Origin of the sequence: Deinococcus aerophilus (assembly GCF_014647075.1) — a bacterium.
Lineage (GTDB): Bacteria > Deinococcota > Deinococci > Deinococcales > Deinococcaceae > Deinococcus > Deinococcus aerophilus.
This window is the reverse complement of record NZ_BMOM01000005.1, coordinates 111,480-167,961: the sequence shown is the minus strand read 5'-3', so window position 1 is coordinate 167,961 and position 56,482 is coordinate 111,480. Positions and strand designations below refer to the sequence as shown.

The 56,482-nt window shown below is 68.6% G+C and carries 52 protein-coding genes (1 of these 52 running past the window's edge); 28 read left to right on the top strand and 24 right to left on the bottom strand.

What is annotated here, in order from left to right; translation table 11 throughout:
- Window positions 1-1,310, top strand: the 3' portion of a protein-coding gene (gene priA, locus IEY21_RS05235) for a replication restart helicase PriA (RefSeq protein WP_229752901.1). The gene continues 1,210 nt to the left of window position 1, outside the view; 1,310 of the gene's 2,520 nt are visible here — the last part of the coding sequence; its start codon lies off the left edge, out of view; it ends in the stop codon at window positions 1,308-1,310.
- Window positions 1,311-1,340: 30 nt separating this feature from the next.
- On the opposite strand, the gene IEY21_RS05230 is transcribed toward priA, so the two are convergent.
- On the bottom strand, window positions 1,341-1,955 hold the full coding sequence (locus tag IEY21_RS05230; protein ID WP_188902065.1) for a hypothetical protein: 615 nt from the start codon (window positions 1,953-1,955) through the stop codon (window positions 1,341-1,343).
- A 111-nt stretch (window positions 1,956-2,066) separates the two neighbouring features.
- On the opposite strand from IEY21_RS05230, the gene IEY21_RS05225 reads away from it, so the two are divergent.
- Together IEY21_RS05225 and IEY21_RS05220 are read left to right on the top strand one after the other, a co-directional pair.
- Window positions 2,067-3,029 (top strand): CobW family GTP-binding protein, encoded by a 963-nt coding sequence (locus IEY21_RS05225; protein ID WP_188902063.1) that lies wholly within the window; start codon window positions 2,067-2,069, stop codon window positions 3,027-3,029.
- 74 nt (window positions 3,030-3,103) lie between these two features.
- Window positions 3,104-3,694: a DUF2231 domain-containing protein gene (locus IEY21_RS05220; RefSeq protein WP_188902061.1), complete on the top strand. Its 591-nt coding sequence runs from the start codon at window positions 3,104-3,106 to the stop codon at window positions 3,692-3,694.
- A 62-nt stretch (window positions 3,695-3,756) separates the two neighbouring features.
- Here IEY21_RS05220 and glmS read toward each other — a convergent pair whose 3' ends face one another.
- Window positions 3,757-5,577 (bottom strand): glutamine--fructose-6-phosphate transaminase (isomerizing), encoded by a 1,821-nt coding sequence (glmS, locus tag IEY21_RS05215; RefSeq protein ID WP_188902059.1) that lies wholly within the window; start codon window positions 5,575-5,577, stop codon window positions 3,757-3,759.
- A 554-nt stretch (window positions 5,578-6,131) separates the two neighbouring features.
- Here glmS and IEY21_RS05210 point away from each other — a divergent pair.
- From IEY21_RS05210 to IEY21_RS05180, 7 genes are all read left to right on the top strand, one after another.
- Window positions 6,132-6,380 (top strand): FmdB family zinc ribbon protein, encoded by a 249-nt coding sequence (locus IEY21_RS05210; protein ID WP_188902057.1) that lies wholly within the window; start codon window positions 6,132-6,134, stop codon window positions 6,378-6,380.
- The gene (locus IEY21_RS05205; protein WP_188902055.1) at window positions 6,377-7,486 is read left to right on the top strand and encodes a S1C family serine protease; all 1,110 of its coding nucleotides are present in this window, start codon (window positions 6,377-6,379) and stop codon (window positions 7,484-7,486) included. Before IEY21_RS05210 ends, IEY21_RS05205 begins: the two co-directional genes overlap by 4 nt.
- 97 nt (window positions 7,487-7,583) lie before the next feature.
- Entirely contained in the window at window positions 7,584-8,519 is a 936-nt protein-coding gene (locus IEY21_RS05200; protein WP_188902053.1) for an SPFH domain-containing protein, read from the top strand.
- Between the two features lie 35 nt (window positions 8,520-8,554).
- Window positions 8,555-8,758 (top strand): type II toxin-antitoxin system antitoxin, encoded by a 204-nt coding sequence (locus IEY21_RS05195; RefSeq protein WP_188902051.1) that lies wholly within the window; start codon window positions 8,555-8,557, stop codon window positions 8,756-8,758.
- A gap of 113 nt (window positions 8,759-8,871) precedes the next feature.
- Complete coding sequence (locus IEY21_RS05190; RefSeq protein WP_188902049.1) at window positions 8,872-9,483, top strand: deoxynucleoside kinase; 612 nt, start codon at window positions 8,872-8,874, stop codon at window positions 9,481-9,483.
- A gap of 28 nt (window positions 9,484-9,511) precedes the next feature.
- Entirely contained in the window at window positions 9,512-10,135 is a 624-nt protein-coding gene (locus tag IEY21_RS05185; RefSeq protein WP_188902047.1) for a deoxynucleoside kinase, read from the top strand.
- A 4-nt stretch (window positions 10,136-10,139) separates the two neighbouring features.
- Entirely contained in the window at window positions 10,140-10,985 is an 846-nt protein-coding gene (locus tag IEY21_RS05180; protein WP_188902045.1) for a hypothetical protein, read from the top strand.
- Here IEY21_RS05180 and IEY21_RS05175 read toward each other — a convergent pair whose 3' ends face one another.
- From IEY21_RS05175 to IEY21_RS05150, 6 genes are all read right to left on the bottom strand, one after another.
- Window positions 10,986-11,159 carry a hypothetical protein gene (locus IEY21_RS05175; RefSeq protein ID WP_188902043.1) on the bottom strand — a complete coding sequence of 58 codons (174 nt, stop codon included), beginning with the start codon at window positions 11,157-11,159 and terminating at the stop codon, window positions 10,986-10,988.
- Window positions 11,160-11,274: 115 nt separating this feature from the next.
- On the bottom strand, window positions 11,275-11,982 hold the full coding sequence (locus tag IEY21_RS05170) for an ABC transporter ATP-binding protein (RefSeq protein ID WP_188902041.1): 708 nt from the start codon (window positions 11,980-11,982) through the stop codon (window positions 11,275-11,277).
- Window positions 11,975-12,775, bottom strand: coding sequence for an ABC transporter ATP-binding protein (locus IEY21_RS05165; RefSeq protein ID WP_188902039.1), 801 nt, complete (start codon window positions 12,773-12,775; stop codon window positions 11,975-11,977). The genes IEY21_RS05170 and IEY21_RS05165 overlap by 8 nt, the downstream gene beginning before the upstream one ends.
- The gene (locus IEY21_RS05160; RefSeq protein ID WP_188902110.1) at window positions 12,768-13,670 is read right to left on the bottom strand and encodes a branched-chain amino acid ABC transporter permease; all 903 of its coding nucleotides are present in this window, start codon (window positions 13,668-13,670) and stop codon (window positions 12,768-12,770) included. The genes IEY21_RS05165 and IEY21_RS05160 overlap by 8 nt, the downstream gene beginning before the upstream one ends.
- Before the next feature lie 104 nt (window positions 13,671-13,774).
- Window positions 13,775-14,635 (bottom strand): branched-chain amino acid ABC transporter permease, encoded by an 861-nt coding sequence (locus IEY21_RS05155; protein ID WP_188902037.1) that lies wholly within the window; start codon window positions 14,633-14,635, stop codon window positions 13,775-13,777.
- A 164-nt stretch (window positions 14,636-14,799) separates the two neighbouring features.
- On the bottom strand, window positions 14,800-15,939 hold the full coding sequence (locus IEY21_RS05150) for an ABC transporter substrate-binding protein (RefSeq protein ID WP_188902035.1): 1,140 nt from the start codon (window positions 15,937-15,939) through the stop codon (window positions 14,800-14,802).
- Between the two features lie 383 nt (window positions 15,940-16,322).
- Between IEY21_RS05150 and IEY21_RS05145 the strand changes: the two genes are divergently transcribed.
- The 6 genes from IEY21_RS05145 to IEY21_RS05120 all read left to right on the top strand — a co-directional run bounded on the left by IEY21_RS05145 (window position 16,323) and on the right by IEY21_RS05120 (window position 21,896).
- The gene (locus tag IEY21_RS05145) at window positions 16,323-16,724 is read left to right on the top strand and encodes an acyl-CoA thioesterase (protein WP_188902107.1); all 402 of its coding nucleotides are present in this window, start codon (window positions 16,323-16,325) and stop codon (window positions 16,722-16,724) included.
- Window positions 16,721-17,341, top strand: coding sequence for a histidine phosphatase family protein (locus IEY21_RS05140; protein WP_188902033.1), 621 nt, complete (start codon window positions 16,721-16,723; stop codon window positions 17,339-17,341). The genes IEY21_RS05145 and IEY21_RS05140 overlap by 4 nt, the downstream gene beginning before the upstream one ends.
- A 36-nt stretch (window positions 17,342-17,377) precedes the next feature.
- Window positions 17,378-17,965 carry a hypothetical protein gene (locus tag IEY21_RS05135; protein WP_188902031.1) on the top strand — a complete coding sequence of 196 codons (588 nt, stop codon included), beginning with the start codon at window positions 17,378-17,380 and terminating at the stop codon, window positions 17,963-17,965.
- Window positions 17,962-19,146: an MFS transporter gene (locus IEY21_RS05130; RefSeq protein WP_229752899.1), complete on the top strand. Its 1,185-nt coding sequence runs from the start codon at window positions 17,962-17,964 to the stop codon at window positions 19,144-19,146. Before IEY21_RS05135 ends, IEY21_RS05130 begins: the two co-directional genes overlap by 4 nt.
- An 816-nt stretch (window positions 19,147-19,962) precedes the next feature.
- Entirely contained in the window at window positions 19,963-20,784 is an 822-nt protein-coding gene (locus IEY21_RS05125; RefSeq protein WP_188902029.1) for an enoyl-CoA hydratase/isomerase family protein, read from the top strand.
- Window positions 20,785-20,903: 119 nt separating this feature from the next.
- Window positions 20,904-21,896, top strand: coding sequence for a malate dehydrogenase (locus IEY21_RS05120; protein WP_188902027.1), 993 nt, complete (start codon window positions 20,904-20,906; stop codon window positions 21,894-21,896).
- A gap of 70 nt (window positions 21,897-21,966) precedes the next feature.
- On the opposite strand, the gene IEY21_RS05115 is transcribed toward IEY21_RS05120, so the two are convergent.
- Window positions 21,967-23,238: a citrate synthase gene (locus tag IEY21_RS05115; protein WP_229752898.1), complete on the bottom strand. Its 1,272-nt coding sequence runs from the start codon at window positions 23,236-23,238 to the stop codon at window positions 21,967-21,969.
- Between the two features lie 68 nt (window positions 23,239-23,306).
- Window positions 23,307-24,587 (bottom strand): S8 family serine peptidase, encoded by a 1,281-nt coding sequence (locus IEY21_RS05110; protein ID WP_229752897.1) that lies wholly within the window; start codon window positions 24,585-24,587, stop codon window positions 23,307-23,309.
- 74 nt (window positions 24,588-24,661) lie between these two features.
- Between IEY21_RS05110 and IEY21_RS05105 the strand changes: the two genes are divergently transcribed.
- From IEY21_RS05105 to IEY21_RS05095, 3 genes are all read left to right on the top strand, one after another.
- Window positions 24,662-25,447: an SDR family NAD(P)-dependent oxidoreductase gene (locus tag IEY21_RS05105; RefSeq protein WP_188902025.1), complete on the top strand. Its 786-nt coding sequence runs from the start codon at window positions 24,662-24,664 to the stop codon at window positions 25,445-25,447.
- 137 nt (window positions 25,448-25,584) lie between these two features.
- Window positions 25,585-26,679, top strand: a complete 1,095-nt coding sequence (locus tag IEY21_RS05100) for an App1 family protein phosphatidate phosphatase (RefSeq protein WP_188902023.1) — start codon at window positions 25,585-25,587, stop codon at window positions 26,677-26,679.
- Between the two features lie 144 nt (window positions 26,680-26,823).
- Window positions 26,824-27,984, top strand: coding sequence for an acyl-CoA dehydrogenase family protein (locus tag IEY21_RS05095; protein WP_229752896.1), 1,161 nt, complete (start codon window positions 26,824-26,826; stop codon window positions 27,982-27,984).
- A gap of 51 nt (window positions 27,985-28,035) precedes the next feature.
- Here the strand turns inward: IEY21_RS05095 and rnr are convergent, their stop codons facing one another.
- Together rnr and IEY21_RS05085 are read right to left on the bottom strand one after the other, a co-directional pair.
- Window positions 28,036-32,175 carry a ribonuclease R gene (gene rnr, locus IEY21_RS05090; RefSeq protein ID WP_188902021.1) on the bottom strand — a complete coding sequence of 1,380 codons (4,140 nt, stop codon included), beginning with the start codon at window positions 32,173-32,175 and terminating at the stop codon, window positions 28,036-28,038.
- Between the two features lie 279 nt (window positions 32,176-32,454).
- Complete coding sequence (locus tag IEY21_RS05085; RefSeq protein ID WP_188902019.1) at window positions 32,455-33,258, bottom strand: exodeoxyribonuclease III; 804 nt, start codon at window positions 33,256-33,258, stop codon at window positions 32,455-32,457.
- 121 nt (window positions 33,259-33,379) lie between these two features.
- Between IEY21_RS05085 and IEY21_RS05080 the strand changes: the two genes are divergently transcribed.
- Together IEY21_RS05080 and IEY21_RS05075 are read left to right on the top strand one after the other, a co-directional pair.
- Complete coding sequence (locus IEY21_RS05080; protein WP_188902017.1) at window positions 33,380-33,688, top strand: hypothetical protein; 309 nt, start codon at window positions 33,380-33,382, stop codon at window positions 33,686-33,688.
- Between the two features lie 404 nt (window positions 33,689-34,092).
- Window positions 34,093-34,308 carry a hypothetical protein gene (locus IEY21_RS05075; protein ID WP_188902015.1) on the top strand — a complete coding sequence of 72 codons (216 nt, stop codon included), beginning with the start codon at window positions 34,093-34,095 and terminating at the stop codon, window positions 34,306-34,308.
- A gap of 68 nt (window positions 34,309-34,376) precedes the next feature.
- On the opposite strand, the gene accC is transcribed toward IEY21_RS05075, so the two are convergent.
- The 6 genes from accC to IEY21_RS05045 form a co-directional block, all read right to left on the bottom strand.
- Entirely contained in the window at window positions 34,377-35,714 is a 1,338-nt protein-coding gene (gene accC / locus IEY21_RS05070; protein ID WP_188902014.1) for an acetyl-CoA carboxylase biotin carboxylase subunit, read from the bottom strand.
- A 12-nt stretch (window positions 35,715-35,726) separates the two neighbouring features.
- Entirely contained in the window at window positions 35,727-36,263 is a 537-nt protein-coding gene (gene accB, locus IEY21_RS05065; protein WP_188902012.1) for an acetyl-CoA carboxylase biotin carboxyl carrier protein, read from the bottom strand.
- Window positions 36,264-36,428: 165 nt separating this feature from the next.
- Window positions 36,429-37,169, bottom strand: a complete 741-nt coding sequence (locus tag IEY21_RS05060) for an IclR family transcriptional regulator (protein ID WP_188902010.1) — start codon at window positions 37,167-37,169, stop codon at window positions 36,429-36,431.
- Between the two features lie 82 nt (window positions 37,170-37,251).
- A complete protein-coding gene (locus IEY21_RS05055) occupies window positions 37,252-38,280 on the bottom strand; it encodes a M42 family metallopeptidase (protein WP_188902008.1) in 1,029 nt (342 codons plus the stop codon).
- Window positions 38,281-38,310: 30 nt separating this feature from the next.
- Window positions 38,311-38,751: a cysteine hydrolase family protein gene (locus IEY21_RS05050; protein ID WP_188902006.1), complete on the bottom strand. Its 441-nt coding sequence runs from the start codon at window positions 38,749-38,751 to the stop codon at window positions 38,311-38,313.
- 55 nt (window positions 38,752-38,806) lie between these two features.
- Window positions 38,807-39,592 (bottom strand): enoyl-ACP reductase FabI, encoded by a 786-nt coding sequence (locus IEY21_RS05045; protein ID WP_188902004.1) that lies wholly within the window; start codon window positions 39,590-39,592, stop codon window positions 38,807-38,809.
- 118 nt (window positions 39,593-39,710) lie between these two features.
- Between IEY21_RS05045 and pgeF the strand changes: the two genes are divergently transcribed.
- The 4 genes from pgeF (at window position 39,711) to IEY21_RS05025 (ending at window position 45,050) form a co-directional block, all read left to right on the top strand.
- Window positions 39,711-40,502: a peptidoglycan editing factor PgeF gene (gene pgeF, locus IEY21_RS05040; RefSeq protein WP_188902002.1), complete on the top strand. Its 792-nt coding sequence runs from the start codon at window positions 39,711-39,713 to the stop codon at window positions 40,500-40,502.
- On the top strand, window positions 40,499-41,017 hold the full coding sequence (locus tag IEY21_RS05035; RefSeq protein WP_188902000.1) for a YqeG family HAD IIIA-type phosphatase: 519 nt from the start codon (window positions 40,499-40,501) through the stop codon (window positions 41,015-41,017). Before pgeF ends, IEY21_RS05035 begins: the two co-directional genes overlap by 4 nt.
- A 37-nt stretch (window positions 41,018-41,054) precedes the next feature.
- On the top strand, window positions 41,055-43,733 hold the full coding sequence (locus IEY21_RS05030; RefSeq protein ID WP_188901998.1) for a type II/IV secretion system protein: 2,679 nt from the start codon (window positions 41,055-41,057) through the stop codon (window positions 43,731-43,733).
- 72 nt (window positions 43,734-43,805) lie between these two features.
- On the top strand, window positions 43,806-45,050 hold the full coding sequence (locus IEY21_RS05025) for a type IV pilus twitching motility protein PilT (RefSeq protein ID WP_188901996.1): 1,245 nt from the start codon (window positions 43,806-43,808) through the stop codon (window positions 45,048-45,050).
- Between the two features lie 99 nt (window positions 45,051-45,149).
- On the opposite strand, the gene lon is transcribed toward IEY21_RS05025, so the two are convergent.
- The 4 genes from lon to IEY21_RS05005 form a co-directional block, all read right to left on the bottom strand.
- Window positions 45,150-47,585, bottom strand: a complete 2,436-nt coding sequence (lon, locus tag IEY21_RS05020) for an endopeptidase La (protein ID WP_188901994.1) — start codon at window positions 47,583-47,585, stop codon at window positions 45,150-45,152.
- A gap of 141 nt (window positions 47,586-47,726) precedes the next feature.
- Complete coding sequence (clpX, locus tag IEY21_RS05015) at window positions 47,727-48,938, bottom strand: ATP-dependent Clp protease ATP-binding subunit ClpX (RefSeq protein ID WP_188901992.1); 1,212 nt, start codon at window positions 48,936-48,938, stop codon at window positions 47,727-47,729.
- Window positions 48,935-49,540, bottom strand: a complete 606-nt coding sequence (gene clpP, locus IEY21_RS05010; RefSeq protein ID WP_184135517.1) for an ATP-dependent Clp protease proteolytic subunit — start codon at window positions 49,538-49,540, stop codon at window positions 48,935-48,937. The genes clpX and clpP overlap by 4 nt, the downstream gene beginning before the upstream one ends.
- 148 nt (window positions 49,541-49,688) lie before the next feature.
- A complete protein-coding gene (locus tag IEY21_RS05005; RefSeq protein WP_188901990.1) occupies window positions 49,689-51,350 on the bottom strand; it encodes a ribonuclease J in 1,662 nt (553 codons plus the stop codon).
- A gap of 351 nt (window positions 51,351-51,701) precedes the next feature.
- On the opposite strand from IEY21_RS05005, the gene IEY21_RS05000 reads away from it, so the two are divergent.
- From IEY21_RS05000 to IEY21_RS04990, 3 genes are read left to right on the top strand one after another with little or no spacing between them, the layout of a single operon-like run.
- Window positions 51,702-52,388, top strand: a complete 687-nt coding sequence (locus IEY21_RS05000; protein ID WP_373290479.1) for a response regulator transcription factor — start codon at window positions 51,702-51,704, stop codon at window positions 52,386-52,388.
- Window positions 52,389-52,404: 16 nt separating this feature from the next.
- Window positions 52,405-54,744 carry a PAS domain-containing sensor histidine kinase gene (locus IEY21_RS04995; protein WP_229752894.1) on the top strand — a complete coding sequence of 780 codons (2,340 nt, stop codon included), beginning with the start codon at window positions 52,405-52,407 and terminating at the stop codon, window positions 54,742-54,744.
- Window positions 54,741-55,187: a response regulator gene (locus IEY21_RS04990; protein WP_188901986.1), complete on the top strand. Its 447-nt coding sequence runs from the start codon at window positions 54,741-54,743 to the stop codon at window positions 55,185-55,187. Before IEY21_RS04995 ends, IEY21_RS04990 begins: the two co-directional genes overlap by 4 nt.
- Before the next feature lie 47 nt (window positions 55,188-55,234).
- On the opposite strand, the gene IEY21_RS04985 is transcribed toward IEY21_RS04990, so the two are convergent.
- Together IEY21_RS04985 and IEY21_RS04980 are read right to left on the bottom strand one after the other, a co-directional pair.
- Window positions 55,235-55,786, bottom strand: a complete 552-nt coding sequence (locus IEY21_RS04985; protein WP_188901984.1) for an HD domain-containing protein — start codon at window positions 55,784-55,786, stop codon at window positions 55,235-55,237.
- Between the two features lie 70 nt (window positions 55,787-55,856).
- Entirely contained in the window at window positions 55,857-56,432 is a 576-nt protein-coding gene (locus tag IEY21_RS04980) for an HNH endonuclease (protein WP_229752892.1), read from the bottom strand.
- Window positions 56,433-56,482 lie beyond the last annotated feature (50 nt).

Sequence of the window (56,482 nt, the reverse complement as noted above, 5' to 3'; positions counted from 1 at the left end):
CCTGGGAGCTGATTCGCAGCGGCGCGGCGCGGCTGGTGATCGGCAGCGCCCACGCGCTGGCCGCCCCGCTGGCCGACCTCGCCCTGGTGGTGGTGCTGGAGGAGGGCAGCGACGCCCACAAGCTGCTCTCGGGGTCACGCGCCTTCGTGCCGGACGTGGCCGCGCGGGTGGCCGCCGCCCACGGCGCGGCGCTGGCCTACGTGGGCACCACGCCCGCCGCCGAGAGCGTGCCGCACCCCGGCGCGGTGCTGCCGCCCCCCCGCGCCCGCGTTCACGTCGTGGACTACGCCCATCCGCCGCAGCAGCCCGAACTCGGGCCCCTGAGCGGCGCGCACCTGGGCACCGGGGACCTGGGCTATCCCCTGAGCCACGACCTGGCGCGGCTGCTGCGGCAGGTTCAGGAACGCGGGCGGCAGGCGGCGCTGCTCGCTCCCCGGCGCGGGTACTCGGCCCTGATGCGCTGCCCGGGCTGCGAACACACCCCACAGTGCCGCAACTGCGACGTGCACCTGCGCTTTCACCAGGAAACCCGTCGCCTCACCTGCCACCAGTGCGGCTACCACGAGGCCCTGCCCGAGCGCTGCGACCACTGCGGCGAGCGAATGTGGAAGGCGCGCGGCCCCGGCACCGAGTGGATTGCGCAGGAGGTCACCCGGCTGCTGCCCGGCATGCCGGTCTACCGCCTGGACCGCGACCGCCAGGACGACCTGTCCCCGCTGTACGCCGGGGAGGCGGGCGTGGTCGTGGGGACCCAGCTGCTGCTCTCACAGGAGGCGCCGCCCAACCTCGCGCTGCTCGGCATCACGCTGGCCGACACCTGGCTCAATGTGTCGGACTTCCGGGCCTCCGAGCGCTACCATCGCCTGCTGCGCCAGCTGGCCGAATGGCACCCCGAACGCGCTCCGATGCTGGTGGTCCAGACCTTCCAGGCCGACCACCCCGCGCTGACCGTGCTGGTGGGTGGGCGCGATACGCTGGCCTATCCGCTGGCCGAGGAACGTGCCCGCAAGGCTCTGGGCTACCCACCGCACGCCCGGCTGGCCCAGGTCGAGGTCACGGCGCGCGAGGCGGGCCGCGCCCAGGCCGCCGCCCAGGACCTCGCCGACGCCCTGCACGGCGCGGGAGCCACTGCCCAGGAGGTGCTGGGGCCCGCGCCCAGCCCGGTGGCCCGCGTGCGCGGCGTCTACCCGTACCACCTGTTTCTGCGCGCCCGCAACGACGCCCGGCTCGCCGAGCTGCTTCAGGTGCTCGACAGCCGGACGTGGAAGGCCCGGGTGCGGGTGGATGTCAATCCCCGGGGGGGGCTGTGAGGGCCGGGAACATGCCGCATGCGCCGGACGTCATTTCTGGCAGGTCAGGTCAAATTCCATGTTGTAGACCCGGGCCAGGGACAACTTGGCCTTCTGCAGTTCCCTGATTGCGTCGGCATCCGGCCGGATCAGCAGCCGGGTCCAGCGGGTGGCCGCTCCCCGGTCGTCTGTCTGGGTGCGCAGGGTGATGGCGGTGCCGGGCAGCAGGGCGTCTATCCAGCGGTCCTGGAAGTTGGGCAGCGGAGTGGCGGCCGTGGCGGTCGCGGCGTAGACCTCCGAGGGCGAGAAGGTCATGAAGTTCTGCAGCGTCTGGGAGGAGGCGTTCGTCAGCTTGAGCTGCACGCCGAAGCGGGTGTCCTCGGGGCCGGCCCGCAGCAGCTGCACGCTGTACACCCCGTTGAACAGCGTATCGCCCACGCATCCCCGGATGGCGTCCACTTTGGGCGACACGCCCCCGGCGGTGAGGGCCCCGATGCGTTGCAGGTCGCTGGCCCTGAACTGGTAGTACGTTTCGCCATTCCGCTGGGTGGCGGTTGCCTGCAGGGCCACGCCGTTGATGAACACGGTCCGGGTGGACTGGGCCGCGGCCGGAACGGCCCACAGGGCCAGGAACGCGCTGGTCAGGAGGACGGGGAAGCTTTTCACGGATTCCGGTACGGCCCTGGGGTGTCCGGAGTTCCATTCGCTGGGCCGGCGACCCCTCCACCGGGCAGCGCTTCACGGTCCTGGACCTGCCCGACCCCCTATTCTGCCCCCATGACTTCCCCGTCCGCCGCCGATTCGCGCATTCCCATTCTGGTCATCGGGGGCTTTCTGGGCGCGGGCAAGACCACGCTGGTCAACCACCTGATCCGCAGCCTGCCCCACCGTCTGGGCGTGATCGTCAACGAGTTCGGGGCGACGGGCGTGGACGGAAGCCTGATCGAGCGCCTGCAGGACGACGTGACCGAGCTGACCGCCGGCTGCCTGTGCTGTACTGGCCGGGACGACCTGCTGCGGGCGCTGGTGGACATCTCGCTGCGCGAGCACCGGCCCGACGCAGTGATCGTGGAACTCTCGGGCGTGGCCGACCCGACGCCGGTGCTGACCACCCTGCTGGAGCGCAGCGTGCGCGCCGCCTTCCGGGTCACCACCCTGCTCGCGGTGGTGGACGCGCGGCATGTGCTGCGGACCCTGCGCGAACATCCCGAAGCCGCCCGGCAACTCGCCTACGCAAACACGGTGGTCCTGAACAAGACCGATCTGGCGTCCCCCGACCGGCTGGACGAGGCCGAGGGCGTGCTGCGCGGCGTCAACCCGCTGGCCCGCGTGGTGCGGGTGGAGCGCGGTCAGGTGGATGCCGGCGCTCTGCTTGCCCGCGACGACTTTGACCCCCGCACGGTGGACGATCAGGACCCCGCCGGGCACACCCACACGCCGGGCCTGAACAGCTTTACTTTGCGGGCAGACCGGCCCCTGGACCCCTACCTGTGGCAGCGCTTCATGACCGACTTCATTCTGGCACGGCCCGCCGAGGTGCTGCGGGCCAAGGGATTCCTGGACCTGTACGGCTATCCGCAGCGCATTCTGTTCCAGGCGGTCCGGGATCTGTTCACCGCCGACGCCTGGGACGTGGGCGACGGTCACAGCGAACTCGTCTTTATTGGCCGCGGGCTGGACCGGGCAGAGTACGGGGTGGCTTTTGCGGCGTGCATGATTCCTGCCCAGACACCGGCATGAACCCGACACCTGCATGAATCTGCCTTAAGCCAGGGTCGGCACGCCGCCGGGGACCGCGCCCGTATCGTCGGGGCATGAGCCTTTTCGCTGCTCCACAGGCCGACCGCGCCAAGCCCAGCTCTGTGGTCGAGGACGCCCTGGTCAACCACGACGCCGTCGAGGACCTCGCCGAGACCCTGCAGCAGCTGCTGCAGGACCTGGAGCAGAACCTGCCAGACGGTGTGGTGGCCGTTCTGCACGGCACGCCGCTGGGCCACCCCCTGCACCCGATCCTCGTTCACCTGCCGCTGGGCGGCTGGATGATCGCCGGGATGCTGGATTTCTATCCCGGCCCCAAATCCGAGGCCACCGAGCGGGCCGCCGATCTGGCGCTGACGCTGGGCACTGTGGGCGCGGTGGCGACCATTGCCACCGGCTGGACCGACTGGGCCGGAACGCGCGGTGAGGCCCGCCGCACCGGTCTGATTCACGGGGCCCTCAACGAAACGGCCTTCTTGTTGAACGTGGGTTCGGTCCTGGCGCGGCGCCGGCAGCGGCGCGGGCTGGGCAAGCTGCTGTCGGGCGCGGCCCTGGGGCTGGCCCTTGCCGGGGGCTTCCTGGGGGGGCAGCTGGTGTACCGTCATGGTCTGGGCGTGGGACAGACCCTGGATCACCCGCAGGGATAACAGCGAACGGCGGGGAAGGGGGCGTATCACGCTCTCCTTCCCCGCCGCTTTCTGCAGTCTGGTTATTCGACGGTGACGGACTTGGCCAGATTGCGCGGCTTGTCCACGTCCTTGCCCAGCGCCGTGGCCGTGAAGTAGGCCAGCAGCTGCATTGCGATGGCGTTGACCACCGGGCTGACCATCTCGTGGGCGCGCGGCACATAGATCACGTCGTCGGCGTGGCGGGCGTTCTCGGTATCGCCGTCGCTGAGGATGGCAATCACCTTGCCCGCACGCGCCCGGACCTCCTGCACGTTGCTGATGGTCTTTTCCAGCAGGCGGCTCTCGGTGGCGATGACCACCACCGGCAGGTTGGCGTCAATCAGCGCGATCGGGCCGTGCTTCATCTCGCCCGCCGCGTAGGCCTCGGCGTGGATGTAGCTGATTTCCTTGAGCTTCAGCGCACCCTCGTAGGCGGTGGGAGAATTGACGCCGCGCCCCAGGAACAGGTAATCGCGCGCCTGGTGGTACTTCTCGGCCACGACCTTGATCGCCTCCACACGTTCGGGAGCCAGGGCCTGCTCCACCAGCCGGGGCAGTTCGCGCGCGGCGTGCAGCAGCTCGGCGCCCTGTTCCTCGCTGAGCGTTCCGCGGGCCCGGCCCAGCCACAGCGCGAGCAGCAGGAAGGCGCTGACCATCGAGGTATAGGCCTTGGTGCTCGCCACCCCGATCTCGGGTCCGGCGTGGATGTACAGCGTGTCGTCGAGCTCGCGGGTCATGGAGCTGCCCTTGGCATTGATCACGCCCAGGGTCTGCGCGCCGTGGCGCTTGGCCTCGCGCAGCGCCTCCAGGGTGTCGATGGTCTCGCCCGACTGGCTCACCACGATGGCGAGCGTGTTCTCGGACACCAGCGGGTCGCGGTAGCGGTACTCGCTCGCCACGTCCACCTCCACCGGAATCCGCGCGAGCTGCTCGATCAGGTATTCGCCGACCAGTCCGGCATAGAAGGCCGTACCGCAGGCGATGATGGAGATGCGCTTGAACGAGGAGGGGTCCAGGTTGATGTCCAGGTTCACCTCGCCGGTCGCGTCCTGCAGGCGGCCGATCAGGGTGTTGGTCAGGGCGGTGGGTTGCTCGTAGATCTCCTTGAGCATGTAGGTGTCAAACCCACCCTTCTCGGCTGCCTCGGCGTCCCAGTCGATGTGCTCGATCTCGCGCTGCTGCTCGTTGCCGGCCAGGTCGGTCACCCGGAAGCCGTCGTCGTGCAGCACCACCATGTCGCCGTCGTGCAGGAAGACCATGTTGCGGGTGTAGGCGAGCAGGGCGGGCACGTCGGAGGCCAGGAACATCTCGCCCTCGCCCACCCCCATCACCAGCGGGCTGACCGTGCGGGCCGCCACGATCTCGCGGTGGTCCACGTGCGTCACCACGATGCCGTAGGCGCCGCGCACCTGCGCCAGGGCCGCGCGCACCGCTTCTTCCAGGTTGCCGCTGTAGGCCTCCTCGATCAGGTGCGCGAGTACCTCGCTGTCGGTTTCGCTCTTGAACTCATGGCCGCGCGTCATCAGGTCCTCTTTCAGCGAGAGGTAGTTCTCGATGATGCCGTTGTGGATGATGACGATCTTGCCGTCCTCGGTGGCGTGCGGGTGCGCGTTGGTGTCGTTGGGCAGTCCGTGCGTGGCCCAGCGCGTGTGTCCAATGCCGATCGTGCCGCTCAGCGGCTGGCCGTCGAGTTCGGTGCTGAGGTTGGCCAGCTTGCCGGCCTTCTTCTTGACGGCGATGCACGCGCCGTCGCCCACCGCCACACCGGCGCTGTCATACCCCCGGTATTCCAGTTTGGAGAGGCCCGAGAGCAGCACGTCCTGGGCCTGCCGGCCACCGATATATCCCACGATTCCGCACATAATGATCTCCTGCCCGCTCCCGGTTCCTCAAAAACCGGTGTCTTCCTTTGGAAGACAGAAAAGAGCGGGGGTGCCTGGTTTGGTTTTTGTCTGGAGCGTGCCCGGCCTTATGTTCACGTTGCCGTGAGGGTTATCGCCGGACTTCCCGCACCTCATCCTCCTGAAGAGGAACCTGGCGCGGCGGGTAGGTGCCGTTCCAACACCTGGAGGCATCCGCAGAAAACTCGCTGACCTCCACCTCGTCTCCCAACGGGTTCCACGGGCCGCCCTGAAGCGGTGGTGGAGCCGTGGGCCTTGCGCTGCCCTGTTTGCTGTAAGTGAACCCGGCACCAGGGGTTCGCTCTGTACAGTAGCACCCGTGTGCCGGGCGCGTGGTCAAGCTGTGCAAGCAACCGTGGCGCAGGGGGGGCTGTGGGGCCTGGCCCCTTGCTAGGATGGGCTCTGGCTTCCGGCGGCGAACTGGCCGGGGCAGACGGTAGCGCGGCGTGCCCCCGCAGGGGCATCCGGCCCTCCCTTTCCTCTCCCTTCCCGCTCAAGATCAAGGACTGACTGACATGCCCACCTACCTCTACAAGAATCTGGAAACTGGCGAGATCTACGAACTGCAGCAGAGCATGCGCGACGACGCCTACACCGCCCACCCCGACTCCGGCGTGCCCGTCAAGCGCATCGTGGCCCGGCCCGGCATCGCGTTCAAAGGCAGCGGCTTTTACGTCACCGATTCGCGCCCCCAGGCCAGGGGAGAGGGCGCTGCAAGCGGCTCCAGCAGTGGGGGCAGCGCAAAGGGGACGGGCGGCGAGTGAACGCGGCGCGCGCCCTGGGCGTGGCCCTGCTGCTTGCCGGGTCGTTGACGGGCGCGTACCTCACGGGCCGCGTCACGGCCCAGCGCGCGCTGGTCACCCCCGATGAGATCAACACCGTGGAGGTCACCCAGGCGGCCCTGCAAGCGGTGGTCCGCATCGACAACCGCCTGAGGCGCGAGGTGCTGCAGGTCGGGGATGAGCAGGTCGAGACCGGCACCGGCTTCTTTTACAAGAAGAACCTGATCGTGACCAACTACCACGTGGTCAAGGATCAGGAATCGCTGAGCGTCACGCTGTACAACGGGCGCAAGGTGCCCGCCAAGATCGAGGGCATTGACCCCGGCATCGACATTGCCATCCTGCGGGTAACCGGCGTCTCGGCGCCCAAGATCCTGAGCTTCGGTCAGAGTGCGCGCCTGATTCCGGGGCAGAAACTCATCACCATCGGCACGCCGCTCAAGATCCAGAACTTCGTGAGCACCGGCGTGTTCAGCGTGCTCGCCAGCGCCCAGGACATTCCCCGCAACGATGGTCTGGGGCCGGAAATCGGGCAGTATCTGGTGACCACGGCGAGCATTCAGCAGGGCAACAGCGGCGGTCCGGTGCTCGATTCGCGCGGCGCGGTGGTCGGCGTGGCCGACGCGAACGCCGCGCCCAACAGCTTTGTGCCCGGCGTGATCGGCATTGCCATTCCCGGCGACCTGGTCAAACAGAGTCTGGACGATCTGGAAAAGATCGGGGTTCCGCAGCGCGGCACGCTGGGAGCCAGCCTGGTGGATCTCGACACGCTGCCGCCGGCCCTGCGGCAGCTCGCGGGCCTGTCGAGCAGCGAGGGCGCCCTGGTCATGGACGTGCCCGCCGGCAGCGCCGCCGCCCGCGCGGGTCTGCGCGGCAGCCTGAGAAACAGCAGCGACCAGTTGCTTGCCCCGCTGGGCGACATCATCGTGGCCGTGGACGGCGTGCGGGTGCAGAATTCCTTTGACGTGACCCGCCTGGTCGCCGCCAAACGTCCGGGTCAGACCGTGACCCTGCGCGTGTGGCGCAACAAGAAAGGCGTAGACGTGAAGGTCACCCTGCTGAAACGGACCCTGCAGCAGACGGAGTAGCGCCGGGACCACAACAGGGGACAGGCGCACGCCTGTCCCCTTCTTCCATTTCTTCCTTTGCGGTAATGTGATATCATATTGATTGCAAGGAGACCTTATGAGCGAACTGGAGAAGGGTCCGGTGATGGTCGGTGCAGAGGGGGGAATTTCTACCCGCAGCGGTGTGGCGAGTGTGGAGCGCCCGGCTTTCGGGCTGCCCGGCGTGCCGATCTTCCTGCTGTGGCTGGCGCTGGTGGCGCTGGGTGTGGGGCTGCTGGTGGCCGGGCAATTCCTGCTGAGCGTGGTGCTCGGCCTGCTGCTGCTGTTCGCCATGATCGGGTTTTTCATCGTGCAGCCCAACCAGGCCAAGGTGCTGACCCTCTTCGGGCGCTACGTGGGCACCGAGCGGCGCAACGGCATGTACTGGACCAATCCTCTGACGGTTCGCAAGAATGTGTCGCTGCGGATCCGCAACTTCAATTCCGAGCGGCTGAAGGTCAATGACCTGTCGGGCAATCCCATCGAGATCGCCGCCGTGATCGTGTGGCGGGTGGTGGATTCAGCGCGGGCCACCTTCGATGTCGAGGACTACGCCGAGTTTGTCGCCATCCAGTCCGAGACGGCGCTGCGGCATCTCGCCTCGCAGTACCCCTACGACAATTACGAGGAGAGCGGCAAGAGCCTGCGCGGCAACGCCGACGAGGTGGCCGAGGCGCTGGGCCGTGAACTGGCGACCCGCCTGCGCCACGCCGGGGTGGAGGTGCTGGAAGCCCGGCTGTCGCACCTGGCCTACGCGCCGGAGATTGCCGGAGCCATGCTGCAGCGTCAGCAGGCCAGCGCCATCATCGCGGCGCGCGCGCAGATCGTCCACGGCGCGGTGGGCATGGTGCAGATGGCCCTGCGCGAGCTGGACGACCAGAACATCGTGCAGCTCGATGAGGAGCGCAAGGCCCAGATGGTCAGCAACCTGCTCGTCGTCCTGACCAGCGAGCGGGGAACGCAGCCCATCGTGAATGCCGGAAGCCTGTACGTTGACCGCCTGGGGCGGCGTTGAGCATGGCCCGCCCGTGACCCCCCCTGGAGGCCCGCATGGCCCGTAAAAATTACCCCCTGCGGATCAGCCCCGAACTGTACGCGGTCCTGGAGCGCTGGGCGGCCGACGATCTGCGCAGCGTCAATGCCCAGATCGAGTACCTGCTGACCCGGGCAGCCCGGGAGGCGGGGCGGCTCGGAAGCCCGGACAATCCGCCGGCCAGGACGCAGGGCAGGGCCCAGACCCCGGACCCCGAGTGAACCCCGCGTGCCGTCCCGTTGCAGGGTTCACTCGGGGGCTGTCGGGCGGCGGTCTGTCAAGCCCCACCCCGCCCGTTTGTCTGTCTTAAGGAGCGCTATGCTCTGGCCTGTTTATGTATCTGGTTGTCGAAGGCCCCATCGGGGTGGGAAAAACAAGTCTGGCCTCACGGCTCTCGGCGCGCTACGGCGCGGAGCTGAATCTGGAAGTGGTGGAGGAAAATCCCTTCCTGGCCCGCTTTTATGAACACCCCGAAACCTACGCCTTTCAGGTGCAGGTGTTCTTTCTGCTCTCGCGCTTCAAGCAGCTCTCGGAGCTGGCGCAGCCGGGGCTGTTCAGCGGCAACGTGGTCAGCGATTACCTGTTCGACAAGGATTTCATCTTCGCGGCCATGAACCTCAAGGACGCCGAATTTTCGCTGTACGAGGACCTGTATGCGCACCTCTCGCCCCGCCTGCCCACCCCCGATCTGGTGGTGTATCTGCGTGCCGATCCCGACGAACTGCTGCGCCGCATTGCGCGCCGGGGCCGACCCTTCGAGCGGGACATGCAGGCCGAGTACCTGAGCGAGCTGACGGCCCGGTACGACGAATACTTTCGCACCTACCCCCACCCGCTGCTGACCGTGCAGGCCGGCTCGCTGGACTTCGTGGGCAACCCCGAGGACGAACAGACCCTGCTGGGCCGGGTTCACGAGGCCCTGACGGCGGGGCGGGCAGCGGACTGATGGGGTCGACCCGGCAGCGGAGCGGCTGATGTACCTCGCCATTTCCGGCAACATCGGCAGCGGCAAGAGCACGCTCACGCGCATGCTCTCGGACCGCTACGGGTTGCGGCCGGTGTACGAGCCGTACGCCGAGAACCCGTACCTGGAAGATTTCTACCGCGACATGCGGCGCTACTCGTTTCACTCGCAGATCTACTTTCTGTCGCGCCGACTGGAACAGCACCTGAATCTGGTCACCGGAGCGCGTTACGTGATTCAGGACCGCACCGTGTTTGAGGACGCCAACATCTTCGCGCGCAACCTGTTTGAAAGCGGGCAGATGGAGGCGCGCGACTGGGCCACCTACCAGGGACTGTACGAGGGCATCCTGCCGGCCCTGCGGGTGCCGGACCTGCTGATTCACATCGATGCCAGCCTGCCCACCCTGCGCCGGCGCATCGCCGCACGGGGCCGCCCGTATGAGCAGGACATCCCCGACGCCTATCTGGCCGGCCTCAACCGCCTGTACGACAGCTGGGTCGCGGGCTTCGACGCCTGCCCGGTGATGCGCGTGCCCGGGGACACGCTGGACTTTGTGGCCGATCCCCGGGCCTTCGAGTGGGTCTGTGCCCGTGTGGGCGCGCAGGGCTTCGGCCTGCCGCTGCTGCGCTGAACGCATGAACGTTCTGAATATTCCTGTTTCAAGCAGGCTGCAGGCCCTCTGGCGCAGCTGGCTCGCGCCTTCCCGTCAACCCTTTTTTCTGACGCCGGAGGAGGCGTGCCGACTTGCCCTGCCGACCGTTGCACGCTCCGAGGTTCCGCTGACTCCTGAGGAACGCGATACCAACGCGCTGTGGAACATTTCGGCGCAGGCGAGCCGGGTGGCGTGGCTGGGTCCGGATGACTGGGCGGCCCTGGACCCCGGTGTACGGCGCGAAGTGCTGCGGCTACAGGTTCAGCATGGGCGGGGCAACATTCCCCGCCGCCGCGATTACGCGGACCTGCTGCCCGGGTTGCCGGAAGTGCGTTTTCTGTGGACACCGGATCTGCTGACCGACGCCGGGCTCGGGCGGGTCATCAGCAGGGGCGGCCCCGGCTGTCACAAACCCCAGGTGCCGCAGGGCGTCTGGAAGGCCGCCTCTGCGTCTTTGCCCCGCGTGCAGGAACTCGCGGGCAGTTTCGCCGGACACAGCGGCGCGAACTGCTTTGGCGCCGTGATGGGCGCGGCGGGCATTGCGGGCGCCGAAAGCGAGTGGATGCAGCGCGGGCCGTTCGAGGCCTTCGTGCGGGCGCGTACCCGCCCCGGCGGAGCGGACGATCGGCCGGGAACGGTCCTGATCTGGCGCAGCGCGGACGGCCTGCTACAGCACGCGGCGCTCACGCTGGGCGGGGGCTGGGCCTTTCACAAGGCGTCGCAGGTCTGGACCTCGCCGCGCCTGATCCTGCCGGTGGCTGACCTCAAACGGGTTGCCCGCGAGCGCGGCCGCCGCCTGACGCGCCGCACCCTGATCCCGGCACGCTGACTACTTCTTGCCGTACTTGGTCAGGCGCCACAGCGTGATGCCGTTGGCGACCATCAGCAGGGCGCACAGGATGGCCATGGGCCAGGTCCCCGTCTGAGCAAAGCGGATGGTCAGGATGCCCCAGCCACAGACCAGCGCCGTGACCAGCCAGATGCGCCAGGCGGGAGCGTTCATGCGTTCAACCTCATGCCCCCATGGTACCGGTCGCCGGGGCGGGCAAATGACTCCACGCCACGCAGTGCGGGAGGGAAACCGCATCCGGCTCCCTCCCGCACCCCGCGCGCCGTTCCTACACGCCCAGGTAAGCGCTCCGGACCCGGTCGTCGGTCATGAGTTCGTGCTGGGTGCCCTGCAGGCTGACCTGTCCGCTTTCCAGAACGTAGCCGCGGTGGGCGATTCCCAGGGCCGCGAAGGCGTTCTGTTCGGCCAGCAGCACGCTGACTCCGGCCTCGTTGACCCGCTGCACGGCGGCAAAGACCTGCTCGACCACCAGCGGCGCGAGGCCCAGCGAGGGTTCGTCCAGCAGCAGCAGTTGCGGGCGGGCCATCAGCGAGCGGGCGATGGCGACCATCTGCTGCTGCCCGCCCGACAGGCTGCCGGCCGGCGCATGGCGTTTTTTCACGAGATCGGGAAACAGGGTGTAGACCCGCTCCAGCTCGCGGGCCGTTCCTGCCGCGTCCTTGCGGTGAATGAAGGCCCCCAGGCGTAGGTTCTTCTCCACGCTCAGGTCCGGGAACAGCAGGCGGCCCTCGGGGCACTGGGCCACGCCGTGCGCGACGTTGTACTCGGGCCGGCCCCCGGTCAGGGGCGTGCCGTTCCAGGTGGCGCTGCCGCCGCTCGCCTTCTGCAGCCCGGAGAGCGTGCGGAACAGCGTGCTCTTGCCCGCACCGTTGGCTCCCAGCAGCACCACAATCTCGCCGGGGTTGACGTTCAGGCCCACGCCGTGCAGGGCGGTGAAATGGCCGTAATTGACGGTCAGGTCGCGGACCTCAAGCATGGGCGCCCTCCGTGCCGGCCTGACCCATCTGGCCGCCGTGGGCGTGGCTGCCCAGATACGCCTCGATCACGGCGGGGTCGCGGCTGACCTGGTTGGGCGGGCCCTCGGCAATCTTCTGGCCGTGGTGCAGCACCAGAATCTCATCGGCCAGGCCCATCACTAGGCTCATCTTGTGTTCCACCAGCGCCACGCTCAGGCCGCCGGCCACCAGATCGCGGATCAGGGCCATCAGGTTGACCGTCTCCTCGGGATTCATCCCGGCGGCGGGTTCGTCCAGCAGCAGCAGCTTGGGGTCGCTCGACAGCGCCATGGCGATGCCCACCCGCTTCTGACCTTCCTGGGTCAGCGCGCCGGCCAGCTGATGGGCCTGTCCGGCCAGCCCCACCCGCTCCAGGGCGGCCATCCCCCCGGAACGGCTTTCTTCTTCGTCGCGGCGCTCACGTCCGGTGCGCAGCAGGGCGTCCCACAGCCCGGCACGGGTGCGGACCCGGTGGCCGATCATGGCGTTTTCCAGCACGCTGAGTTCCTTGTAGATGGTGGTGGTCTGGAAGGTGCGGGCAATGCCGCGCGCAACGACCTCATGGGTGGGCAGCCGGGTGATGTCCTGGCCCAGAAAGCGGATGCGTCCCGTGGTGGGCTGGTAAAAGCCCGAGATCAGGTTGAAGAAGGTGCTCTTGCCCGCGCCGTTGGGGCCAATGATGGCAGTGATCTGCCCGGCCTCGATGCTGGCGGTGACGTCCTGCACGGCATGGTTGCCGCCGAAGCGGATGCCCAGATTCTGAACTTCAAGCACGTTTGGCCTCCGTTTTGGGGGCCGCCGGGGCCCGGCGTGCCCGGAACCGGTCCCACAGGCCGGCCAGCCCCTGCGGCGCGAACATGATCATCAGCACGAGCAGCGGGCCAAAGACGATGTACTGGTAATCCTGCAGTCCCTTGAGGTTCTGGGTCAGGGTGTACAGCACCGCCGGGCCCAGCAGCGGGCCGGCCAGGGTGCCCAGGCCTCCCACGAGCAGGTACAGCAGGACGGTGAAGGTCTGCACCGGCCCGGTGGCCGCCGAGCCCAGGAAACCCACGTACACGGCGTACAGGCCGCCGGCGAAGCCCGCGATGGCCGTCGAGAGCATCATGGCCCGCAGCTTGTGCGAGTACACGTCGATGCCCGCGCTGCGCGCCAGATCATCGCCGCCACGAATGGCGATCAGCGAGCGGCCAAACACGCTGCCCCGCGCCCGCGCCACGGCGAGCACCGTCAGCGCGAGCGAGATCAGGGCCAGGTAGTAAAAGCCGCCCGAGAGCTTCAGGCCGACCGCCCGTGACGCCGCTTCCAGTCCTTCCGGAGGAAGAATTCCGTTCAGGCCGTCGTTGCCGCCGGTCAGGGAGTCCCATTTGTTGATCACCAGCATGATGATCACGCCCACGCCCAGCGTGAAGATGGAAAAGGCGTCTCCCTTGGTCCGGAAGGCCACCAGACCCAGCAGCAACCCGGCCAGCGCACAGATCACCACGGCGACCGGCCACGCCAGCCAGAAGTTCCAGCCGGCCTTGAGGGTCAGGATGCCGACCGCGTACGCACCGATGCCGAAGAAGCCGGCGTGTGCCAGCGGCAGCAGCCCGGTGTAGCCCAGCAGCACGTTCAGGCCGTAGGCCAGGATGGCGTAGATCATGATGTTCACGCCGATGTCGAGCATGTAGCCCGAGGGGCTGAACAGCGGGACCAGCGCGGCCAGCGCGAACACGATGACCCAGGTGAGCCAGCCCCAGATGGGCCGGCGGGGCGGCAGAACATTGCCCCTCACGTGCCCCTCCGGAACAGGCCCTGGGGACGCAGGGCGAGCACGAGCACCAGCATGGCAAAGCCAATCACGTCCGCGAAGTCCAGGCTGATGTAGAAGCCGCCGAAGACCTCGGAAAAGGCCAGCAGAAAGGCCCCCACGATGGCTCCCGGCACGCTGCCCATGCCGCCCAGGATGATGATGGCGAAGACCTTGAGGTTCATGATCTCGCCCATGCTGGGGGCCACGGCATTGATCGGTGCGATCAGGGCCGCCGCCACCGCCGCGAGCGCTCCGGAAATGGCGAAGGTCAGCATGCCCACCCGGTTGGTGTTGATGCCCATCAGGCGCGCCCCCTCACGGTTCTGCGACATGGCTTCCAGGGTGGCGCCGGTCAGGGTGCGTTTCAGGAAGTAGTTCAGGCCCAGCATCACCACGACGCTGGCGACGATTACGATCAGGCGTTGCCACGTGATGATCACGCCGCCCAAGTTGACGATGCCGCTTACCGGCTCGCTGATCTGTTTAAAGTCCGGTCCCCAGATCAGCTGCACGGCGGCCTCCAGAAAGAACAGCACCCCGACGGCCGCGATCATGGGATGCACGTGCGGAGCGTTGCGCAGCGGGTAGAAGATGGCCCGTTCCATGAAGGCAGCGAGCAGCGCCACGCCCGCGGCGGCGATCAGCAGCGCGGGCACGTAGCCCACGCCCAGGCCGCTCAGGGAGGCGTAGGTCAGGTAGGCGCCGAGCATGTACAGGCCCCCGTGCGCGAAGTTGGGTACGCGCATCACGCCGTAAACCAGCGTCAGGCCCAGCGCGACCAGGGCATAGACCCCGCCCAGCGCCAGGGCATTGAAGAGTTGTTGCAAGAAGGTGGTCAAGCGGTGATCCTCCAGAAAAAGGGCAAACAGGGAAAGGGCAGATGAAATGACGCTGATGTTACAGAGCAGTCAATCCGGGCAATCAAAACGCGCCCCGTGAAACACAGTCGGGGCGCGGGCAGCGGGACAACGCCCGGTGAAGCGCGGGGGCCGTCCCTCCCGCCTTACTTGTAAACCTTGTCGACGCGCAGTTTGGTGTACTTGCCGTTCTTGACGCTGGCGATGATGAACTCGGCGTCGGCGTGGCCACCTTCCGAAACGCCTTTCATCTTGTAGATGGTCTTGCTCTGGGGCAGCGCCTTGGCGGCGGCGTCCAGCTTGGCGCGGATCTTGACCGGATCCTCGGTGGTGCCGGCGAGTTCCATGGCCTTGGCGAGCACGTTGATGCCCATGTAGTTCAGGGCCGCCTCACTGGTGGGAATCTTCTTGTAGGCACGCTGGTACTGGTTAACGAAGACCTGAGTCCCGGCGAATTCCTTGGTGGGCAGCACGCCCACCGAGCCGTCGAGGTAGGAGATGGGCACGACCTGATCCATCTGCTCGAACTTGGCTTGGTCCATCACGATGAAGCCGCCCTTGAAGCCCTGCTCGCGGGCTGCCTTGATCACCAGCGCGGTAGGCTGGCTGGGCCCGCCCACAAACAGCACGTCGGGCTTCTCGGCCAGCGCCTTGGTAACGGCGCTGCTGTAGTCCACGGTGGTGCCGTAGTCCACACCGTTGTTGCTGCCGACCGTGCCGCCCTGCTTCTTCCACTCGCCGGTCACGGCCTCGGCCCACTGCTTGCCGTAGGCACTGGTGGTGCCGACCATGCCCAGCTTCTTGCCAAAGGCCTTCATCTGGGTGCTCACGAACGGCTGCAGGTAGTTGTCGTAGCGCGGCGGCAGCATGAAAGTCATCGGGTTCTTGGCTTCCAGGATCTTGGGCTCGGAGGAGTAGGCCACCAGCAGGAATTCGGGGTCGCGCGTGGTCATGGGCTGCACGGTCAGGATGCCCCCGGCGTGCGGCACGAAGATCACGTTGATGTCCTGACTGGTCAACCTCTTGACGTTGGTGGCCGTTTCGTTGGGCAGATAACGGTCGTCCAGGCTGACCAGTTTGAAGGTCACCTTCTCGCCGTTCACGGTAACGCCGCCCGCCTTGTTGATATCGTTGATGCCCATCTCAATGCCGCTCTGGACATCCTTGCCGTAAAAAGCGGCGCCGCCCGACAGGGGGCCGCTGTAGCCGATGTTCACGACCTTGTCGGCGAAGGCTGAGCCGGCCAGAGCTGCGAATAGGGCAGGAAAAAGAAGTCTTTGCTTCATAAGTGAGCCTCCAGAATTCAAACGTGTGGCGGTTGCCAAGCGACGCTGAACGCAGTCCAAGTTGTGCGTGGCACACATGCTGGCATGGTGGCCGAAGGGTGTCAAATGCCTGGGCCCCATTTCATGAAGTTGTCAGTTGGGAAGTGGGGGCGCGGCCGGTACAGGCGACGGGCCATCGCTGCGGATGACGGCGGCGTCTGCGAGGGCCTGGGGGACCGGGCGGGACCCGCCGATCATGTTTGTTCTGCCTGGTCCGGGTACGTGGGGCGGCGTAGACGTCTGGGCCTCCGCACCGGCCGTGCGGACGGCCCCCTGCGCTAGAACAGAAGGCAGTGACGAACGAACATGCAGACAGGGTAGAGGCTCCGCGCAGCCGCGCACGGATGCTGGAGCTGGTGTTTCCCAAGGACACCAATTATCTGGGAACGGCTTTTGGGGGCTGGGTGCTCTCCCTGATGGACAAGGCCGCCAGCGTGGCGGCGGTGCGGCACGGCGGGGCCAATGTGGTCACGGCCCGCATGGACGGAGTGGATTTCCGGGTGCCGATCCGGGTGGGCGACGCGGTGGCGCTGGACGCGCAGGTGGTCAAGGTGGGCCGCAGCAGCATGACCGTGCGGGTCGACGTGTACCGCGAGACGATGGCGACCGGGCAGCAGGAGCTCGCGACCACCGGCTTTTTTGTGTTCGTGGCGCTGGACGAGGAGGGCAAGCCCCGCACGGTTGCTCCGCTGCCCGAGGGTCAGGACACCCGCAGCGCCGATCCGGACCCCGACGCCCGGCCGTGAGCGCCGCGCCGCTGACGCTGACGCTGGTGCGCCACGGCGCCACCGACTGGAACGCAGAGGGCCGCTGGCAGGGCTGGACCGACACGCCGCTGGGCACGCTGGGACAGACCCAGGCCCGGCAGCTGGCCCGCCGGCTGGCCGGCCACCGCTTTGACGCCGCGTATGCCAGCGACCTGAGCCGCGCGCTGCGTACCGCCGAGATCATCCTGCCCAGTGTTGTGGTGACGAGAGACGCGCGGCTGCGCGAACTGAATTTCGGCCAGTACGAGGGAGCGACCCGTGAAACGATCCAGAACGATCCCCGGTACGCCGCGTGGCAGATGGACCCCTGGACCCTTCCGGCCCCCGGCGGCGAGAGTTTGCTGACGGTCGCCGACCGCCTGCAGGCCTGGGCGGAAGAACTGCCGGGCGGGCAGGTCGTTGCCGTCTCGCACGGGGCCGCCATCCGGGCGCTGCTGTGCGCGCTGTTTGGCTGGCCGGCCACGCCCCAGCCGGGATATGTGCTGCCCTTTGCGTACCGGCTGGCCCACACCGGACTGACCCGGCTGTCGCGCCGGGAAGGCCGCTGGACGCTGCATACCTACAACGACCACGCCCATCTCGACGGCGGTGACTGAGGCGGACGCAGGGGTCCATGCTTTACCCTGCACTCCATGCTGACGTTCGAGGAGGCTGCGCGGCGCTTGCCGGACGACGTGGTGCCGGAGGTGGCCCGGCTGGCGGCGCAGGGGGTGGCCGGCGTGCTCGTGCCCCCGGACTTCGAGGAAGCGTTTTACCGGGGCGGCAACCTGCCCGAGCAGCTGGGCCGGCTGTTTGCGGCGATCAATCCGGCGCGGATTGATGAGGATGCGCTGGAACCCCTGGCCGTGCGGGCCGGAGCACTGATCCGCACGACCTACCTGATGGACGACGCGGTGCAGGCGTTTTACCGCGCACTGGACCGCGCCGGGCTGGACCGCGGTGAGGTGCATGTTCGCCGCCCCGGAACGCAGACCGCCGAGGCCGCACACGTCACCCCACCCGGCACCGCGGCCCTGCAGGCGGTCAAACGGGTGTGGGCCGCCGACTGGACCTTTGGGGCGGTGCTGGACCGGCTGGACACGACCGCAGGTGTGGGTCTGGAGGCACGCGCCACCCTGATCCTGCCCGGCCCGCCCGGTCGGCCGGACCCGGAGCAGGCGGCGCGGCTGGGCGTGGGCACCGCGCTGGTCAATCCGGCGGGTCTGGTCGGTCTGTTTTGAAGGGTGTCGGTGGGGCCGCCGGACTGACGGTCAGCACGCACGCGCCGTCCCCGCTGGTGTTCGCGGCGCTGGGAACGCTGGTTTTCCTGAACGTGTACGCGCCGCAGAGCCTGTTGCCGGTGCTGGCCACCGAATTCCAGGCCGGAGCGGCCGGCGTGGGTTTTGTGGTGGGGGCGACCACGCTGGCCATGGCGCTGGCCTCGCCGCTGGTCGGCGTGCTCGCCGACGCGCTGGGGCGGCGCAGCACGGTCATCTGGGCTTTTGCGCTGCTTGCGCTGCCCGCCGTGCTGGCAGCCTTTGCCCCCACCCTCGCGGCGCTGAACGCTGCCCGCTTTGCCCAGGGCCTGCTGATTCCCGGCGTGATGGTGGCGCTGAACGCCCTGATTGCCGAGGAGGTGCCGGCCGCCGGCCGCGCCCGCGCCCTGACCATGTACGTGACCGGAACGGTGCTCGGCGGGTTCCTGGGCCGGTTCCTGGCCGGACTGGTCGCGGTGCGCTGGGGTTGGCACGCCGCCTTCTGGCTGCTCGCAGCGACCTCGCTGGCGGGGTTCGGGCTGGCCCGGCGCGCGTTGCCGGCAGAGCGCGAGTTCCTGCCGCAGCGCGACCTGCGCTCGGTCCTGGCCGGGCTGGGCGCCCACCTGCGCAATGCGCGGCTGCTCGCCACCTGCGCGGTGGGCTTTCTGATCCTGTTCACGCTGGTCGGTACCTTCAACACGCTGACGCTGCGTCTGGCGGCCCCGCCCTATGCCCTGAATACCGCCCAGACCGGTCTGGTGTTTGCGGTGTACCTGCTGGGGGTGGTGATCACGCCGGTGGCGGGGCCGCTGCTCGCCGCACGGGGACCGCGGTTCGCGCTGCTCAGTGCGGTGGGGGCCAGCATCCTGGGTCTGTTGCTGACGCTGGCCGAACCGCTGGGAGTAGTGATCGCCGGGGTCGCCGCCGGGGCCTGCGGGGTGTTCCTGGCGCAGTCCGCCGCCCTGAGCGCCGTGCAGCGCGAGGTCACGCGGGCACGCAGCCTGGCCTCGGGGCTGTACCACCTGGCGTATTACGGTGGAGCCGCCGCCGCCAGCGTCGTGGCAGGCCACACTTTCGAGGCCGGAGGCTGGCCGGCGGTCGTCGCGCTGGTGGTGGGCAGCATGGTTCTGGCCGGGGTGGTCGGCGGTCTGGGCTGGCGCCGCTGAGGGCGGCCGGCCTGCCAGCCGGCGATGTTCAGCACCCAGTAGCTGCCGGCCGCGCCGTTCGCCTGCGCGGCGCTGCCGTGGGCCGCCGGGCTGAACATCGCGGCGCAGTGGCTGGGGCTGTCCTGCCACGCCGCGATGATCTCGGCCGGTTGGGTCAGGCCGGGGCCGGCGGCCAGACTCTCGGCGAACAGCAGGGAGGTGCCGCGGGGCGGGGCGGGCACGTACCCCGCCGCCACCATGCGCCGCGCCGGGGTGCTGCCGTTCGGTCCCCGGTGGGCGAGGGCCAGGGTTCCGGAGGCCGCCAGCTGCCGCCCGTACAGGGTCGCCGACTGGTGCAGGTGTCCTTCGAAGCTCAGCGGCGGAGCGGCCCCGAAGGTCTGCCGGCCTCCGCCCGCCCGCGCACAGGTGCCGCCGCGGGCCCGCTCGGCGTTGACTGCAGTGAGCAGTTCGGCCTCGGCCTCTGAACGGGGAAATCCAGCCAACGGGGTCAGGGCCGGGGTAAACCCGGCGGGCGAGTCATAGCTGAAGGTGTCGGCGTTGTCGGCGTCCACCACCTGAACCTCCACGCCCGCGCCGGTTCCCGGACCGGGACTGGCCTCCGGCGCACGGCCACCTCCACAGGCCGTCAGGGCGGCCAGACACAGCAGGGTCAGGGAGCGGGACACGGTGAACTGGAACATGGGGGAAACCTCCGGGGAGCAGGAACAGAGCCGGGTGCTGAGACCGCCAGCGTAGCCGCCGCCGCCCTTCACGGGCCTGACACGTCCCGGCCTGCCCTGCACATGAAGGGCGGCGGCGAAGCGCTAGCCTCGGGCCATGAACCTGCAGCAGCTCACCGCCCCCGGCGCCTACCCCGGCCTGCACCTGACCGCACACGACGGCGGCATTCTGGAAGTCGTGATCCGCGCCGAGAAGACCCTGAACAGCGTCAATGCGGACGCCCACCGCGCCCTGACCCAGGTGTGGCGCGACATTGACGCCGCCGCGGGCGTGCGCTGCGTTCTGATTCGCGGCGAGGGCCGCGGGTTCTCGTCGGGGGGCGACTTTTCGCTGATTGAGGAGATGAGCAGTGATTTCACCGCCCTGGCCCGCGTGTGGCGCGAGGCCCGCGACCTCGTGTACAACGTCATCAACTGCGGCAAGCCCATCGTGAGCGCCATTCACGGCCCGTGTGTGGGAGCGGGGCTGGCGGTGGCGCTGCTCTCGGATGTGAGCGTCGCGGCCAGGACCGCGCGCATTCTGGACGGCCACGTGCGGCTGGGCGTGGCGGCGGGCGACCACGCCGCGATCATCTGGCCGCTGCTGTGCGGGCTGAACAAGGCCAAGTACCACCTGATGACCGGCGAGCCTGTTTCCGGGGAGGAGGCCGAGCGCATCGGTCTGGTCAGCCTGTGTGTTCCCGACGAGGAACTTCTGGACCGGGCGTGGAAGGTGGCCCGCACCCTGGCGGCGGGCAGCCCCACGGCGGTGCGCTGGACCAAGTACGCCCTGAACAACTGGCTGCGTGCCATGGGCCCGACCTTTGACGCGAGCCTGGCGCTGGAATTCCTGGGATTTACCGGCCCCGACGTGCGTGAGGGCCTGAGCAGCCTGCGCGAGAAACGCGAGCCCAGGTTTCAGGAAGACGCGCCGATCTGACGCGCCGGCCGGGCGCAGCGGCGCGGTCCGAGGCTGTCTCCGCTTGGGGAACGCCCCGCGCCGCTGCGCCCGCCGCCGCGTTATTGTGAACCGAAAAACCATCCTCAGGAGGGATATCTATGACGAACAAAGCACCCGTCCGCGTCGCTGTTACCGGCGCCGCTGGTCAGATCGGTTACAGCCTGCTGTTCCGTATCGCGTCCGGCGACATGCTGGGCAAGGATCAGCCTGTCATTCTGCAACTGCTGGAAGTCACTCCGGCCCTCAAGGCCCTGCAGGGCGTGGTCATGGAGCTGCGCGACTGTGCGTTCCCCCTGCTCGCCGACATCGTGACCAGCGACGACCCGATGGTCGCCTTCAAGGACGCCGACTACGCGCTGCTCGTCGGCGCGATGCCGCGTAAGGCGGGCATGGAGCGCGGCGACCTGCTCTCGGCCAACGGCGGCATCTTCAAGCCCCAGGGCGAGGCGCTGAACAAGGTGGCCAGCCGGGGCGTGAAGGTGCTCGTGGTGGGCAACCCCGCCAACACCAACGCCCTGATCGCCCAGCAGAACGCTCCCGACCTGAACCCCGGTCAATTCACGGCCATGGTCCGTCTGGACCACAACCGCGCCATCTCGCAGCTGGCCGAGAAGACCGGTCAGCCGGTGGACGCCATCCAGAACATCACCATCTGGGGAAACCACTCCTCGACCCAGTACCCGGACCTCAGCGCGGCCACCGTGAACGGCCAGCCGGCCCTGGACACAGTGGACCGCGAGTGGTACGAGGGAACCTACATCCCCACCGTTGCCAAACGCGGCGCCGCCATCATCGAGGCGCGCGGAGCGAGTAGCGCGGCGAGTGCGGCGAGCGCGGCCATTGACCACATGCGCGACTGGGCGCTGGGCACCCCCGAGGGCCAGTGGGTCAGCATGGGCATTCCCAGTGACGGCAGCTACGGGGTTCCCGAGGGCCTGATCTACGGCTTCCCGGTCAAGTGCAGCGGCGGGCAGTACGAGATCGTGCAGGGCCTGGACGTCTCCGACTTCAGCCGGGGCAAGATGGACGCCACCGCCCAGGAACTGCAGGAAGAACGCGACGAGGTCCGCAAACTCGGCCTGGTCAAGTAAGACCGGGCGTTCGACAGGGGGGTGAGGCTGAACGGGCCTCGCTCCCCTGTCCGGTTCCGCGGACCAGGAACTACAGGCCCACGTAGCGCGCCCGGGGCCGGATCAGGGTGCCCTCTCGGAGCGTTTCTAAGCTGTGGGCCAGCCACCCGCTGGCGCGGGCCAGGGCGAACAGGGTCAGTGAGTCGTCGGCCCCGCGCCCCAGGGTCAGGGTCAGTGCGCCCAGGGCAAGGTCAATGTTGGGGTGCTCGCCGGTCTCGGCCCGGATCACCCGCTGCACCTCGCCGGCGGCCTGCACGGCGGAGGCCGCGGGATGCGCCGCGTTCAGGGCCGCGAGCAGGGCGCGCGCGCGCGGATCACCGTCCGGGTACAGGCGGTGGCCGAAGCCGGGCGGGCCAACGTGGCGGCGCTCCGCGTCCCGCAGTGCGGTCCGGGCCCCGGCGCGCAGGGCGGCGCTCAGCAGATCGTGGGCGCTGAGGGCCGCCAGTCCATGCCGCGGCCCCTGCAGGGCGCACAGGGCCGCCAGGGTGGCGTGGTGCAGGCCCGCGCCGCTGCTCGCGGTCACCCGGGCGGCAAAGGTACTGACATTCAGTTCATGGTCGGCGAGCAGCACCAGGGCGCGTCGCAGCAGCCCAGCGTCGCGGGGCACGCCCCAGGCGCGGGCGAGCCGGGCATGCAGCGGCAGATCGGGGGCCGCCGGCACGCCCTCATACCGCTCCAGCGTGGCGTACAGCAGGCTCAATACGCGGGCGGCGCGGGCGGGCAGCGCCGCGCTGCGGCGGTCCAGCGCGCCCACGTCCTGCGCTCCGGCGTGGGCCAGCGCGTGCGCGAAGGCCTCGGCCGCGCCGATGCGGTCCGGGCCGCGCTGCGAAAAGGTGCGCCCCAGGTGCAGCCGGGCCCGCAGCGGCAACGCGGCCCAGCCCCCGGCCTCGCCGGTCCACAGCAGCGCGGCAACCTCCTCAACGGTCGCCGTCTCTGCCAGGACCACGGCGTCCTGGCCCCGGTAGCTCAGGGAGCCGTCCGCAATGTGGGTCAGGGCGCTGGGAAGGACCGGGGCGCCCCATTCCAGCGCGCCGCCCACGGCGGTCTGCACGGCGTCGTGAACCGCGCCTGCCGGATCTCGCCGCGCGCCCTGCCGGGCCACCAGAGCGCGCACGTCCTCGGCGTGGTAGCGCCGTTCACGGGTGCCCGGCGGTCCCGGCTCGCTGCGGACCAGACCGCGGGAGACATACGCGTACAGCGTGGCCGGCTTGACCCCCAGCAGGGCCGTCGCCTGTGCGGTACTCAGCAGCCGGGGGAGCGGGCCGCCGTCTGATTCCGGGGAGGGCAGGGGAGGGGGTTTCACGTTCAGACCGACGGTAGCAGAGCCGGGCCGCCCCGGGCCGCCGCGCCCACCGGTCCTCGGTCCTCCTCCTACTTGCCGGCCGCCGACGCCAGCGTGGCACGCAGGGCCGCCCCGGCGTTCAGCGTTCCGCTGCCGCAGGTACGGGCCGGATCGGGGTCGCAGCGGCCGGCCGGAAACGGCGTGGCGCTGCGGGTCAGCGTGCTGCTCAGCGCGGCGGGAGAGAGCTTGGGGCGCACGCTGAGCAGCAGGCTGGCCACCCCGCTGGCGTGCGGCGCGGCGAAGCTGGTGCCGTTGGGTGTGCGCTCCCCGCCCGGCCCGCTGAGGCTGCTGACCACCACGCCGTGATCGGCCTCCCCGCCCGGCGCGGCCAGGGACACGGCCCGGCCCCAGTTGGCATACCCGGGCCGCGTTCCTTCCCGGGTCACGCTGGTGACGGTCAGGACGTTCCGGCATCCGGCGGGCGAGTAGCCGCGCGAGTCCGCGCCGTCGTTGGCCGCCCCGGCGATCACCAGTGCGCCCCGGGCCGTCACGTCGTCCACGGCCTTCTGGATGCGGGCGTCGCAGCCGGTCAGTGGAATGAAGTCGGCAAACAGACTCAGGTTCAGGATCTTCGCCGGACGGGGATTGGCGGGCACTCCGGGCACGCTCAGGCCTGCCGCCCAGCGCAGGCCATCGGCGAGATCGTGGGGATCAATCAGGCCGTCGACCCCCGCGACCCGCACCTGCACGATGCGCGCCGCCGGATTGAGGCCGGCCATGCCCCGGCCGTCGTGCGCGGCGGCGATGATGTTGGCGATCGTCTCGGCGTGATAGGCGAAGGGGCCCAGGCCCGAGGCGTCCGCGTCGCGGCCGTCGCCGTCCCCGGCCCGCGCGGGGTCACTCACGAAGTCGTAGCCGTTGGTCACGCGGCCCGTCAGCTCGGGCGAGTTCACGTAGCCGGTATCGATCACCGCCACGGTGACCGGCGCGGCGCGGGCGGGGCCGCCCGGCAGCTGGGCCCACGCCTCCGGGGCGCCGATGGCCGCCATGTCCCACTGCCGGGGATACAGCGGATCGCGGGGCCGGTAGGCGGCCGGGGCCGCAGGCGGCTGAGACAGACCCGGCCGGGCGGGCGCAGGCGTCCGGGGCAGCAGCGGGGGCGTGGGCTGGGCGGGCGTCGGCGGGGCCGGAGCGATTTCCGGCAGCGGGGTGGGGGCCGCCGGGGGGGGCGTGGCCGGGGCGGGTACAGGGGCCGCCTGGCCTGGCGGCAGGGCCGGGATATCGCCCGGCTTCACCGCGCTGCCTTCTACGGTCAGCGCGGCGGCACACAGCAGGGGCAGGGTCAGCAGGGACAGGGCTCGGCGCGTCACCCCGTCAGTCTGCCGTTCCCAGCTGACGGGCGGCTGAGGGACAGGGGAGTGGGGCTTGGCGATACCATCACGCCATGATCTCTGTTTCCCCCTGCGCCCCACGCCGCGTGGTGGTCCTGACCGGGGCCTCCAGCGGCATCGGGCTCGCCACGGCGCACGAACTCTCGGCCCGCGGGTACGCGCTGGTGCTGGCGGCCCGCCGCGCCGACAGCCTGACGGCCCTGGCCCATGAACTCGATCCCAGCGGCTCGCGCGTGCTGGCCGTTCCCACCGACGTGACCGACGCCGGGTCCCGGAGAGCCCTGATCGAGGCCGCCCACGCGCATTTCGGGCGCGTTGACGTGCTCGTCAACAACGCCGGGGTCACGGTGGAACAGGGCTGGTGGTGGGACGACCCCGATCCGCTGCGCGTGATTCGCGTGAATCTGGAAGCGCCCATCGAACTGGTCCATCTGGTGCTGCCGGAGATGCGCTCGCGCGGCAGCGGGCACATCGTCAACATCGGCTCGGTGGCGGGGCGGGTGGCGACCAACGGCATGTACAGCGCGAGCAAGTATGGCCTGCGCGGATTTTCCCTGGGGCTGCGGCGCGAACTGCTCGGCAGCGGCGTGGAGGTCAGTCTGGTCGCTCCCGGTTTCGTGAAGAGCGAGATGACCGCCCGCGCCCGCCTGCCCATGCCGGGACCGGAGGTGGTGGCCCGTGCGGTGGCCGGGGTGCTGGAGCACCCCCGCCGCGAGGTGACCGTGCCGGGCCTGTACCGCGCCGTGGCCGCGCTGGACCTTCTGTTGCCCGGGTTGGCCGATGTGCTGGTGCGGCGGGTGATCATCGCGCGGCGCTACGGACATGCCCGCGGGGACTGAGGGCCGCGCAGCAGGCCGGCCCGTTCTGCCGGGTGCTGGCGGACGGGGGCGGGCCTGAGAACACCGGGCCTGAAAACATGAAGGGGGTGGCAAGTCCCGCCGGGGCTCGGGGCAGGACCGCACCTTAAACTGGGCGCGTGAATCCGGTCAAGACGGTCTTCAAGGCGTTGCTGCCCGTGCTGGAACGCGGGCTGCTCGCGGCAGACCGGGCGGTCAGCGGTTACGTGCAGCCGCGGCGGGCGCGGGGCAAGCTGATCTTGCAGCCCTACGTGGGCTGGGGCACCCCGCAGGGCGTTGAACTGATGGGGCGGGTGTTGCTGCCACGCACCCTGCACCCCGCACGGCGCGGGGATCCCCGCTGGCGCAACTTCAGCAACAGCATGCGCCGGCTACTGTCGCGCGAGGTCGGTGGCGTGCGGGTTCATGGCGTGCTGGCCGATCTGGAGGCCAGCGCCGTGAGCAACGCGGACGGGTATTTCACCCTGAACTTTGCCTCCCCCTCCCCGCTGCCCGGCGGCTGGCACGAGGTGGTGCTGAGCATGGAGGGTAAGGCGGGGCACACCCGCGCCCAGGCCCAGGTGGTGGCCGGGGCCCGTTTCGGCATCATCAGCGATCTGGACGACACCGTGATCCAGTCGGACGTGACCAGCCTGCCGCGCATGATCGGCACGGCCCTGACCGGCAACGCGCGCACCCGCTCGCCGTTTCCCGGCGTGGGAGAGCTGTACCGGGCCCTGACCCGCAACGGCGAGGCCCGCAACCCGATCTTCTACGTATCCAGCAGTCCGTGGAACTTCTTTGACCTGCTGTGGCAGTTTCTGGATTACCGCCGCATTCCGCTGGGCCCGCTGTTCCTGCGCAACTGGGGTGAGGGACTGATGGCCGGCCACGGCGGCCACAAGCACGGCATCATCGAGGCGCTGTTCACGCGCTTTCCCGACCTGAAGTTTGTCCTGATCGGCGACAGCGGTGAACAGGACCCGGTCATCTACTCCGAGATCGTTCACCGCCATGCGGGCCGGGTGCTGGCGGTCTACATCCGTGACCTGACCGGCGCGGCCCGCAACGACGACGTGCTGAAGCTACGCGAGGAACTGCGCCGCGCCGGGGTGGATCTGGTGCTGGCCGCCGACAGCCTGAACGCCGCGAGCCACGCGATGGCGATGGGCCTGATCACTCCCGGCGAGTACCGCAGCGTGCTGACCAGCGTGACGAACAGCTACCGGCGCTGAGTGGCCGGGCAGCCGGGGGCGCGGCCCTGAGCCCGGGTCCGTCCCGGCTCCTGAGGGCTGCACTGCCCCCTGGTGGGTACCGGAACAGTGAACCTGTCAGGTCTTCACCCCGGCAGGCCCGGTCCGAGCCGCTACCCTGGGCGGGTGATTCTGTCTCCGAATGTCTCCGGCTTCACGCCCCAGCAGCAGACCGTGGTGGACCGCGCGGCGCAGGCGATCCGGCAGCATGCCCGGGCCTGTGAGGAGGCCCAGGACGTGACGCCCGCCGCCGCCGCCGCCCTGAGGGACAGCGGGTACACCCGCCTGACCCTGCCCCAGGAGCGTGGCGGCCTGGGCGCGTCTCTGGAGCAGTTTGCGCGGGCCCAGCTGATCCTGGGGCAGGCGGACGCCAGTCTCGCGCTGGTGCTGGCGATGCACGGTCACGTGACCGGAGCGGCCTTTCAGGGGCAGACCCTGCCCGAGCCGTTGCTGCGGGCGCTGGCAGAGGCTGGGGTGCGTGGAGAACTGCTCAACGCCCTGGCCAGCGAGCCGGAACTGGGCAGCCCGTCGCGGGGCGGTCTGCCGCAGACCACCGCCGCGCCGGACGGCACCGGGTTCGAGGCGGGAGGCTGGAGAATCACGGGCCGCAAGACGTGGTGTACCGGGGCGCGGGCGCTGAACCACGCCCTGGTGACCGCCACCGCGCCGGACGGACAGGTGGGCCGCTACTGGGTGGATCTGAGTGGCCCGGGCGTCCGCATTGAGTCCACCTGGCAGGACGCACTGGCCCTGCGCGGCAGCGGCAGCCACGACGTGGTATTCACGGACGCGCCCGCCACGCTGCACGCCCCGCCCGCCCCCGGCCATCCGGCCAGCGCCGCGTGGTTCTGGACCGCCATCGCCGCCACCTACCTGGGGGTGGGCTTCGCGGCCCTGAGCGCCGTGACGGCCTACGCCCGCGAGCGCACGCCGACCGCACTGGGAGCGCCCATCGCCACCCTGCCGCGTGTGCAGGAGAACGTGGGGCGCATGGCCGCCGGGCTGGAAGCGGCGCGCACCCTGCTGCTGGAGGCGAGCGCCCGCTGGGACGCCGACCCGGCTGCCGGGGCCCTGCCCCTGATCGGCGCGGCCAAGGCGCGGGCGACCGGCGCGGCGGTGGAGGCCAGCGACCTCGCGTCCCGGACGGCGGGCGGGGCCGCCCTGACGTCAGCGTTGCCCCTGGAAAAACTGCTGCGCGACGCCCGTGCCGGGCTGACCCACCCCCCCACCGAGGACACGGCCCACACGGCGCTGGGTCGGCAATTGCTGGAAGAAAACGGGCACTGAGGGCAAGACGGGCGGGAGATTCAGTTCTCCCGCCCGTCTCTGAAACTGGGTTTACTCCGGACTGTTGCCACCCCGGCGTCCCCGGCGGCGGCGGCGGCGCTTGGCATCGTCGCCCTGGGGGGCGCTGGCCTGGGCCGGCTGCGGCTGGGTGCTGGCGTTGCCCTGGGCAGCCTGCGCCTGGGCCGGTCGCTGACCCTGGCCCTGCGGACGGCCGTTCGGGCGCTGCACCGCGCCGCGGTCGTTGCCGCCGCGGGTGTGGCCGCGCGCTCCACGCGCTCCGCTGCCCCGGTCCCCGCCGCGGTCATTGCCGCGCCCGCTGCGGCCAAAGTCGCGGCGTCCGCCGCCCTCGCCGTCCTCGGGGGGCATGTTCTCCAGTGTCCAGTCGCCGAAGTACATGCGCTGCACGGTGATGTTCACCGGGCGCAGGTGCTCGTTGCGGGGCCGCTCCAGCGTCACCACACGCCGGGCGCCGCGCCGGGGCGCAGACGCAGCGCCGCCGCCCTCGGGGGCGTCCATGCGCACGCCGCCGAAGGTGCGGCCCTGGCCCTGCGCGGACCCGGTCCGGCCCTGGGTGCCGCGGCCGCGGCCTCCCTGACGGCCTGAGCCCGCAGCGCCCGCGGCCGACGCCGCCGGGGCCGGTTCGTCCAGCGTGAACTTCCGGGGCTCGCTGACGGGCACGCTCTGCAGTTTCTCGCGCTTTTCCTGCTCGCGGTCTTCGCGGCGGCGGGCGCGGGGTTTGACGGGTGAATCCATGGTCTGCTCCTCGTTGAAGGTACCGGGCCGGTAGTCCGGGTCAGTCGGATCGGCCAGCGTGAAGTCGGTCTGGCGGGCCAGCGGTTTGACGCTGCTGATGGTCACGTTCAGGGCGTCGCCCAGGCGGTAGCTCTTGCCCCGGCTGCGGCCCCGCAGCATCTGCGCGTCCTCGATGTAGACGTAGTAATCGTCGTCCAGGTTGCTGATGTGCAGCTTGCCTTCCACGCCGTTGTCGAGCGCCACGTACAGCCCGCTGGCGACCACGCCCGACACGTTGCCGGGGAAGGACTGGCCCAGGTGTTCCTGCGCCCACTTGGCCTGGTAGTACTTGGTCAGGTCGCGCTCGGCCTCGGAGGCGGTGCGCTCGCGTTCGCTGGTGTGGTCGCCCATGCCCGGCAGGCGGCCTTGCAGCTGCGCGACCTCGCGGTTGCCGGCCCTGAGCTCACCGTCCAGAATGCCCTTGATGACGCGGTGAACGAGCAGGTCCGGGTAGCGGCGGATCGGCGAGGTGAAGTGCAGGTACTCGTCGAAGGCCAGCCCGAAGTGCCCCAGGTTCTCCCCAGCGTACTTGGCCTGCTGCATGGAGCGCAGCAAAAGCGTGTTGACCACGCTCTCGCGGTTGGTTCCACGCACTTCCTTGAGGACTGCCTGGTACGCCTGCGGGGTTGGCTCGCCGCCCGGGAAGGCGAAGCCCAGCCGCCCAATGGCCGCCGTCACGTCCTGAAAACGCTGCAGCGTGGGTTCCTCGTGAATTCGGAACAGGGCGGGTACCTCACGCTCGATCAGGAAGTGGGCCACCACCTTGTTCGCCAGAAGCATCAGGTCCTCGATCATGCCGCGCGCCGTTTCCTCGCGGATCGGGATCAGCTCCATGCGGCCGTCCTTGCCGACGTCCACCTTGACCTCACGCAGCTTGAAGTCCAGGGATCCCTCACGCAGCCGCTTCTGACGCAGCTTGGAGGTGATCTTGAGCAGCAGGTGCAGGTCGCCTTCCAGGGCGCGGGCCGCCTCGGGCAGCGTGGCGGTGGCCTCGCTGTAGGCCTGCACCTCGTCGTAGGTCAGCCGCGCCTTGGAATTGATCACGCTGGGCGCGATCTTGACGTCCAGAATGTCGCCCTCGGCCGACAGCTCGATCAGGGCCGTCATGGTCAGGCGGTCCTGGTACGGCACCAGGCTGCACACGCCGTTGCTGAGGTGCTCGGGCAGCATGGGCAGCACGCGGCCAGGCAGGTACACCGAAGTGGCGCGGGCGTAGGCCTCGTCGTCCAGCGGCGTGCCCTCCTGCACGTAGTGGCTCACGTCCGCGATGTGGACGCCCACCACGAAGTGGCCTTCCGGCGTGGGCTGAATGTGAATGGCGTCGTCAAAGTCCTTGGCGTCGCGCCCGTCCACCGTGAAGATGTTGTATCCGCGCAGATCCAGGCGGCCACGCAGCGCCTCCGCCGGAATCTCGGTGGGAATGGCGTTGGCCTGCGCCGTCACCTCGTCCGGGAACTCGCCGCGCAGCCCGAACTTCACGATCACCGCCTCGGTCTCGGTCTCGGGATCGTCCTCGGCCCCCAGTACCCGCGTGACCTGTCCGAACACCTCGTCCTCGCCGGTGTTCTCCGGCCAGAACAGCTCGGTCACGACGCGCGCGCCCGCTTCCAGCTCCTCGATGCCCTCGGGCAGCACCAGGATGCGGTGGCGTGCCCGGTGGTCGTCGGGCTTCAGGATGGGGTGGCCGTGGTGGTATTCCAGAGTGCCCACCAGCTGCTTGTACGCCCGCTGCACGATGCGCACCACGCTGGCACGCGGGCTGCCGTCTCCCTTCTGGCCGCGCCTGGGGCCTCCGCCGCGTCCGGTGTCGCCGCGCCCCTCCATGCGGATCAGCACGATGTCGCCGTTCCAGGCTTCCAGGGTCTGCTCGGCAGACACGTAGAAGTCCTCGCCGCCGCTGTCGGGAATCACGAAGCCAAAGCCCGCCGCCGACGCCTGGAAGCGTCCGCGCACCAGGCTCATGGCCTCGGGCAGGCCGTAGGTCTTCTTGCGGGTGCGGATTACCTCGCCGCCCTCCACCAGACCGTCGAGCAGCTCTTCGAGCTCCCGCCAGCCGCCGATGCGGTTGATGGCCTGACGGGTAAAGGTGCGTTCCAGGTCGCGCACGTGCAGCGGGCGGCCCAGTTTGCGCAGCTGCGCGATCACCAGGTCGCGCACGGGGTCGGCCCCGGGCAGAGGCGCCTCGTCTGTCTGGCCCCGGTTTGCCGGATCCGTGTCGGCCGGAACCTCGGGGTCGGTGGGTGTGGCAACGGGCGCACTCGCTTCAGCGGCGGCTTCGGCGGCCCGCTTGCCCCGGGTTCCACGGCCGCGTGGCCGGGGCTGCGGCTGGCGCTCCGAGGCGTCCTGTACGGCAGCGGGCGAGTCCACAGGTGGATCGGCGTGGGTGGCGGCGACCGTCTGCACAGCGGCCGGCACGGTGGGAGCGTCGTCCTCCGTCCCGGGAAGCCCGGACACGGCCTCCACCCCGCTGAGTACGTCGGGCAGGGGAGGGGCAGGCGGCGTCTTCTTGCGGCCCCGGCGCGGCTTGGGCATTTCCAGAATCAGCGGAGCGTCCTCGGGGACCTCTTCTGGCTCGGCCTGTGCGGCGGCCCTGGGCTTGCGGCCCCGGCGGGAAGTTCTGGGGGCCTCCGGTGCCTGCTCGGCCGGGACGGGCGTGGCTTCTGCGGCGGGCTGCTCCTCCGTGGGAACGGCCTCCACCTCCGCCACTTCGGCGGGGACGGACTCGGGCGTCTGTTCGGATTGGGGCTGCTCGGGCTGGGGCTGCGCCGCTGCGGCAGGCCTGCGGCCCCGACGTTTGGCCGGTGCTGGTGCCGCCTCTGGAGTTTCTTCGGGAGCGGTCGCCTGGGGCGTGGCGGCCGGGGTCGGTTCCGGCACCTGCGGCTCGGACGCGGTGGCCCGGGGGGGGCGGCCCCGGCGGGATTTCTTGCCGGTGGGGGCCTCAGGGACCTCGAGCGGGGGCACAGCGGCGAGCACCTCGGTGTCTGCGGCGGATGCCGGAGCCGGGGGGTTGCTCGTGTCCAGGCTGGTGTCGGTGGCCGTCTCCACGTCGGAGGCGGCCGAACGGTCCACCCTGGACTTCACCGTGCGGGATTTCCGGGCCGGCGTCGGGGCCGCAGCAGGCACGTCGGCGCTGGCTGCCGGCTGCTCAGGCACGGCAGGCTGGTCAGAAGCCGCCGTCTTGCGGGGGGCCGGCTTCTTGCGGCCCTCGGCCGAGCGGGTGCTCTTCCTGGCCTTGGTGCTGGAAGGTGGGGCGGGGTTGGTCTCGGGCGCGGCATCCACCGCTGGGGGCGTGGCAGGCTGCCGACGCGAGGCTGTTTTGCGCTGTACGGGCTTTTTGGATTCGGCGCTGGTCTGAACAACGTCTTCCTGCGCCTTATCCTGTTTCTTCACTTTAGGCATTAACGCACCTGGTCGCTCAGGACGCGCCCGTGGGGGTTATGTCGTGGGGCGCGCGGTTCCCTTCTCGTCCTCTGCACCATCTCCGGCGCTTGAGGGAAAACACGCGCGCAACCCGCCCACGGGAACTGGTGATCGCTTCCTCGGGTCGCGCCGGTGCCACGGCCCCCGCTGGGGCCAACCGCAGTCCTCTGGACCGGCGGGGAGTGGCGGCGCTGTCCTGAAACCCGGCAGCACGCGCAGCATAACATGTCCCGGCAAAGGGCATTGTTCATGGGGAGTTTACGGGTGGGCCGGGAACGCCTCTGCCTGCCGCAACATCCCACTCAGCGGCGCGTGGTCGCTGAGCCGGGCCGCCCGGTCGGCGCGCACCCCGCACACCTCCACGCCACAGGACAGCAGGTAATCAATGCGCCAGCCGACATTGTTGTCGTATGCCCCCGCGCGGTTGCTCCACCACGTGTACTCGGCCTCGTCGCCCAAGTTGGCGCGGTGGGTGTCGGTCAGGCCCAGTTCCAGGTGGGCACCCATCCACTCGCGCTCATGGGGCAGAAAGCCGCTGTTCTTGCGGTTGCTGCGCCAGTTTTTCAGGTCGATTTCCCGGTGCGCGATGTTGTAGTCCCCGCCGATCACCAGCGGCCTTCCCTCGGCGATCAGTGCGGCGGTCCAGGCCTGGAAATCGCCCAGCACGCGGTCCTTGAAGCCCTGCCGTGCCTCCCCGCTGCTGCCGCTGGGCAGGTACACGCTCACGAACCGCACGCCGGCCACCACCGCGCTCAGCACCCGGCCCTCGGCGTCCATCTCGCCGTGGACCATGCCCGTCCGGACATCTTCCAGCGGGTGGCGGGCCAGAATCGCCACACCGCTGTAGCCGGCCTTGTGCGCCGGAAACCACGCGCTGTGGTAGCCCAGGTGGGCCAGGGCGCCGGGCTGGGGATCGGCACGCACCTCCTGCAGCAGCAACACGTCGGGCTGCTCGCGCGCTGCCCAGTCGGCCAGTCCCTTGCGCAGGGCGCTGCGAATGCCGTTGACATTCAGGGTCGTTACTTTCAGCGGGGGGCCAGCCGGAGGCGTCTGCGCGGTCATCGGGGCCGAGCATAGCGTGGCGTCTGTGCCCGGCCGTCCGGGGGTGGGAACAGACATGTTTAAGACATGTTCAGCCAGCTCATGTCCGTTCAGCACCCGCTTTCGGCTACGCTGGGACATCATGGCCGACCTCAAGTTCCGCAACGAATCCGATGGACAGGAATTCCAGATGACGCATCCCAGGGCGGCCCGTGTCCTCAAGGACATTCAGGGCTGGGCCCAGCAGAACGGTTTTGAGCATGTGGTTTTCTGGCGCGATGAGGAAGACGAACACAAGCTGTGGGTGCAGCTCGGGGAGGACCGGCTGAACTACTGGATCCACAGCAGCACCTTCACCGAGGGCAAGCACGATACCGTGGAAATGCAGATGGACTACGCTCGGGGAGCCCAGCGCCGCAGCGCCGCCGGGTACGCCAAGTTCGACAAGTAAGGCGGGGGGACACCGTCCGGGATTGCGGGGGCCACTGGCTCCCCTTCTTCATTTCTGGTTTCTTTTCGGGGGGTGGGACAATCGGCCAGCTGCCGCGTGAGCGGACGCTGTGCGCACGTTCACCCGCCGGCCAGTAGGCTTCTGCTCCGACGCAGGCTCGCCTGCACGGGGCCGGAGTTCCTGGCCTCGTGTGGTCTCAACTGCTGTCCCTCTTTGCTGCACAGCGCGGCCACTCCGTCCGGGCGGTCCCGGCAGGGCCCCACGGGTGATGTGACGGAGAAGGCCCCTTCCGGAAGAAGGCCGCGCCACAGGTCATTTACGATTCGGTCAAGAAGCCTCCATGCAATCCTGAGATTAGCGGGGGGCTTACCTTCGGGTTCCCGGCCACAGGCGACAGTGACCGCATGAAATTTTCCAACGTGCTGTACATCCTCGGTTACGCCTCCATCCTGCTGTCGGCCGGCAACTTCCTGAAGGGCAAGGCGGAAGACGGCAAAAAACAGGACGTCAAGGAACGCGACGGTCTGTTCCTGGGCCACTGGGCCCCGACCTTCTTCATCCTGGGCAAGGTGGCCGAGGACCGGGAGAAGGAAGGCCGCAGCCTGTTCGATTTCAACTGAGCGTCCGCCGCACAAGCGAGAACACCCGGTGTCAAGCCGGGTGTTCTCGCTTTGCGTTCCTGCAGGCTCTACATGTCCATGCGCGTTTTCAGGAAGTTGGTCATGACCGCGCCCCGCTTGTAAAAGGGGTTGTCCATGATCTTGATGTACAGCGGAATGGTGGTTTTGGGACCCTGGATCACGGTTTCTTCCAGGGCGCGCTTCATGCGGGCAATCGCCTCGGCGCGGTCGTCATGGTGCACGATCAGCTTGCCGATCAGGCTGTCGTAGTGCGGTGGGATCACGTAGCCGGTATACGCGTGGCTGTCCACCCGCACGCCGGGGCCGCCCGCAAAATGCACGTCGTCGATCTTGCCCGCCGCCGGCCGGAAGTCCTTGTCGGGGTCCTCGGCGTTCAGGCGGCATTCGATGGCGTGGCCGCGCAGTTTCACGTCTTCCTGCTTGAGCTTCAGGCCGTGACCCGAGGCGATCTCCAGCTGCATGCGCACCAGATCGAGGCCGCTGATCATTTCACTGACGCAGTGCTCGACCTGAATGCGGGTGTTCATCTCCATGAAGTAGTAGTTGCCGTCGCGGTCCACGATGAATTCCAGCGTTCCCGCCCCGGCGTAGTTGACGTGCTGCGCGAGCCGCACGCCCGCCGCCAGGATCTCCTGACGCAGGCTGTCGGGCAGGGTGCTGGGCGCCTCCTCGATCAGCTTCTGGTTGCGCCGCTGGATGGAACAGTCACGCTCGCCGATGTGGATGACGTGGCCGGTGCCGTCGCCCATCACCTGCACCTCCACGTGCCGGAATTCCTCCAGGAACTTCTCCATGATCAGCGCCGGGTCGCTGAAGTACAGCCGGGCTTCCTCGCGGGCCTGATCGAAGCCCTTCTTGAGCTCGTCCTGGGTACGGATGACCTTCTGACCGCGCCCGCCGCCGCCGGCACTGGCTTTGAGCAGCACCGGATAGCCGATCTGCTTGGCGGCCAGGATGGCGGCGTCCAGGTCCTGAAGCACGCCGGTCCCCGGCACCACCGGCACCTTGGAGGCGGCGGCGATCTCCCGGCCGCCCGCCTTGCTGCCCAGGGCGCGCATGCTCTCGGGCGTGGGGCCAATGAAGACCAGCCCATGTTCACGGCACATCTCGGCAAAATCAGGGTTCTCGGCCATGAAGCCGTAGCCGGGGTGAATTGCCTCGGCGCCGGTCATCAGCGCCGCCGAGAGGATGTTGGGAATGTTCAGGTACGAGGCGTTGCTGGCGGGCGGGCCCACGCACACCGATTCGTCGGCAAGCAGGACCGGCAGGCTCTTCTCGTCGGCGGTGGAGTACACCACGACCGTCTGGACGCCCAGCTCGCGCGCCGTGCGGATCACGCGCAGGGCAATCTCACCGCGGTTGGCAATCAGGATCTTCTTGAACACAGCCGCCCGCCCTTACTCGATCAGGAAGAGCGTCTGACCGTATTCCACCGGTTCGGCGTTCTTCACCAGAATTTCGCGCACCACGCCGCCCGTCTCGGCCTCGATCTCGTTCATCAGCTTCATGGCCTCGATGATGCACAGCACCTGTCCGGCCTGCACGGTGTCGCCGACCTTGACGTAGGGCGCGGCGTCCGGACTGGAGGCGGAGTAGAAGGTGCCCACGATGGGCGCCTTGACCGGCGCACCCTTGCTCGCGGCGGGCGCCGCCGGGGCGGGGCTGCTCTCAGGCGCGGCGGGGGCGCTGGCCTGACTGCTCTGGGAAGCCGGAGCGCTGCCCGAAGCGCTGGGCGCGGCATCGAAGGCCGACTCAAACGCGGCGGGCAGGGACGGGCCCTGGGGCGCGGCGGGGGCGCTGGAGAAGGCCGGGCCGTTGCTGGGCTGCGGGCCCCGCTTGAGGTCCAGGGCAAAGCTGCCGGTCTTGAGGCTGAATTCACGGACATCGGCGGATTTCAGGGCATCGAGAATCTGTTTCAGGTCTTCCGGGTTCATGGTCCCTCCTCGGGTGCTGGGCTCCCAGGCTGCATGGGGGTGCCGTGGCAATTTCCGTTCACCATCATGACGGCTGCGGCCGGCGGGGACGTGTTACCCGCTGCCTAACGCTCGTTTGGCTGCACCGAGTCTAACCGGTGAAGCCGGGGGATGGAGCGCGGCGCCTCAGTTCAGCGCCTCGGCCTCACGCACGATGTCGAGCACCCGCTCGCGCACGGCGCGTTCCTCGCGCAGGTAGCGCCCAGCGCTCATCTGCACGCCGATGGCCGCCACCATGCCGCCGCTCAGGCCGTTGCCTGCGCCCATGCCCGGGCCGTCGGCATGGTGGTACGGCACGCCCAGGGTGCACTGCCCCGGAATCCATTCCTCGATGCTGTAGGCGTAACCCAGCCGCCGGACCTTGGCAACCTCGGTGCGCCACTCGTCGGGCGTGGTGATGCTGCTCTGGGTGCAAGCGGCAAAGTGTTTGGGCGTGATCTCCGCGTGGGCGTACAGCAGCTTGCCGCTCGCGGTCGCGGTGGCGGGCAGGTACACGTCCAGCGGCAGGTCAATGTCGGCGTCGGGGTGCCGCTCACGGATGGCGGCCACCACGTCCTCGCCTTCCAGAATGCACAAAAAGGCCACGCAGCGGACCTCCAGTGCCAGCCGGGTGATCAGGGCGCGGGCCTCGGGAAACCACGGCAGCGAGGCGGTGAGCTGCGCGCCCATCTCGGCCAGGTGCCACGACAGGCGGTACTTGCCGGCGGGCGTGCGGCGCAGGAATCCCGCGCCGGTAAGCCCGGCCAGATAGGCGTGGGCCGTGGCGCGCGGCACGCCCAGATGGGTGGCCAGGGCGCGCACGCCCCACTCGGGCTGCTCGGCACTGAAGGCCGAGAGAATGTTTGCCGCTTTCTGAAGGGACAGCACCCGTCCAGCTTACGGGGACAACCGGGTCCTGGGTAGGGGGTGGGGCAGGCAAGCGGGCCCAGAGGCCCGGGCGTTCAGTGGTTTAGCGGTCTGACCGCACGTAGGCGAGCATCAGGTCCGCCGTTGCCCTCAGGGCGTCGGTGTGGGTTCGTTCGTAGGCGTGGCTGGCGTCCACCCCGGGACCGATCAGGGCCACCGGATAATCGCCGCCCGCCTGCCACGCCGCCGTGCCATCCGAGGAGTAGTACGGGTAGAGGTCCACGCGCAGCTCCACTCCAGCTTCGCGGGCCACGCTGCGCAGCCGCTTGCCCAGGTCGTGGTCGTAGGGGCCGCCGCTGTCGGCCACACACAGCGTGACGTGGTGCTCGCTGCTCGTCTGGCCCTCGCCCACCGCCGCCATGTCCACCGCCACCAGGGCGTCGGTGTGCGGGGGAATGCCGGTGGCGGCCCCGTGCCCGACCTCCTCATAGGTGGCGACGTGGAAGGCGACCGTCCGCTCGGGCGGGTTCTGAAGCAGGTCGCGCGTCACGTCCAGAAAGATCGCGACCGCGGCCTTGTTGTCCAGATGGCGCGACTTGATGTATCCGGCGGGCGTGACCCGGGGCCGGGCATCGAAGCTGACAAAATCGCCGACCTCAATGCCCAGCGCGCGGGTCTCGGCGGCGCTGGAGGTCCGTTCATCCAGGCGCACCTCCATCACGGCGGCCTCGCGCCGGAGTTCACGCAGGGCCGCGCCGTGGACGTGCGTGCTCTGGCGGATGTTCACCACCGTGCCGGTGACTCCGTGCCCGTCCTGGGTATGAACGCGCACGTCCTCACCCTCCACGGTGGTCCAGTCGTAGCCGCCCATGCTGAACAGCAGCAGCCGGCCGTTGCTCTTGATCTCCCGGACCAGCGCTCCCAGGGTATCCACATGCCCGCTGAAGGTGACGTGCCCGTCGCCCGTGCCGGGAAGCTCCCAGGTGAGTGCTCCCTTGCGGGTGCGGACCGGGGTGACGCCCAGCGCCCGGACCTCCTGCTCGATCAACGCCACTGCCTCTGAGGTCAAACCGGTGGGACTGGGCGTCTCCAGCAGGCGCAGCAAAACGTCCAGCGTGTAGTCCAGATTCATGGCGCCCAGCCTAGCGTCCGTCTGGCGCCTTCAGGCCAGGGTCGGCACTTCCAGCGTGACCGTGAAGCCCGCCTCGCGGGCGCTGTGGGCGGTGACCGCGAGTTCCGGTGCGTCCGGCAGCGCCAGAAAGTGCAGCTCGCGCACGGCCCGCGCCCGTAGCTCGGCTTCCAGATCGGTGCCGGAAAAGGCATCGGGGCGCCGGGCGCGCACAAGCAGGTCGCCCGCCTCGGCGCGGAAATCCGGGTGCAGCGTCCAGCCCTTGCTGAAGGTTTCGGGCTCGGCGTGTGGGCCCTCCCCGGACGCTCCCTCCGGCGCACCGTCCCACTGAATCATCACGATCAGCTGGCCCTGCTCACGGGCGTGGTCAACGCGGTGGGCCCAGTCGCGCGTCACCTCACGCTCGTGCGGCTGGTCCTCCAGACGCTGGCGCTGCACATTCAGCAAGATCAGGGCGAGGGGCGTGAGGCTCATGTGCCGATGATAGCGGCCCGCGCGCCACCTCCGCTCCAGCGGGGGCGGGGCGCGCTCAGTCTTCCTTCACGGTCATGATGCTCAGGCCCGCGTCCACGTACATGGTCTGTCCGGTCACGCCGCTGCCCAGGTCCGAGAGCAGGAACAGCGCGAGCTTGCCCACCTCCTGTGAGGTCGCGTTGCGGCCAAAGGCGGCGTTGCGCGCGCCCTTGTCGTACAGCCCGCCGAAACCGGGAATGCTGCGGGCGGCGATGGTCCGCATCGGCCCGGCACTGATGGTATTGACCCGGATCTCGCGCGGGCCGAAATCGGCGGCCAGGTAACGGGTGGCGGCCTCCAGGGCGGCCTTGGCCACGCCCATCACGTTGTACTTGGGCACCACCTGCTGTGAGGCGTGGTAGGTCAGGCTGACGACACTGGCCCCCTCACGCAGCAGAGGCTCGGCGTGCCGGCAGCACGAGACCAGCGTGTACGCGCTGACGTTCAGGGCGGTGTTCCAGTCCTCGGGCGTGGTGTCCAGGAAGCGTCCCTCCATGGCCGTGCGCGGCGCGTAGGCGATGGAATGCACCAGATAGTCCAGATGGCCGAACTCCTGCTTCACGCGGGCGAACAGCGCCGTGAGGTCATCCTCGCTGGTGGCGTCGGCCTGCTGGCTCCACACGCCCTCCCGGCCCGCCAGCAGCTTGTCCAGCTCACTTTTCAACCGCTCACCCTGGTAGGAAAAGCCCACCCGACAGCCCGCGGACAGCAGCTGCTCGGCAATGGCCCAGCCCAGGCTGCGCGCGTTCGCCACGCCCATCACCAGGGCCGTCTTGTCACTCAGGTCAATTTGCACGCTCATGTTCCGGACTTTAGCGCCCGGACCGCCGGGGAAGTTGAAGCAGGTGCAAGCCGGGCCGGGCGAATTGGTCCCGGTCTTCCCCCATCTGGGGGCCTCAGCCGTCAGAATCCAGTGAGAGATGAACACGGATACTGCAGATCTGATGCTGTTGACCGCGCCGCACCTGACCGCGCCGCACGCCTTTTCTACCCGGAGTGGAGGCGTGTCGGCGGGCGCATATGGAGCGCCGGGGGGCGGCGGCCTGAACCTGGACGACCGTGAGGACGACCCGCGGGCGGTGGCCGAGAACCGCCGCCGTCTGGCCGGGGCGCTGGGCCTGGACGTCGCCCACTTTGCCCGCCTGAATCAGGTTCACGGCACCGAGGTGCTCACCGTGGACGGACCGGGCGTGTGGACCGGTGACGCGCTGGTGACCCGCACCCCGGGCGTCGCACTCGCCATCGGGACGGCCGACTGTTACCCGCTGCTGCTGGAGGATCCGCTCGCGGGTGTGATCGGCGCGGCCCACGCCGGCTGGAAGGGCACTGTAGGCCGCATTGCCGCCAGGACCGTGCAGGCCATGACGGCCCTGGGGGCGCAGCCTGGACGCATCCACGCGGCGGTCGGCCCCGGCATCTGTGGCGAACGCTACGAGGTCGGCGCGCCGGTGGCGGGGCAATTTGTGGCGGCCGGTCTGGGCGATTGGGTGCTGGAACGGGACGGCCACCGGCACCTCGATCTGGCCGGGGCCAACCGGGCTGTGCTGGAAGATGCCGGGGTGGACAGCGCCCACATCTGGCTCAGCGGGCGCTGCTCGACCGAGGCCGGGTTCTACTCGTTCCGCCGCGATGCAGGGCGCACCGGACGCATGTGGGCCGTGATCGCCCTGAGCGGGACCGGGGCCGCGCCGCTGCAGGGGGCAAGCGCATGACCGGGCGCTCCAGTCTGCTGCGGCCCGACGATGTGATTGACAGCATCCTGCAGATCACGCCGGAATTTCTGGCCCGCCGCGGGCTGCGCGGGCTGCTGCTCGATCTTGACAACACGCTGGTGCCCTACGGCAGTTACGAGGAGGCCGCCGCCGCCGGCATGTTCCGCTGGGCGCGTGACCTGCTCGACTCGGGCATAGGCCTGTATCTGTTGAGCAATGCCACGGGTCGGCGGGCGGCTTTCTGGCTCGCGCGTCTGGGCTTTCACGGCGTCGGGCTGGCGGGCAAACCCAATCCCCGCGCCTACCGTCTGGCCCTCCGGGCCCTGAATCTGCCGGCCCAGCAGGTGGGCATGGTCGGCGATCAGCTGTTCACCGACGTGCTGGGAGGCAACCTCAGCGGCATGCACACCATCCTGGTGCGGCCCCTGGCAACCAACGCCTTGCCCCACACGCGGGTGGCCCGGCATCTGGAACGGCTGGTGCTGCGGAGGTACGGACATGATTGGAAAGTCTGAGGCCCTGGCCCCGCACATCACGAGGAGGAAATAAGATATGGCTCTTTCTATAGGTGACCGCCGTCTGGGCGCGATTTTGCTGGAGCAGGGATACGTCAACGACGGCGACCTGCAAAAGGCCCTGGTGCGCCATGCCGAGGTGGGCGGTCGCCTGGCCGAGATCCTGATTGACTCGGGATTGGTGGGCGAGAAGCGCATCGCGCGGGCCATCGAGGAGGCGCTGGGCATTCCGCTGGTCAACCTGCTGGTGGTCACGCCCGAGCCGCAGGCCATCGCGGCGGTGCGGGCCCAGACGGCCCTGAGCGTGGGGGCCTTTCCCTTTGCGCTGGAGGGCGGCACCCTGCGTGTGGCGCTGGTCGATCCGCTGTCCAGCGTGGCGCTCGAGGCCCTGGAAGACGACAGCAACCTGAACATTGAGCCGTATCAGGCGCTGCAGGAGCAGATCTCCTGGGCCATTGCCCTGAACTACCCGGAACTCGACCTCACTCCGGTCACGCCCACCGAGACCGGGGACGGCACGGGCGGGCAGATGGGTCAGCGCCTGATCGCGCGTGGGCTGATCAACGACGCCCAACTGCAGGTGGCCCTGGACGCCCAGCAGCAGACCGGTGAGCCGCTGGGCGTGACCCTGGTGGCCCAGCAGGTCATCACCGAAGACCAGCTGTATGAGCTGCTCGCCGAGCAGGCGGGGGCAATCTACCTGCGCAACCCGCGCGACTTCCAGCCCACCGAGGACGTGCTGGGCAGCATGATGCGCGCCGACGCCCTGCGTCTTTCCGCTGTGCCGGTCGACGAGACCGACAACGGGGACGTGACGGTGGTCGCCAGCGATCCCCGCAAACGCGATGACATCGAGGCGCTGCTCGGACGTTCGATGCAGCTGATCCTCGCCAAGCCGCGCGATGTGGATCTGCTGATCGAGCGCTTCTATCCGCAGCGCGGCCGCTTGGGCGAGCAGATGGTGCAGCAGGGCAGCCTGTCGCGTGAGCAGCTGCGCGAGGCGCTGCAGGTGCAGGCCCGCGAGGGCAAGGTCAAGCCGCTGGGCGAGGTGATCGTCGAGCTGGGCTTTGCGGGGGCCGACGAGATCGACAGCGCCCTGCAAAAGCAGAATGCGGGCGGCGGCCGCCTGGAAGACACGCTGGTGCAGTCGGGCAAGCTCTCGCCGGAGATGCTGGCGCGCTCGCTGGCCGCGCAGCTGGGCTATGAGTTTCTCGATCCGGTTCAGAACCCGCCGGACGTCAAGGTCGCGCTGTTGATTCCTGAACCCACCGCGCGGCGCTACGGCGTGGTGCCGATCCGCATGCAAGGCGACGCGCTGGTGGTCGCCATGAAGGACCCGCGCAACGTCTTTGCGCTCGACGACCTGAAGCTGATTGCCGGACGCGAGATCATTCCGGCGGTGATGGCGGAAAAGGACATCATCCGCCTGATCGAGCGGTACTTCGGCAACCAGGGCATGGCCGACCTGAACCAGCGCCTGCAGGACGAGTCCAGAAAACGCGACAAGGAATCCCAGAAGCAGAGCGACCTGGACCTCAGCGCCGGACTGGACGACAACGCCGTGGTGAAGGTGGTCGACGGGCTGATCCGCGAGGCCGCCCTGCAGGATGCAAGCGACATCCACATCGAGCCGACCGAACACAACCTGCGCGTGCGCTACCGCATTGACGGCGTGCTGCGCGAGCAGAACGAGCTGCCCAAGGGAGCGGCGCAGAGCATCCTGGCGCGCATCAAGATCATGGGCCACCTGGACATTGCCGAGCGGCGCATTCCGCAGGACGGCCGCGTGCGCTTCAAGAAGGGCAGCATCGACATCGACCTGCGTCTGTCCACCCTGCCCACCGTGTACGGCGAGAAGGCCGTGATGCGTCTGCTGCAGAAGGCGAGCAACATTCCCGAAGTCGAGCAGCTGGGCTTTTCTGAGCACAACTTTCAGCGCTACCTCGACGTGATCGAGAAGCCCAACGGCATCTTTCTGGTTACCGGCCCGACCGGGTCGGGCAAGTCGTTTACCTCCTTTTCCACGCTCAAGCGCATCGCCCGGCCCGAGAAGAACACCACCACCATCGAGGACCCGGTGGAGTACGAGATTCCGGGCATTGTCCAGTCGCAGGTCAACAACACGGCGGGCATGACCTTCGCCCGGGCGCTGCGGGCCTTCTTGCGTCAGGACCCGGACATCATCTTCGTGGGGGAAATCCGCGACACCGAGACGGCCAAGATCGCCGTCGAGGCGGCCCTGACCGGCCACCTGGTGCTGGCGACGCTGCACACCAACGACGCGCCCGGCGCGATCATCCGTCTGGACGAGATGGGAGTCGAGCCGTTCAACATCAGCGCCTCGGTGGTGGGGGTGCTCGCGCAGCGCCTGGTCCGCAAGGTGTGTCCTGAGTGCAAGGCCCCGACCAACGCCGACCCGGACGTCCTGCGGCGCCTGGGCATTCAGGAGCGCGACCTGCGCGGCGCCCAGCTGATGCGCGGCGCTGGCTGCGCCCGCTGCGGAGGCACCGGCTACAAGGGCCGCATGGGCATCCACGAACTGATGGTGGTGGACGAACCTCTGCGCGCGGCCATCGGTGCAGGCAAGACGGCCATCGAGATCCGTGATGTGGCCGTGGAACGCAGCGGCATGAAAACCCTGCGTCAGGACGGCATTGAGAAGGCCTTGCAGGGCGTCACGACCCTCGAAGAGGTCCTGGCCGTCACGAGCAGCTAGCCAGACCACCACGGCCACGCCGCACAGGGCCGCACTCCACACCGACTTCCTTCACCGCTTCAGAGGTAAACCATGACCCAGCCCCCCGCCGACATCACCGACATCCTGCGCATCGCCGCCGAGAAGGGAGCGTCCGACGTGATCCTGACCGTGGGCCTGCCGCCGCAGTTCAAGCTCTCGGGCGTGTATGGCTCGCAGGGCTTTCCCTCGCTGGTATCCACCGAGACCCGCAAGCTGATGTACTCCATGATGAACGAGAAACAGCAGCGCACCTTCGAGGAACGCCGCGAACTCGACTTCAGCTTCGCGCTGGGCGAGAAGGCACGCTTTCGCGTGAACGCCTTTATGCAGCGCGGCAACGTGGGCGGCGTGATGCGTCTGATTCCCACCAAGATCAAGAGCGCCGAGGAGATGGGGCTGCCGCAGAACGTGGTCGATATCGCCAACGCCCCGCGCGGACTGATTCTGGTCACCGGTCCCACCGGCTCGGGCAAGAGCACCACGCTGGCGGCCATGCTCGACTACATCAACTCGACCAAGAAAATGCACATCATGACCATCGAGGACCCCATCGAGTTCATGCATGTGCACAAGCAGAGCATCATCAACCAGCGCGAGATCGGCTCGGATACCCTGAGCTTCAACGACGCCCTGCGCGCGGTGCTGCGTCAGGCCCCCGACGTGATTCTGGTGGGTGAGATGCGCGACTACGAGACCATCAAGGCCGCCGTGACCGCTGCCGAGACCGGACACCTGGTGATGGGTACGCTGCACACCAACTCCGCACCCGAGTCCATTGACCGCATCGTGGACGTGTTTCCCGAGGAGCAGCAGGAGCAGATCCGGGTGCAGCTTGCCAACAACCTCGTGGCCGTGATGACCCAGCAGCTGCTGCCGCGGCTGGACGGCCAGGGCCGCATCCTGGCCTATGAGCTGCTGATGGCCAATTCTGCCGTGCGCGCCCTGATCCGCGAGGGCAAGACCTACCAGATCACCAGCGTCATGCAGACCGGCCTGCGCGAGGGCATGATCACCATGGACGCGTTCCTGGCCAACCTGTATCGCCGGCGCATCATCAGCTTTGACGTCGGCGCGACCCGCGCGGTCGATCCCAAGGAGTTCGCGCGCCTGGCCAATGACGCCGGGGGAGCCAAGTCGGGGGGGGCGCCGCAGGGCGGTTACGGCGCGGCCATACCGGCCAGCCCGTCCGCCTCCTCTCCCTCGGCCACCAGCACGACCTGGGGCAGCGACGCGGGCCGCACGGCCTCGCCGGGCAGCACCTCGGAAACCGGGGCGTATGGCCGGGGCCGGCGCTGAGCCCAGCGGCCCCCAGACACCACCGAGTAGAGCGCTCCCGCCTGTGAATGGCGGGAGCGCTTTTACCGTGAGGGAGGGGGAGCCCAGGCTCCCGGTCCCTTAGGCGCCGGGCTGGGTCGCGCCCTTGCTCTGGCTGGGGGGGATGGTCGGCTGGCTGCCGGCGGGCTTGGGCAGCAGCAGCAGATCCAGCACCTCGCCTACCCGCTCAACCGGGTGAACCTTCAGGTCGCCGCGGATGCTGTCGGGCACTTCCTGCAGGTGCGCCTCGTTGTCCTTGGGAAAGATCACCTCGCGGATGCCGCCCTGGTGCGCGGCCAGCAGTTTCTCCTTGAGGCCGCCGATGGGCAGCACACGTCCGCGCAGGCTGATCTCGCCGGTCATGGCGACGTCCATGCGCACCGGGCGGCCCGTGATGGCGCTGATGACGGCGGTGGCAATCGTGATGCCCGCGCTGGGACCGTCCTTGGGCGTCGCGCCGTCGGGGAAGTGCACGTGCAGGTCCAGGTTCTTGTGGAACTCGGGGTCCGCGCCGTACTCCTGGGCGTGGGCGCGCAGGTAGGCGATGGCTGCCCCCACGCTTTCCTTCATCACGTCGCCCAGCGAGCCGGTCATGCTGATCTTGCCGCTGCCGGGGGTTGCCAGCGCCTCGACGAGCAGCATGGTGCCGCCCACGCTGGTCCAGGCCAGACCCTGAGCCACGCCGACCTGCGGCTCTTTCTCCATCTTGTCGGGGCGGTGCAGCGGCACTCCCAGATAATCGGAAATCTGCGCGGCGTCGATGACCTTCACGTTCTCCCACGGCTTTTCCAGCAGCTCGCGGGCGGCCTTGCGGGCCAGCTTGCTGATCTGGCGGTCCAGGTTGCGCACGCCGCTCTCGGCGGTGTACTCCTCGACGATGCGGTTCAGGGCGGCGTCCGTGATCTCCAGCTTGCCGCTCAGGCCGTGGCTCTTGATCTGGCGCGGCACGCGGTAACGCCGGGCGATCTCCACCTTCTCGACCTGGGTGTAGCCGGGAATCTGGATGACTTCCATGCGGTCAAGCAGCGGACGGGGAATGGTCTGCAGGCTGTTGGCCGTCGTGATGAACATCACCTGCGACAGGTCGTAGGGCACTTCCAGGTAGTGGTCTTGGAAGGTGTGGTTCTGTTCGGGGTCCAGCACTTCCAGCATGGCTGAGGAGGGATCGCCGCGCCAGTCGCTACTCATCTTGTCGATCTCGTCGAGCAGGACCACCGGGTTGGCGACCCCCGCCGTCTTCATGCCCTGGATGATGCGCCCGGGCATGGAACCGATGTAGGTGCGGCGGTGGCCGCGGATCTCGGCCTCGTCGCGCACGCCGCCCAGGCTCATGCGTACGAACTTGCGGTTGAGGCTGCGGGCGATGCTCTTGCCCAGCGAGGTCTTGCCCACACCGGGAGGCCCCACCAGACACAGGATGGGCGCACGCAGCTCGGCGTCATCGGTGCGCTCCTCGGCGGTGCGTTCCTTGCGCTGCTCCTCGGTCTCGCCGTCCTTGTGGGTCAGCTGGCGCACGGCCAGGAATTCCAGGATGCGGTCCTTGACGTCATCCAGCGCGTAGTGGTCCGCGTTCAGGATGTCGCGGGTGCGCCCGATGTCCAGAATCTCCTCGTCGCGCTTGCTCCACGGCACGTCAATCAACCAGTCGATGTAGTTGCGCACGACCGTGCTCTCGGGGCTGCCGCCGGGCGTGCGCTCCAGGCGCAGCAGTTCCTTGAGGGCCTTTTCCTTGACCGATTCGGGCATGCCCGCTTCCTCGATCTTCTCGCGCAGGGCCTCGACCTCGGCGGGACCGTCCTCGCCGCCGCCCAGTTCCTTGCCGATGGCCTTCATCTGCTCTCGGAGGTAGTACTCGCGCTGGTTGGCGTCCATCTGTTCCTTGACGCGCCCGGCGATCTTCTTGTCCATATTGAAGCGCTCGGTGTCGCGGGTCAGGAACTTCAGGGTCGCTTCCAGGCGGGCCCGCAGCGCAACGGCCTCCAGAATCTCCTGCTTCTCCTCGGGGGTCCAGGTGGCGTGGTGCGCGACCTGATCGGACAGGGCGCCGCCGTCGTTCAGGGCCTTGAGCCCCTCAAGCTGGTAGTTGTCCAGGCGCAGGTTCTTGTTCTGGCGCTGGTACTCCTCAAAGGCCGACTTGACCTCGCCGGTCAGGACCACGGCCTCGCGGCTGTCATCGGTCAGGGTGGGCTGGGTCTCGGCGCGCACGCGCATGTAGGCGGCACTCACCTCGTCCTGCACGGAGGCGCGTTCCTGGGCCTCCACAAGCACCTGATAGGTGTTGTCGGGCATACGCACGACCTGCTTGACCACGGCCAGCACACCCATGTCGTACAGCTCGGCGCGGGTGGGATCGTCGGTGCGCGCGTCCCGCTGGGTCAGCAGCAGCACGCGGCGGTCGGAAGCCTGCGCCTCGTCCACGGCGCGCTTGCTCTTGGGACGGCCCACGTCGATGTTCTGCGTGACACCGGGCAGGATAACCATATTTCTCAGGGCGACGACGGGAAGTTCCCAGATCATGCTGACTCCTTAGAACCGCGCTTTGTGGGCAGCGGGTGAATAGACCACTTTAACGCGGGAAGAATGCAAGAAGACACCCCCGCAAGGTGTCCCAGGATTCTAGGGACCCCCCGGCGGGGATGCTGTAAGCTTCGTTGCCTTTTACGCAGACTTCTTGAGTCCCTTAGACTCAAGTATATCCAGCGGCGAGTCGATGTGGGCGGCGTCGAAGCGCAGCTCGCGCAGGCCCTCGACCGGCAGCTCGAACAGCAGATCGGTCATGGCCTTTTCCAGCACCGCACGCAGGCCGCGCGCCCCGGTCTTGCGCTCCTTGGCACGGTGGGCCACCTCGCGCAGCGCGCCCTCGGTGAAGGACAGGTCCACGTCCTGGAACCCGAACAGCGACTGGTACTGGCGCACGATCGCGCCCTGCGGTTCGGTCAGGATGCGAACCAGCGCCTCCTCGTCGAGGTCCTGAAGCTGGACTACCAGCGGCAGGCGGCCCACGAACTCGGGAATCAGCCCGAACTTCACGAGGTCCTCGGGCAAGAAACGCAGCTCGCTCTTCTCCTCGCCCTTGTGCTCGGCACCGAAGCCCACCGCGCGCACGTTGGTACGGGCGCGGGCGATCTCGGACATGCTCTCGAAGGCCCCGCCCACGATGAACAGGATGTTCTTGGTGTTTACCTGCACGAGTTCCTGCTGCGGGTGCTTGCGGCCCCCCTGCGGCGGCACCTGCGCGACCGTGCCCTCGATGATCTTGAGCAGCGCCTGCTGCACGCCCTCGCCCGAGACATCCCGGGTGATCGAGGTGCCCTCGGACTTGCGGGCGATCTTGTCGATCTCGTCGATGTAGATGATGCCGCGCTCGGCCGCCGAGACGTCGTATTCGGCGGCCTGCAGCAGGCGCACGATCACGTTCTCCACGTCGTCGCCCACGTACCCCGCTTCGGTCAGGGTGGTGGCGTCGGCGATGGCAAAGGGCACTTCCAGCATCTCGGCCAGCGACTGCGCGAGCAGCGTCTTGCCGGTCCCGGTCGGCCCGATCAGCAGGATGTTGCTCTTCTGCAGATTCACGTCGGGGTGTGCCAGGCGCTGGTAGTGGCTGACCACCGCCACGGCCAGCGCCTTCTTGGCCTCGTCCTGCCCGATCACGAACTCGTCGAGGTAGGCCTTGATCTCGCGTGGGCTGGGCAGCTCCTCAAGGGTGAACTCGCTGCCGGCCTTCTTGTTCTGCTTGACCAGCTCAAAGGCGCGGTCGGTGCACTCGTTGCAGATAAAGGCCGCGCGGCCCGGGGCCTCGATCAGCTGGGCGATCTGGGGATGCTGGCGCCCACAGAACGAGCAGCGGTCTCCGGTTCCTGCCTTGGTCATACGCCGACCTCCTCGATCTGCCGCGTGTTCTCGATCACGCTGTCGATCAGACCGTACTGTTTGGCCTCGTCCGCCGACATGAAGTAGTCGCGCTCCATGTCACGCAGCAGCTTGTCGTGGGGCAGATCGGTGTGCTTGTTGTAGATGCTCACCAGGCGGTCGCGCAGGTGCAGCACTTCCTTGGCCTGCACCTCCAGGTCCGGGGTGTTGCCCCGGAAGCCGGCGGAGCCCTGGTGAATCATGATGCGGCTGTTGGGCAGGGCCATGCGCTTGCCCTTGTCCCCGGCCATCAGCAGCACGCTGCCCATGCTCATGGCAATGCCCACGCAGATGGTGGACACCGGCGCCTTGATGTAGCGCATGGTGTCGTAGATCGCCAGCCCGGCGTAGACCTCGCCGCCGGGGCAGTTGATGTACATCTGGATTTCCTGCTCGGGATTCTGGCTGTCGAGCAGCAGCAGCTGCGCCACGATGCTGTTGGCCATCTGCGACTCGATGGGCGTACCCACGAAGATGATCCGGTCCTTGAGCAGGCGCGAGTAGATGTCGTAGCTGCGCTCGCCGCGTCCGGTCTGTTCGATCACGTAAGGAATGATGCCCATGCGCGCGATTATAGGGCGGCCCGAGAAAAGGAAAGTGTCGGTATGGGGAAAAACGGGCCGGTGCCCGGGTGCGGGCGCGCCGCCTCAGACCCGCAAAAAGGCGGGCAGGAACGGCCTGCGCCGTCTGCCCGCCCGCAAAAGTCTGTGCTCAGTCCACGATCATGGGAATCAGGACCGGGTTGCGTCCCGTCACCTTGCGGACAAAGCGCCGCACGGCTCCGTACATGTCGTCGCGCACGTCTTCCAGGCGCTTCTTGTCGCGGGTGCCCCCCTCGATGGCCTCCAGCGCCACCTTGCGGATCTGGTTGTCCAGGTCGCGGTTGGCGCGCACGAAGCCGCGCGAGACCACCTCCACATGCGGCGTGGGGTGCAGCACCGCCGTCATGATCAGGATGCCCTCCTGGCTCATGTTCACGCGGTCGAGCAGCACGTCGTCGCCGATGTCGCCTACGCCCAGGCCGTCCACGTACACCGCGCCCGCAGGCACCGTGCCGGTCACCTTGAACTCATCGGCGCTCAGGCGGATCACGTCGCCGTTCTTGACGATCAGGGTGCGCTTGGGCGGGCGCGGCAGCGTCTGGGCCAGCTTGGCGTGGTTGATCTGGTGGCGGGGTTCACCGTGCCACGGCAGGAAGAATTTGGGCCGCGCGAGGTTCAGCACGGTGGCGAGTTCCTCCTGCGAGCCGTGGCCGGACGCGTGGATCTTGTACGCGGGCGGATAGTACACGTCCACGCCGATCTCGTACAGGCGGTTGATGACCAGGTTGACCGCTTCCTCGTTGCCGGGAATCGGGTTGCTGGACAGAATCACGCTGTCGCCGCGGCGCAGGGCGATCTTGGCGTGGTTGCCGAACGCCAGGCGCGAGAGCACGCTCATGGGCTGGCCCTGCGACCCGGTGCAGACATACAGCACCTGCTGGTCCTGCATGCTGGCGACCTCATCGTTGGTCAGCAACGGCTCGGGCAGTTCCATGTAGCCCAGGCCCTGGGACACCTGCGCGTACTTGAGCATGCTGCGCCCCTCCATCACGACCCGGCGGCTCTGGCGGTGGGCGATGTTGATGACGTTCTGAATGCGGTTGACGTTCGAGGCGAAGGTGGTCATGAACACCCGGCCCTTGCAGCCGGCGATCACGTCTTCCAGATTGCGGGCAACCTCGGCCTCGCTCATGGTGCGGCCCGGACGCTCAGCGTTGGTCGAGTCGCTGATCAGCAGCAGCACGCCGTCCTTGCCCGCCTGCTCGATCTTGCCCAGGTCACTGAGCTGGCCGTCGCTGGGATGCTCGTCGAGCTTGAAGTCCCCGGTGTGCACGATGCGGCCCGCCGGCGTGGTCAGGATGTACCCGGCGTTGTCGGGAATCGAGTGGGTCATGCGGAAGTACTCGACCCCGAAGTACTTGCCGATCTTGAACTTGGCGTTCAGGTCCACCTCGCGCAGGTCGGTCTCGTTGTCCTTGATGCCGAACTCCGAGAGCTTCTCGCGGACCAGACCCAGGGTGAGCGGCGCGCCGTACACCGGGACCTTGGGCAGGCGGGGCAGGATGTACGGCAGGCCGCCGATGTGGTCCTCGTGGCCGTGCGTCAGGATCCAGCCCTTGATCAGGCCTGCGTTCTGCTGCAGGTAGTCGATGCGCGGGATGATCAGGTCGATGCCCATCTGGTGCGCTTCGGGAAAGGCCAGGCCGGCGTCGACGACCATGATCTCGTCGTCGTAGCGGTAGGCGGTGATGTTCTTGCCGATCTCGCCCATGCCGCCCAGCGGAATCACTTCGAGGTGCGGGGCGGTCGGGGTGCTGTCTGGGTGGGTCATTTGGGAACTCCGGAGCGTGGCCTGTGCGGTCGGGACCAGATGATGCAGATGTCGCAAAATCGCAGAGAAGGACTTGAGGCCAGGCGTGACTTGAATGCGGCGGTGGCCCAGCGGATGCGGCCTGGAGGCAGTCTCAGTCAGGTGGACGTGCTGAACTGCTGGCGATTGTGTCGCCCGTGACCAGCCCGATAAGGGGCCAGACCCGTGACGCGGTCTGCCCAGGCTAGCACGACAGGGGGGCTGAATTTCCAGCGCAGCCCACCCCCTGTCCGGTGGGGGAGGGGCGAGGTGCGGGCCTTCCCACGGCAGCGCCGACGCGCTGCACACCCGGACGACGCGCCCGCAGCCTTCATGAAGGCGTATCATGAAACGGTGACTTCCCCCTGCATTCTGGTGATCGAAGACGATCTGGACATTGCCAACGTCCTGAAGATGGACCTGACGGACGCCGGTTACGAGGTCGAACACGCCGATTCGGCCATGAACGGGCTGATCAAGGCGCGCGAGGATCACCCGGCGCTGATCCTGCTGGACCTGGGGCTGCCCGATTTTGACGGCGGCGACGTGGTGCAGCGGCTGCGCAAGAACAGCGCCGTGCCGATCATCGTGCTTACCGCCCGCGACACGGTGGACGAGAAGGTGCGCCTGCTGGGCCTGGGCGCCGACGACTACCTGATCAAGCCCTTTCACCCCGACGAGCTGCTCGCCCGCGTGAAGGTGCAGCTGCGCCAGCGCACCACCGAGAGCCTGAGCATGGGCGAGCTGACCCTGGACCCCCAGAAGCGGCTGGTGACCTACAAGGCCGAGGAGCTGCGGCTGTCGCCCAAGGAATTCGACATCCTGGCGCTGCTGATTCGTCAGCCGGGCCGGGTCTACTCGCGCCAGGAGATCGGTCAGGAGATCTGGCAGGGCCGCCTGCCCGAGGGCAGCAACGTGGTGGACGTGCACATGGCGAACCTGCGCGCCAAGCTGCGCGACCTTGACGGCTACGGCCTGCTCCGCACCGTACGCGGCGTCGGCTACGCGCTGCGCGGCTGAACGCTCCTCAGTTCCCTTGAAGTCCCTGATCGACGTGTCTGACGCCGCGCCCTTTGCGGGTGTGGAGGCCGCCGCCCTGCTCGCCGCCCTGCCCGACCCGACTGTGGTGGTGTGGGCCAGCGGCCGTTTTGCCCTGAACGCCGCCGCGCGTGAACGCCTGGAAAGCGTCTCGCAGGGAGAGGCCGACGCGGCCCACAACTGGGCCGCCCTGTTCGTGCCGGGCACGGCGCAGCAGCTGCGCGACGCGCTGGCCCGCGCCTTTGAGGGAGCGGGCTCACGCCTGTCCATCCAGATGGTGGACACGGTGGCCCCGGCGCTGGCGACCATCACGCCGTCGGGGCCGGGCGCGGCCCTGCTTCATCTGCGCGAGGCCCATGATCCGCTGGAGGTGGCGCTGGAACTCATGGACAGCCTGGGGCTGGGCATGACCGTGCAGGGAGCAGACAGCGCCGTCCAGCACGCCAACGCGGCCGCGTCCACCATCCTGGGCCTGAGCCCCGAACAGTTGACCGGACGCGACGTGCTCGATCCGTGCTGGCGGACCATACATCCGGACGGCCGGCCCTTTCCCAGCGAGACGCATCCGTCCGTTCAGGCGCTGCGCAGCGGGCAGCCCCTGCTGGAAGTGCCGATGGGGGTCTACCACCCGGGCGAGCAGGACTGGCGCTGGCTGTTGGTCAGCGCCATTCCACGCCGCGCTCCGGGCAGCCGGACACCCGAACAGGTCACGACCGTCTTTGTGGACGTCACGGCCCAGCGCAGAATTGAAGATGAGATGCGCCGCAGCGAGCAGCGCTTCCGTTCGCTGGTCGAGGCCACTGCACAGATCGTGTTCACCACCGATGCCCAGGGGGTCTTCAACGGCCCGCAACCGGGCTGGGAGGCGTTTACCGGCCAGGGCCCCGACGACTACCTGGATGGCGGGGGGGGCGGACAGGCCCTGCACCCCGACGACCGCGAGCGCTCGGTGGGCGGCTGGCTGGAGGCCGTGCAGACCCTGCGGCCCTATCAGTCCGAACACCGTCTGCGCCGCGCCGACGGACAGTACGTGCCCATGCAGGTGCGGGCGGTGCCGGTTCTTAACGGGGACGGCAGCGTGCGTGAGTGGATCGGCACCCAGACCGACATCAGCGCCGTGCGTGAGGCCGAGGAGGCGCTGCGGGCACTGAACGCCGAGCTGGAGGGCCGGGTCACGGCCAGGACCCAGGAACTCGCCGAGGTCACGCGCTTTTCCACGCTGCTGCTGACCGCCGCCGGCGAGGGAGTCTTCGGACTGGACGCGGCGGGCCGCAGCACCTTCGCCAACCCGGCGGCGGCGCGCATGCTCGGCTACAGCGTCGAGCGCCTGATCGGCAGTCAGCAGCACGACCTGATTCACCACAGCCACGCCGACGGCACCCCTTACCCAAAAGAGGAGTGCCCCATCCACCAGACCCTGCGCGACGGCCAGACCCGCCGCATAGACCACGACGTGCTGTGGCACGCGCAGGGCCATGCGGTGGACGTGTCCAGCGTGGTCACGCCGATGTTCTCGGTGTCAGGAGAGGTCAGCGGCGCGGTGCTGATGGTGCAGGACATCACCGAGCGCCTGCGCGCCCAGACCCGGCTCGAGGAAGCCATCGAGGAACTCGAGCGCAGCAATACCGACCTGGAGCAGTTTGCCTATGTCGCCTCGCACGACCTGCAGGAGCCGCTGCGGACCCTGGGCAGCTACGCCGAACTGCTTGAGCGGCGTTACGGCGGGCAGCTCGACGAGCGTGCCGACCGCTACCTGTCGTTCATGCAGGACGCGGTGGGCCGCATGCGCAGCCTGATTCAGGACCTGCTGGACTTCTCACGGGTGGGCCGGGGCGAGACCCTGCCGGTGCCGGTGGCCCTCGACGACGTGATGCGGCTGGCCGCGCAGAATGTGCAGGCCGCGCGTGCGGCGGGCGATGGGCAGCTGACCTGGGAGACCCCGCACCGGGTGCTGGGCCACGCGCCGCTGCTCGCGCCGCTGCTCACCAATCTGGTCAGCAACGGCCTGAAATTCACGCTGCCGGGCCAGCCCGCGCGCGTGTACGTCGCGTCACGCCAGGAAGGACCGTGGATTCACGTCACCGTCCAGGACAGCGGCATCGGCATCGCGCCGGAGTATCAGGAACGGATCTTCGACATCTTTCAGCGGCTGCACCGCCGCGAGGACTATGCCGGTAACGGCATGGGCCTGGCGATCTGCCGTAAGATCGTGGAGCATCATGGCGGACGGCTGTGGCTGGAGTCTGCGCCCGGACAGGGCAGCACCTTTCATCTCACCCTGCCCGCGGTGTCCCCCAGCCCTGCCCCCTCCCCGACCATGACCCCCCTCCAACCATGACCCAGGCCCCTGCCCGCCAGATCGAGATCCTCCTTGTGGAGGACAACGAACCCGATATCCTGCTGACCCTGGAGGCCTTTGAGGACGCGCGCGTGCCCAACCGCCTGCATGTGGCCCGCGACGGGGTGGAGGCGCTGAGGTTCCTGCGCCGCGAGGCCGAGCACGCCGCCGCGCCGCGCCCGGACCTGATCCTGATGGACATCAACATGCCGCGCAAGAACGGACTGGAGGTTCTGGAGGAGATCAAGGCCGACGCGGACCTGAGCAGCATTCCGGTGCTGATGCTGACCACCAGCCAGGCCGAGGACGACGTGCGGCTGTCCTACCAGCGCCACGCCAGCGGCTACGTGGTCAAGCCGGTGGGCTTCGAGAATTTCCTGAGCGCCATCCGCGCCTTCGAGGACTTCTGGCTGACCTTCGTGCGCTTTCCGCCCCGGCTGTAACCGGGCTCCGGCGCGGCCCACACGGGGCCAGCCAGCCCGAAGCGGGGTCAGGCGGGTTCGGCCACGGGCGACATCTCCTGCAGGGCGCTCAGCACGTGCTGCAGGTGGTCGTCTAACTCCACGCCCAGCTCACGCGCGCCCTGCTCGACCTCCTCGCGGTTGACCCCGGCTGCAAACGCCCGGTTCCTGAAGCGTTTTTTCAGGCTCTTCAGTTCCACCTGCCGCACGTCTCCGTCCGGGCGGATCAGGGCCGCCGCCTGCACCAGTCCGGTCAGTTCATCCACCGCGAACAGGGTCTGCGCGAGCCGGGTGGTGCGCGGGGTGCCGGTGTAGGCCGCGTGCCCCATGATCGCGTCCAGCACCTCGGGCGCGGTGTCGGTGTGGTCACGCAGAAACTGCACGCCCCAGGTCGGGTGCTCCTGCGGGTGCAGTTCGTAATCGAAGTCGTGCAGCAGGCCTGTCACGGCGTACTGCTCCTCGTCCTCGCCCCAGTGGCGGGCGTACCAGCGCATGGCGGCCTCCACATTCAGCATGTGCCGCCGCAGCGACGGCGAGGGCGTGTGTTCCAGCATCAGCGCGTAGGCCTGGGCTCGGTTCATGACGGGTAGTTTAGGGGGTCGAGCCGGGTGCGGGCGAGGGCTCCGGGGCGGTGTACTTGGCGAATGACGCTCAGTGGATGTAGCGGGCCCATTCCGGCTGCCAGTGGGCGAACTGGCCGTGGGCATAGACGCCGAAGGTGGGGGCGTGCGGCGGCACCCGCAGCGGCATGCCGGCCTCATCGGGCGTGCGGTTGCCCTTGCGCTGGTTGCAGCCCCGGCACGCGGTCACCACGTTGTCCCAGTTGTGCCGCCCGCCGCGCGAACGGGGCATGACGTGGTCGAGGGTCAGGTCGCCCTCCGAGCCGCAGTACTGGCAGGCAAAGGTGTCGCGCCGCAGGACGTTGCGGCGGTTAAAGGGCACCGGATGCACGCGCGGACGACGGATGTAGCGGCGCAGCCGGATCACGCTGGGCACGCTCAGCACCGTGCTCGGCGAGCGGATTACGTCGCCGCTGTCCTCAAGCACCTCGGCCACGCCGTACTGCAGCAACGTGATGGCCCGCTTGGTGCTTGTGACATGCAGCGGTTCGTAGGATGCGTTCAGCACCAGCACACGCGGCGCATTCAGGTCTGCCACCACGCGGGGTCCCGCAACCACACGAGCTGGTTGTCCGTCCTCTTCCCCCCTCACGCCCTTGATTGTCATGCCCCGCATTCTACGGCGCGTGGGTCAGCGAAATGTTGTGCCTGGACGCT

Excerpts from the sequence above, each read along its gene's own strand:
- IEY21_RS05025 (WP_188901996.1), top strand. The coding sequence starts at position 43,806 with ATGACCCAGCCCCCCGCCGACATCACCGACATCCTGCGCATCGCCGCC.
- IEY21_RS05135 (WP_188902031.1), top strand. The coding sequence starts at position 17,378 with ATGCTGACGTTCGAGGAGGCTGCGCGGCGCTTGCCGGACGACGTGGTG.
- IEY21_RS04990 (WP_188901986.1), top strand. The coding sequence starts at position 54,741 with ATGACCCAGGCCCCTGCCCGCCAGATCGAGATCCTCCTTGTGGAGGAC.
- IEY21_RS05180 (WP_188902045.1), top strand. The coding sequence starts at position 10,140 with ATGAACGTTCTGAATATTCCTGTTTCAAGCAGGCTGCAGGCCCTCTGG.
- IEY21_RS05050 (WP_188902006.1), bottom strand. The coding sequence starts at position 38,751 with ATGAGCCTCACGCCCCTCGCCCTGATCTTGCTGAATGTGCAGCGCCAG.
- IEY21_RS04980 (WP_229752892.1), bottom strand. The coding sequence starts at position 56,432 with ATGACAATCAAGGGCGTGAGGGGGGAAGAGGACGGACAACCAGCTCGT.
- IEY21_RS04985 (WP_188901984.1), bottom strand. The coding sequence starts at position 55,786 with ATGAACCGAGCCCAGGCCTACGCGCTGATGCTGGAACACACGCCCTCG.
- clpX (WP_188901992.1), bottom strand. The coding sequence starts at position 48,938 with ATGACCAAGGCAGGAACCGGAGACCGCTGCTCGTTCTGTGGGCGCCAG.
- IEY21_RS05055 (WP_188902008.1), bottom strand. The coding sequence starts at position 38,280 with ATGAATCTGGACTACACGCTGGACGTTTTGCTGCGCCTGCTGGAGACG.
- IEY21_RS05200 (WP_188902053.1), top strand. The coding sequence starts at position 7,584 with ATGAGCGAACTGGAGAAGGGTCCGGTGATGGTCGGTGCAGAGGGGGGA.
- IEY21_RS05210 (WP_188902057.1), top strand. The coding sequence starts at position 6,132 with ATGCCCACCTACCTCTACAAGAATCTGGAAACTGGCGAGATCTACGAA.
- IEY21_RS05190 (WP_188902049.1), top strand. The coding sequence starts at position 8,872 with ATGTATCTGGTTGTCGAAGGCCCCATCGGGGTGGGAAAAACAAGTCTG.
- IEY21_RS05005 (WP_188901990.1), bottom strand. The coding sequence starts at position 51,350 with ATGACCCACCCAGACAGCACCCCGACCGCCCCGCACCTCGAAGTGATT.
- clpP (WP_184135517.1), bottom strand. The coding sequence starts at position 49,540 with ATGGGCATCATTCCTTACGTGATCGAACAGACCGGACGCGGCGAGCGC.
- IEY21_RS05080 (WP_188902017.1), top strand. The coding sequence starts at position 33,380 with ATGGCCGACCTCAAGTTCCGCAACGAATCCGATGGACAGGAATTCCAG.
- IEY21_RS05085 (WP_188902019.1), bottom strand. The coding sequence starts at position 33,258 with ATGACCGCGCAGACGCCTCCGGCTGGCCCCCCGCTGAAAGTAACGACC.
- IEY21_RS05125 (WP_188902029.1), top strand. The coding sequence starts at position 19,963 with ATGAACCTGCAGCAGCTCACCGCCCCCGGCGCCTACCCCGGCCTGCAC.
- IEY21_RS05170 (WP_188902041.1), bottom strand. The coding sequence starts at position 11,982 with ATGCTTGAGGTCCGCGACCTGACCGTCAATTACGGCCATTTCACCGCC.
- IEY21_RS05175 (WP_188902043.1), bottom strand. The coding sequence starts at position 11,159 with ATGAACGCTCCCGCCTGGCGCATCTGGCTGGTCACGGCGCTGGTCTGT.
- IEY21_RS05220 (WP_188902061.1), top strand. The coding sequence starts at position 3,104 with ATGAGCCTTTTCGCTGCTCCACAGGCCGACCGCGCCAAGCCCAGCTCT.
- IEY21_RS05195 (WP_188902051.1), top strand. The coding sequence starts at position 8,555 with ATGGCCCGTAAAAATTACCCCCTGCGGATCAGCCCCGAACTGTACGCG.
- IEY21_RS05150 (WP_188902035.1), bottom strand. The coding sequence starts at position 15,939 with ATGAAGCAAAGACTTCTTTTTCCTGCCCTATTCGCAGCTCTGGCCGGC.
- IEY21_RS05120 (WP_188902027.1), top strand. The coding sequence starts at position 20,904 with ATGACGAACAAAGCACCCGTCCGCGTCGCTGTTACCGGCGCCGCTGGT.
- pgeF (WP_188902002.1), top strand. The coding sequence starts at position 39,711 with ATGAACACGGATACTGCAGATCTGATGCTGTTGACCGCGCCGCACCTG.
- accB (WP_188902012.1), bottom strand. The coding sequence starts at position 36,263 with ATGAACCCGGAAGACCTGAAACAGATTCTCGATGCCCTGAAATCCGCC.
- IEY21_RS05000 (WP_373290479.1), top strand. The coding sequence starts at position 51,702 with ATGAAGGCGTATCATGAAACGGTGACTTCCCCCTGCATTCTGGTGATC.
- IEY21_RS05035 (WP_188902000.1), top strand. The coding sequence starts at position 40,499 with ATGACCGGGCGCTCCAGTCTGCTGCGGCCCGACGATGTGATTGACAGC.
- IEY21_RS05145 (WP_188902107.1), top strand. The coding sequence starts at position 16,323 with ATGCTGGAGCTGGTGTTTCCCAAGGACACCAATTATCTGGGAACGGCT.
- IEY21_RS05075 (WP_188902015.1), top strand. The coding sequence starts at position 34,093 with ATGAAATTTTCCAACGTGCTGTACATCCTCGGTTACGCCTCCATCCTG.
- glmS (WP_188902059.1), bottom strand. The coding sequence starts at position 5,577 with ATGTGCGGAATCGTGGGATATATCGGTGGCCGGCAGGCCCAGGACGTG.
- IEY21_RS05225 (WP_188902063.1), top strand. The coding sequence starts at position 2,067 with ATGACTTCCCCGTCCGCCGCCGATTCGCGCATTCCCATTCTGGTCATC.
- IEY21_RS05185 (WP_188902047.1), top strand. The coding sequence starts at position 9,512 with ATGTACCTCGCCATTTCCGGCAACATCGGCAGCGGCAAGAGCACGCTC.
- IEY21_RS05105 (WP_188902025.1), top strand. The coding sequence starts at position 24,662 with ATGATCTCTGTTTCCCCCTGCGCCCCACGCCGCGTGGTGGTCCTGACC.
- IEY21_RS05045 (WP_188902004.1), bottom strand. The coding sequence starts at position 39,592 with ATGAGCGTGCAAATTGACCTGAGTGACAAGACGGCCCTGGTGATGGGC.
- rnr (WP_188902021.1), bottom strand. The coding sequence starts at position 32,175 with ATGCCTAAAGTGAAGAAACAGGATAAGGCGCAGGAAGACGTTGTTCAG.
- lon (WP_188901994.1), bottom strand. The coding sequence starts at position 47,585 with ATGATCTGGGAACTTCCCGTCGTCGCCCTGAGAAATATGGTTATCCTG.
- IEY21_RS05030 (WP_188901998.1), top strand. The coding sequence starts at position 41,055 with ATGGCTCTTTCTATAGGTGACCGCCGTCTGGGCGCGATTTTGCTGGAG.
- IEY21_RS05160 (WP_188902110.1), bottom strand. The coding sequence starts at position 13,670 with ATGCTCGACATCGGCGTGAACATCATGATCTACGCCATCCTGGCCTAC.